This is a genomic window from Pseudomonas sp. ADAK21 (genome assembly GCF_012935735.1).
Classification (GTDB): Bacteria; Pseudomonadota; Gammaproteobacteria; order Pseudomonadales; family Pseudomonadaceae; genus Aquipseudomonas; species Aquipseudomonas proteolytica.
Genome location: NZ_CP052857.1, coordinates 7,501 through 65,171, shown reverse-complemented (window position 1 = coordinate 65,171; position 57,671 = coordinate 7,501). Strand labels below are relative to the sequence as shown.

The window sequence follows — 57,671 nt, the reverse complement described above, 5'->3', positions numbered from 1 at the left end:
TAGCGCTCGTTGTTGCGCAGCGCCAGCAACGCATGTTCCAGCTCATTGGCGGTGGTGTCCTTGAGCAGGTAGCCGTGGGCACCTGCCTCCAGGGCACGCATGATCAATTGCGGATCGGTGTGCATCGACAGGATCAGCACTTTGCTCTTGGGGTAGGCGTGCTTGAGCTGTTGCAATGCATCCAGGCCGCTGGTGTGCTTCATCGACAGGTCCAGCAGGACGATGTCGGGCTGCAGGGCGGTAAATTGTGCCAGCACTTGCGCGCCATCGGTGGCTTCCCCAATCACGGCATAGCCGGGGATATCCAGGATCAGTGCGCGTACGCCGGCGCGGATCAATGCGTGGTCATCTACCAGGAGTAAATTGCAGGTCACTCTAAAACCTTAGGGGGACTGGCCCGTTCGAGGGTGCGGGGCGCCCAGGGGAACAGCGCTTCGATCCGCGTGCCGAGGCCCGGTTGGCTCCTGACGGACAACCTACCGCCCAGTTGATCAATGCGTTCGGACATGCCAGCCATGCCCCGTTGGCCTTCCAGGCCCGGGTCGGTGGCGGGCAGGAATCCCTGGCCGTCATCGCTGATATACAGGGATAGCCCCTGAGGCAAGCGTTGCAGGCGTACCAGCAGGTTGCGCGCCTGGGCATGACGCAACATGTTGGTCACGGCCTCCTGGGTGATACGAAAGGCCGCGACCGCCATCTCTTCCGGAATCCCGGTCAGGCGTTGCTGGCATTCCAGGCTCCAGTGCACCGGGGTGTTTTCCAGGGTCTTGAGCAGATGCGCGCGCAGGCTCGCTTCCAGGCCCAGGCTGGTCAGTTGCCGGGGGTTGAGAATGGCCGATACGTCGCGCACCTTGGCCAGGGTTTCGTTGAGGGTGTTGCACAGTACGTTGCATTGCTCCTGCAAGTCGGCCGGCAGGCGGCGCTGCAGCCAGTCACTTTGCAGTTTGGCGGCGGTCAGCAATTGGCCGATATCGTCGTGCAGTTCGCGGCTGAGGCGATGACGCTCGTTTTCCTGGACCTGCAGCAGGCGGTCGGCCAATTCCTGGGGTTGGAACTTGATGGACTTGCGCGAGCGCCAACGCTGCAGGCCCGCGGCGGCGAGGGCGGCGAGGTTGAGCACGAGCAAAAAGATCGGCAGTGGCGCTTCGTGGGCATACACCCAAAGGCTTACCAGAGTCGCGCACAGGCACAGGCCAAGCGTGACCCAACGGGTATTGCCCGGGGAGACGAACCTGGTGATAAGTGACTTGGGGCTGGCGTACATAGCAGATGGAGCCGATGGAGGTTCGCTGCGGGTAGACCGGTCATGACCGCCGACCGGGCTCTGTTTGGAAAACGATTGGGTTTGGTGTTGGTTCGAGGTGCTTCTCGGGTGTTATTACATCATCACGGTCAGCCACTTCGAACGTGCTAATGGTACCACCAACAATTACCGTTGGTCGCCTGGTGCAGTGCTTAGTTCAGCGGGTCTAGTTGTACTGTTAATCAAGTTTTGCATCGTTATTACCAATACTGGCTTATTGATAGTTGGCTGGCTAAATACCTGCCGGGGTATTAGTTGGGCGCGCGTCCGTGGCTTGGATTAACCGAGCGCCAGGTTCAGGAGGCGTGGGGCATGGAGTGGCGATAATGAGCGCCAGCGTCCTTCTGTGGGATCTGCTGGGCAACGGTTTCAATCAACGTGGTTTGCTCAGCGTCATCCAGGCTGAGTTTGCCGGTCTTGATATCGATCAGTTCCAGTTGCCAGGCCAGCAGCGTCAGGCAGTCGTGCAGGGCGGCGAGTGCCGCATCGTGGAGTTGCATCGGGCTTTGGGCGTTGCAGATCAGGTCCTGGATATGCCGGGAAAAGTTGCCAATGGCGGGCAGTGTCATGGCGTCGGCCTTTTCGGCCAGTTTGACCAGGCTGTTTTTCATGCAGTCGATGGCATCGTTATCGTTGCGGATCAAATGCAGGTGAGTCAGGCATTCCTCCGACTTGGCCAGCAGCATTTCTGCCTCCAGGAGGAACTCGGGAAGTGCGTCTTGCCACTCTTTACCGTCGTTCATCATGAAAGTCTCCACAACATACGGTCAGATAATGAGGCGCCCCACCGGGGCAACGGCTTCAAACTAGCGCCGAAATATGACCGAAGTCTGTAGTTCGTTTCTGAATTTTGAGTAGTACTTTTATTTGAATGATCGGCGTCGCGACTGCTGGCGCTGCTTGCAGTGGAAACAACCAGAGGCGTTCGCATTACTTCGATTGCCCAGGTGTTAATGCCTGGAAGGCCCTTGGGCCGTGGGCTTGCGATAGCAAACAAAAGCCTGACTCCATTCATGCAATGAGAATGGCGTCACATTAATGGCTATTGGATATCGCGAATATCAGGTTGGACCTGATTGCGACTAGGGGAATCCCTTACATGGCTGAACCTTGTGACCGTTTGAGGGTCACGGCGCGTTGCCAGACCACCGGACAGTAAGGTGAAACCAGTAAAGCATGATGTCAGTGTGACATCAATGCATTTGCGTGGCATTTTAGCGAGGGTCAAGGTCTGGCGCGAGCTGCCGATAACCTTCTCCAGTAAGCAGCGATTCTTTTCAGCACACCCAGGAGTCTTCAATGGCTGGCATTCTCGACACGGTAGATCAACGCACGCAATTGGTGGGTGAGAATCGCCTGGAGATCCTCATGTTTCGCCTGGCCGGGCGCCAGTTGTTCGCGATCAACGTGTTCAAGGTGCAAGAAGTCCTGCAGTTGCCCAAGCTGACCCTGATGCCCCAGCGCCACCCGTTTGTGTGTGGCGTGGTCAACCTGCGTGGCCAGACCCTGCCGGTGATCGACCTGTCCCAGGCCATCGGCATGCGTCCGCTGGTACCGGGGCCCAACAGCACCATTATCGTTACCGAGTACAACCGTTCGGTACAGGCCTTCCTCGTGGGGGGTGTCGACCGCATCGTCAACATGACCTGGGAGTCGATCCTGCCGCCGCCGGCCAGCGCCGGCCGCCAGCATTACCTCACGGCCATCAGCAAGGTGGATGAGCAGTTGGTCGAAATCATCGACGTGGAAAAAGTCCTCGCCGAGATCGTGCCCTACAACGCCAAGGTCTCCCGGGAAAAACTCGAGGACCCGGTCCTCGAGCGTGCCCGTGGCCGCGAAGTGTTGTTGGTAGATGACTCCAATGTAGCCTTGTCGCAATTGCGCGACACCCTGGGGCAACTGGGGGTGAAAATGCATATCGCCAGTGACGGCCTCAAGGCCTTGAACATGCTCAAGGCCTGGGCGGACACCGGCGTGGTGATGACCGACAAGCTGTTGATGATCTTCACCGACGCCGAAATGCCCGAGATGGACGGCTACCGCCTGACCACCGAGATCCGCAACGACCCACGCCTGCGTGACCTCTATGTGGTGCTGCACACTTCGTTGTCCGGCAGCTTCAACGATTCGATGGTGAAAAAGGTCGGTTGCGACAACTTCCTCTCCAAATTCCAGCCCGACAAATTGGTGGACGTGGTGCGCCAGCGCCTGATGCTGGACGAAGTCCCGGCCTGATCCCCAGCCCCGTAGGAGCCGGCAAGCTGGCTCCTACAATGCATAGGGATATTTTGATTCTGGCCGCGTGCTCGTATAGGGTGACGTTTTTGTTCACAGGAACCCAGGCTCATGCTTCGTCTCAGCGCGTTGTATCGGTACCCCTTGAAGTCGGGCAAGGCAGAGACCTTGACCCATATCGGCCTGGACAAACTCGGGCTGGACGGGGATCGACGCTGGATGTTGGTGGATGAGGCCAGCGGGCGTTTCCTGACCCAGCGGGCGGTGGCGCAGATGAGTCAGCTGTCGGCACTCTGGAATGCCACCGGTGGCCTGACCTTGAGCGGTGCCGGCCGACCCAGCCTGGACGTGGCGTTGCCCGGCGCAGACGCCGAGTTGCGCGGTGTCACCATTTGGCGCGACACCTTGCGGGTTCCCGATGCCGGCGATGAAGCTGCGCGCTGGGTCAGCGACTTTATCGGCAAGCCGACCCGGCTGGTGCAAGTGCCCCTGGAGCGTGCGCGTACCACGGCGGCCGGCTATGGCAAGGATGATGACCAGGTCGCGTTCGCTGACGGTTTCCCTTTGTTGCTGATCGGCCAGGCATCCCTCGACGACCTGTCGCAGCGCATCGGCCGGCCCATGGAAATGCTGCGCTTTCGCCCCAACCTGGTGATTGAAGGCAGCGAGGCGTTTGCCGAGGATGGCTGGAAGCGCCTGCGCATTGGTGATGTGGAGTTTCGGGTGGTCAAGTCCTGCTCCCGCTGCATCCTCACCACCATCGATCCGGCGACCGGTGAGCGCAGCGCCGACCGCCAGCCGCTGGCGACCTTGGAAACCTACCGTAAAGAACCCGATGGCGTGATGTTCGGCCAGAACCTGGTCAATGACGGGGTTGGCCGCCTGGAAGTCGGCATGCCGGTGACAATCCTGGAGTAAACCAGGCTCCACAAAAAATGCCCGTCTCACAGAGACGGGCATTTTTTTGCGCGGGGTAAAGGCTTAGCCGCGGTATTCGCACAGGTAGGCAGTGTCCACGGCCACCTTGAGTTGGAACTTGCTGTCGGCAGGCACATGGAACTGGCTGCCCGCAGCGAAGGTTTCCCAGCTGTCGCTGCCTGGCAGCTTGACGGTCAGTGCGCCCGAGACCACGTGCATGATTTCACGCTGGGCCGTGCCGAACTCGTATTCACCCGGGGCCATGACGCCGATGGTCGCTGGACCTTCAGTGGTACCGAAGGCGATCGACTTGACGGTGCCGTCGAAGTACTCATTGACTTTGAACATGGGTGAATCCTCGGAAAAAGGGCTAGGAAAGGTCGGCCAGTATGCCTTCTACACGGGCAAAATCAACGGCAGCAAACGCGCCGTATTACGCGCATCCTCCAGGGCCCGATGTTGCTGGCCGTTGAACTGCATGCCCGCCAGTTGCAACGCGCCATTGAGCCCCAGGGGCTTGTCCAGGCGCCGGGCCTTGGCGAAGCGCTGCTTGAGGTTCACGTGAGGCGTCTGGCCCAGCACGCTGGCCAAGCCATGGCGCTGCCACTCCAGTTCCAGTTGCTGGCGGTCGTAGTCGCCCCAGCTGGCCCAGCCTTCCAGGCGCGGATGGTGCTGGCCCAGCCAGCGTTCGAACAGCGGCCAGACCTCGGTCAAAGGCGCCGCGCTGTCGATACTGGCCTGGCTGATGTGCGTCAACTGGCGGCAGAACGGCGTCAGCAACGGCCGGCGCAAAGGCCGCACGAAGCGCTGGAAGTGGTCCAGTTCGCGGCCCTGGCGGTTGACCAGGGTCACGCCGATTTCGATGATTTCCATCTCCGACACGGGCCAGCCGCCCTCATCCGTTGTGGCTTCAAGATCAATAATCAGCCAATGAGGCATCGCAGGTTCCCGTACTCATCCCTTTCTGATGGGGATAGAGCGTAGCCAAGCCTGGTAGTTCCGCCCAGGGCTATTCGATCTGCAGCAATACCTGGCGATTGCGTACTTGATCGCCTGCGCTGACTTGAATGGCCTTGACCACCCCGTCGATACCCGCCTTGAGCGGGTGCTCCATTTTCATCGCCTCGAGCACCAGCAGCAGTTGGCCCTTGCGCACCTCATCGCCTTCGCTCACCTGCACCAGGGTAATCGCGCCGTCCATTGGCGCCTTGACCGTGCCACTGCTGGCCGGCGCCTCACGACTGGCCACGGTTTGCGTCTGGTTGTTCACGCACAGGCTGCTACCGGCGTCTAACAGCCAGAGCCGGGTGCCTTGCAGGTGATAGGCAAGCCGGCGCCGAACACCGTTGATGACCAGGCTGGCCCAGCGCCCGTCACTGCCTTGCAGGTGTATCGCGATGTCGCCGATTTGCAGGTGATCGTCCGCCGCCACCCGTGCGCTGACCTCATGACACTGCTCCCCAACGCTCAGGCGATAGGTCCAGGGCACGCTGGCATTGTTGCGCCAGCTCGCCAGAGCCGGGCGATGCAGTGCCGCGCTGTGTCGATAGAACAGGGCGGCGGCCACTGCCAGTTGTTCATCGCTGATGGGAGGGCGGGCAATATCACTGAAGTGTTCGGCGATAAACCCGGTACTGAAATCCGCCGCGACAAACTGCGGGTGCCCGAGCAAGTCCACCAATAACCGCTGGTTACTGGGAACTCCCAGCAGCACACAGTCCTGCACCGCGCGCAGGAGCTTGCGCCGCGCCTCTTCGCGGGTAGCGCCATGGGCGATGATTTTGCCCAGCATTGGGTCGTAGAACGGGCTGATCCGCTGCGGGGCTTGCAAGCCATGGTCGACCCGCACCCCGGCGGCCGGTTCCCAGCGCAGCACCTCGCCGGTCTGGGGCAAGAAGCCCTGGGCCGGGTCTTCGGCGTACAGGCGTACCTCCATGGCATGCCCGGTCAGTGTCACTTGCTCCTGGCGCAACGGCAGGGGCTGGCCGGCGGCGACTTGCAGTTGCCAATCCACCAGGTCCAGGCCGGTGATCAGTTCGGTGACCGGGTGTTCCACCTGCAGGCGGGTGTTCATTTCCAGGAAGTAGAAACGCCCGCTCTGGTCCAGCAGGAACTCCACGGTGCCGGCGCCGACATACGCCACCGCGCGCCCGGCCTTGAGCGCCGCTTCGCCCATGGCCTGGCGCAACTCGGCGGTCATGACCGGGCAGGGCGCTTCTTCGATGACCTTCTGATGGCGGCGCTGCACCGAGCAATCACGTTCGCCCAGGTAGATCAGGTTGCCGTGAGCATCGCCGAACAGTTGGATCTCCACATGGCGCGGCGCGATAAGTGCCTGCTCCAGGATCAGTTCGTCACTGCCAAAGGCGTTCAGCGCCTCGGAGCGTGCGGTATGCAATTGCTCGAGCAGTTGCCCGGGCGCGTGCACCAGGCGCATGCCGCGTCCGCCACCGCCGGCACTGGCCTTGATCATCAGCGGGTAGCCGATGCGCTCGGCTTCGCGTTGCAGGGTCGCGTCGTCTTGTGCGCTGCCCTGATAGCCGGCAATGCACGGCACACCGGCGGCGAGCATGGCGATTTTCGACAGGCGCTTGCTGCCCATCAATTCGATGGCGTCGGCGCTGGGGCCGATAAACACCAGGCCGGCGGCGATGCAGGCCTTGGCGAACGCGGGGTTTTCCGAGAGAAAGCCGTAGCCGGGGTGGACCGCATCGGCACCGGTGAGGCGCGCGGCGTCGAGGATGGCCGGGATGTTCAGGTACGACTGCTGCACCGGGGCAGGGCCGATGTTCACCGCTTCGTCGGCCATTTGCACGTGCAAGGCGTTGGCGTCGGCTTCGCTATAGACGGCCACGGTGCGGTAGCCCAGGGCTTGGGCGGTGCGCTGGATACGGCAGGCGATTTCGCCACGGTTGGCGATCAGTATTTTATTGAAGCTGGGCATTGTGGGTCCCTGTCTGATTGGTTGCGCAAGTGTGGGCTTGTGTGGGAGCCGGCTTGCCTGCGATGGCGGTGTATAGGTATCTACACAACTTTCAGAAACTGACGAACTCTCCCGTGGCGAGCGGGCTTGCCCCGCGTTGGGCTGCGAAGCAGCCCCAAAACCAGCCGCTGCGGTGTATCTGGTACAACGCATTCGGCTTATTGGGGCTGCTTCGCAGCCCAGCGCGGGGCAAGCCCGCTCGCCACAACTGCGCTATCCGCCTGGATTTAGGCGTTGCGGCAAAGTTGTGTAGATACCTATACACCGCCATCGCAGGCAAGCCAGCTCCTACAGGGAGTGGGGCGTTTTCAAGATCAAATTACCCACCTGGCCTTGCGCTTCTCGACAAACGCTCGCGTTCCTTCAATCCCTTCTTCCCCGGTCACTGCTTCGGCAAACCAATCGGCAGCCTGATCCAGCAGCAGTTCCAATGGCTGATCCAGGCTCTGGAGCAGCAACGCCTTGGTCCGGGCATTGGCGCGCGGGGCACAGCGCAACACCTGGCCCAACACCTCATCCAGGCGCTGCGCCAATCCCTGGGGATCATGCTCGACAAAATGCACCACCCCCAGGCGCTGCGCCTCGATCCCGTCAAACCGCGCCGCGGTCAACGCCAGGCGCCGGGCTTGGGTCAGGCCGATACGCCGCACTACAAACGGCGCGATCTGCGCCGGCAGCACACCCAGGCTGGTTTCCGGCAAGCCGAACTGTGCCTGGTGATCGGCAATCGCGATGTCGCTGACACACGCCAGGCCAAACCCACCGCCCAACACCGCGCCTTGCAGCACCACGATCACCACCTGCGGCAGCGCTTCGACTTCCTGCAGCAGCGCGCCAAACACCCGGTTCAAATCACGCAAGCCCTCGCGGCTGCCCGCGCGGCTCATGTCCTTCACATCGCCGCCCGCACAGAAGTGCCCGCCAGCGCCGCTGATCACCAATGCCCGCACGTGGTCGTCACGCGCCACATCTGCCAGCACCGTGCGCAGTTCGCTGACCATCTGCAAGCTCATGGCATTGCGGTTCTGTGGGCGATTGAGGGTGATGTGCAGCACGCCGTTGTGCGGTTCCAGCAGCAGGGTTTCGCAGGCGCTCACGACTTTTTCCCCGGCAGCGTGCCCATTAATTTGCAGATGATCCCCAGCATGATCTCGTCGGCGCCGCCGCCAATCGACACCAGGCGCACATCGCGATAGGCGCGGGCCACCGGGTTGTCCCACATAAAGCCCATGCCACCCCAGTATTGCAGGCAACTGTCGCTGACTTCGCGGCCCAGGCGCCCGGCCTTGAGCTTGGCCATCGAGGCCAGCCGCGTCACGTCCTGGCCCTTGATGTATTGCTCGGTGGCCTGGTAGACCAGCGCGCGCAGGCATTCGATCTCCGTGGCCAGTTCGGCCAGGCGGAAGTGGATCACCTGGTTGTCGATCAAGGCCTTGCCGAAGGTCTGGCGCTCCTTGCAGTAGGCGATGGTGCTGTCGATGCACGATTCCAGGCCCTTGATCATATTGGCTGCGCCAAACAGCCGTTCTTCCTGGAATTGCAGCATCTGCATCATGAACCCCGCGCCTTCATGGCCAATGCGGTTGCGCTGGGGCACGCGCACATCATCGAAAAACACCTGGGCGGTTTCCGAGCTATGCATGCCGAGTTTTTCCAGGGGCGGGCTGACGCTGATGCCGGGAGTGTTCATCGGCACCATGATCAGTGATTTGTTGATATGGGGCTTGCCGTCCGAGGTGTTGGCCAGCAGGCAGATAAAGTCGGCGCTGGGGGAGTTGGTGATCCACATTTTGCTGCCGTTGATCACGTAGTCGTCGCCATCCTTGCGTGCGTGGGTTTTCAAGCCGGCCACGTCGGAGCCGGCGCCGGTTTCCGAGACGCCAATGCAGCCTACTTGTTCGCCGCTGATAGCCGGGCGCAGGAACTCCTCGCGCAGCTCATCGGAGCCAAAACGCGCCAGGGCCGGGGTGCACATGTCGGTCTGCACGCCGATGGACATCGGGATGCCGCCGCAGCGGATGGTGCCGAACTCTTCGGCGGCGACTATCGAGTAGCTGTAGTCCAGGCCCATGCCGCCGAACTTCTCCGGCTTGGAAATGCCCAGCAAGCCCAGGTCGCCGGCTTTGCGGAAAATTTCGTGGATGGGGAAGCGCCCGGCTTTTTCCCATGCGTCGACATGGGGATTGATCTCGCGGTCGACAAAAGCCCGTACGGTACGACGCAGCTCTTCGTGTTCCTGGGTGAAGATCATTTTTATTGTTCTCCTGATCGTTAAAAGCGCGCGGCGCCGAAGCTGTTGGGTTGCAATTGGCGCACCTGAGCTTCTTGGCAGATATCCAGCAGGTAACCCAGCAAAGTGCGGGTGTGCCGTGGGTCAATCAGCCCGTCATCCCACAGGTTGGCGCTGCCATACAGGGCCGTGGACTGGCTATCGAGTTTCTGTGCGGTGACCTGTTCGAGCATGTCGAGCACCTTGGGGTCGGGCACCAGGCCGTCTTTCAATTGCTTGGCCTCGGTGACAATGCGCAGCACTTTGCCGGCCTGGGCGCCGCCCATCACGGCGGTGCGGCTGTTGGGCCAGGCGAAGATAAAGCGCGGGTCCAGGCCCCGGCCGCACATCGCATAGTTGCCGGCGCCATAGGAACCGCCGACCACCACAGTCAGCTTGGGCACGCGGGCATTGGCCACCGCCTGGATCATCTTCGCGCCGTGCTTGATCACCCCTTGTTGTTCGGATTCGGTACCGACCATAAAACCGGTGGTGTTGTGAAAGAACAGCAGCGGCGTCTGGCTCTGGTCGCACAACTGGATAAATTGCGCGGCCTTGCTCGCGCCCTTGGGGGTGATCGGGCCGTTGTTGCCGATAAACCCGCAGGCGCGGCCCTGGATCTGCAAGTGGCCGCAGACGGTGTGGGGATCGTACTCGCCCTTGAATTCGAGGAAGTTGGAGCCGTCGGCGATGCGCGCGATGATTTCCCGTGCGTCGTAGGGTTTTTTCGGGTCGTCGGGGATCAGCCCCAGCAGCTCGTCAATCGGGTACAGCGGCTCGGCGTAGGCCCGCGCCGGTGCAGGCGGCAACCGGTCGTCCCACGGCAATAGGCTGACAATCTCGCGCACGATGCGCACGCCATCGGCGTCATTTTCGGCAAGGTATTCGGCGGTGCCGGCAGTTTGCGCATGCATCTGGGCGCCGCCCAGTTCTTCATCTGTCGCCACTTCGCCGGTGGCGGCCTTGAGCAGCGGTGGGCCGGCCAGAAACAGCTTGGCCTTGCCGCGCACCACCACCACGTAATCCGAAAGTCCCGGTTGATAGGCACCGCCAGCGGTGGCCGAGCCGTGGACTACGGTGATCTGTGGCAGGCCCATGGCCGACATCCGCGCCTGGTTGGCAAAGCTGCGTGCGCCTTCGACGAAAATCTCTGCTGCGTAATTCAGGTTGGCGCCGCCGCTTTCGGCCAGGGTCACCACCGGCAGTTTGTTCTCCATGGCGATCTGTTGCAGGCGCAGGGATTTTTTCAGGCCGGACGGCGAGATCGTCCCGCCCTTGATCGCACTGTTATTGGCCACCACCAGCATGCGCACGCCGCTGACGTAACCGATACCGGCAATCAAGCCGCCACCGGCCGCGCTGCCGTCCTTGTCATCGTGCAATTTGTAGCCGGCCAGGCTTGCCAGTTCGAGGAAGGGCGCGCCGGGGTCAAGCAACAGGTTCAGGCGTTCGCGGGGCAGCAGTTGGCCGCGCTTGTCGAACTTGCCCTTGGCCTCGGCGGCCTTGTCCAACAGGTTCTGTTCCAGTTGGCGCAGGTGGTTGATGGCCGTGAGCATGGCCTCGCGGTTTTGCGCGAACTGCGGGCTGTGGGCGTCGAGTTGGGAGTCGATGACCGGCATGGTTTATTGGCCCTCCTTGAGTACATCCGGCAGGTAGGCGCGGTGAAAACCATTGAAGGACGGGCTCGGCGCCTGCGCCTTGTGCAGCGGCCAGGCACGGCTGCCCAGGCTGGCGGCGCCGTCGATGCGCAGGGTGCTGCCGCTGACGAACGCGGCGGCGGGGCTGAGCAGGAACACAATCGCCGCGCTGACTTCCGATTCAGTGCCAATGCGCTTGAGCGGCACATGCTCGCGCAGGGTCGGGATCACCGCCTTGAACGCACCTTCGTAGGTGTCCATGCCACTGGAGGCGATCCAGCCTGGCGCCACAGCATTGACCCGCACCCCGGCGTAGCCCCACTCGAACGCGGCGGTCTTGGTGAAGTTGTCCATCCCCGAGCGCGCCGCGCCGGAGTGGCCCATGCCGGGCATGCCGCCCCACATATCGGCCAGCATGTTGACGATAGCGCCGCCTTTTGTTCCCAAAGAAGGTTTGCTCATGGATTGGTTGAACACCTCACGCGCCACCAGGAAACCGCCCACCAGGTTGGTGCGCAGTACGGTTTCAAAACCTTTTTGATTGATCGACGCCAGGGGTGACGGGTATTGGCCGCCAGCATTGTTCACCAGACCGTGGATCGGGCCGTGCGTCTCGATAATCTGGCTGATCAGCGCCTTGACCGCTTCTTCATCGCGAATATCGCAGGCCTGCCAGCTGGCGCGGCCGCCGTCATCGCTGATTTCCTGGGCGACACCTTGCAGTTTTTCCGGCTTGCGCCCCACCAGCACCACATGGGCGCCGAGGGCTGCCAGTTCATGGGCGGTGCAGCGGCCGATGCCACTGCCGCCACCGGTGACGATTATGGTCTGCCCCTGGAACAGGTCGGCTTTGAAGATCGAGTCGAAGGCCACGGCGAGAGTCCCTTAGTTGAGTTGATCAGCGAGGTGGCGGGGCACGGCAATCGGTATTTCCAGCAACTGCTGGGCGAAGGCCTTGCCCTGGGGGTCGATGCGCAGGCTGGCGATACCGCCGCCGCCCAGGGCATTCTCCAAGAGGAAGTTAAGGCTGTGGCTGCCGGGCAGATACCAGCGCTCTACGCGCCCGTGCAGTGGGTCGAGGACGTGGCTCATCCAGTCGACGATCACCTCGGGCGTCAACGCTTCGGCGATCCACGGCAAGTAGTCGGGCCGGCGCGCGATCACGCCGATATTGCTGTGATTGCCCTTGTCACCGGAGCGCGCCACGGCCAGTTTGACCAGCGGCACGCTGGCATCGGCGCGGCCTTCGGGCCGGGGTGGGTCGAGGGGGGCGTGGGGTGTGCCTAAGGCGGCCGTTGCAGGCAGTTCGCAGGGGTAGGACTGCCCTTGGAAGTCGACACTCAGGCTGCAGGCGCGCTTATCGATCAGGAATGAAAACAGGCGGATCAGCGGATACACGGTGGGCCGGCCGCCGACAATGCCAGTCAGCCCCGGCGCCATACCGGTGGCGGCCTGGGCGATCTCCCGGGCGAACAGCACCAGTGCCTGTTTGCTCGGGTGACGCACCGCCAGTTTGAGCACCACTTCGCGGCAGTCCTGGCGCCGGGCGTGGGCGCCGTAGGTGGCTTCGCTGCCGAGCAATTCAATATTGACCTCGGTGTAGGGCGCCCAGCCGCGCTGGCTGAACAGTTCGGCAGTCTTGTTGATGATCGCCTGGCTGACCCGTTCGGCCTTGGCCCGCGCATCGATGCCGGCCAGCAGGCAACTGGCGGTGCAGCGAAAACCGTCGGGGTAGGTGGCACTGACTTTGTACTGGTCGGTCGGTGCCTGCCCTTTGGCGCCGTGCAGGCGCACGCGGTTTTCGCCTTGCTGCTGCAGCGTGACCTGGCTGAAATCGCAAATCACATCCGGCAGCAGATAGGCCCGTGGGTCGCCGATTTCGTACAGCAGTTGTTCGGCGACGCTCAGTTCGCTGATCAGGCCGCCTGTGCCCGGTGCTTTGCTCACGATGAACTGGCCGTCGGCGCTGACTTCGACAATCGGGAAACCGATGTGCTCGTAGTCCGGTACCTCGCGCCAATCGGTGAAATTGCCACCGGTACACTGCGCGCCACATTCGATGATATGCCCGGCCAGTGCGGCCTGGGCCAGGCAGTCGTAGTCCTGCCACGACCAGTTGAACTCATGCACCAGGGCCGCGCTGACCACTGCGCTGTCCACCACGCGCCCGGTGATGACGATATCGGCGCCCAGTTGCAGGGCCTGGACGATGCCCGGTGCGCCGAGGTAGGCATTGGTGGACACGCACATCGCCGGTAAAGGCGCGCCGCTGAACATATCGCTGACGCCCTGCAGTTGCTTGAACTGCGGTTGCAGGTCATCGCCCAGCACCACGGCGATTTTCAATGGCACCCGGGCCTGGTCGCAGGCAGCCTGCAATGCCGCGGCGCAGGCCTGGGGGTGGATGCCGCCGGCGTTGCTGATCACGCGGATGCCCTGACGCTGGATATCGCCGAGCAATGGCGCCAGCACTTCGACAAAGTCCGTGGCGTAGCCGGCCTGGGGATCTTTCATTCGCGCGCCGGCGAGGATCGACATGGTGACTTCCGCCAGGTAGTCGAACACCAGGTAATCCAGCGCGCCGCCTTGCACCAACTGCGCGGCGGCGGTGCAGGTGTCGCCCCAGAATGCACTGGCGCAGCCGATACGAACGGTCTTGTCCATGGGAAGTCCTTCTCTGGAAAATCGCTGGGTCGAGACTACCAAGCAAGCGCTTGGTTTGTAAACTCTGGTCATAACTTTTGCCCAAGCGCTTGCTTGGGTGGCTGCCACGGCCTAAATTGCCGGCCATGACGCAATCAAAGTAGTTGAGGAGAGCAGCATGGATGAGCAAAAAGCCCTGGAGGTGATGCGCACCATGGTGGACGGCGGGCAACTGACCGACCCCGACAGCGCTCGGGGCAAGCTGCTGCAGACCGCGGCTCACTTGTTTCGCAACAAGGGCTTTGAACGCACCACCGTGCGTGACCTGGCCAGTGCCGTGGGGATTCAGTCCGGCAGCATCTTTCACCACTTCAAGAGCAAGGACGAAATCCTGCGGGCGGTGATGGAAGAAACCATCCACTACAACACCGCGATGATGCGTGCCTCTCTGGCCGAGGCGAGCAACGTGCGCGAGCGGGTGTTGGCCCTGATTCGCTGCGAGTTGCAGTCGATCATGGGCGGCAGCGGCGAAGCCATGGCGGTGCTGGTGTATGAATGGCGCTCGCTGTCGGCAGAAGGCCAGGCCCAGGTGCTGGCGCTGCGGGATGTGTATGAGGAGATCTGGCTGCAGGTGCTGGGCGAGGCCAAGCAGGCCGGTTATATCAAGGGCGATGTGTTTATCACCCGGCGTTTCCTGACCGGGGCGTTGTCCTGGACCACGACGTGGTTCCGCGCCCAGGGCAGCATGACCCTCGAGCAATTGGCCGATGAAGCGTTGCTGCTGGTACTCAAGGCCGATTAGGCGTGGCGCACAGGCCATTTATTGTCGGGTAGAAAGTTGTCTCCCCAGACAAAAACGCCTAGCTTAGCGAGATCCAGATTTTGAACGGTGCACGCCTGATGTTTTCGCCATTGCAGCTGGCTGCAGGACTTACAGTATTGGCAATGGGCACCTTGTGGCAGGCGCAGGTTTCGGCGGCCCAATTGGTCCGGATCGGTGCCGCGCATTTTCCACCGTACACCGTGCGCCCGGAGCAGGGCGCCGACACCGGTTTGCTACCGCAACTGCTGGAGGCGCTGAACCGTAGGCAGACCGAGTACCAGTTCGTGCTGGTACCAACCTCCATCCCCCGACGTTTTCGCGATTTCGAGCAGGGCCGGATCGACATGGCCATTTTCGAGAACCCGCAATGGGGCTGGCAGGATATTCCCCATACCAGCGTCGACATGGGCCTGGAGGACGCCGAGATTTTCGTCGCCCAGCGCCAGCCCGGTCGCGACCAGGCATATTTCGCCGACCTCAAGGGCAAGCGCCTGGCGGTGTTCAGCGGTTATCACTACGCCTTTGCCAACTTCAACCCCGACCCCAAGTACATGGCTGCGCAGTTCAACGCCACGTTGACCTATTCCCATGACAGTAACTTGCTGATGGTGACGCGTGGCCGGGCGGATATCGCCCTGGTGACGCGCTCCTACCTCAGTGACTTCATGGTGCGCAATGCGGACACGGCCGGGCAGTTCCTGGTGTCGGAGCGCATCGATCAGGTCTACCACCACTACGCGTTGCTGCGGCCCAAGGCTGCGATCAGTGGCCCGGCGTTTGCCGCATTGCTCAAGGGCCTGCGCGACAGCGGCGAGCTGTTGAAGATCTTCGAGCCGTACCGCATTGAGGTGCTGCCGGTGCCCGACGCGCGGTGATCCGGGAGCTGCCGGCTTAAATTTTTGTGGCTGGTTCACGTCACTTCGACTAACTGTCGACGATTATCGTGAGCGCCCTCTATGCCCAATCCCCAAGACTTGTCAGTCCTGCCACTCCCGGCAGGGCCCGCCCTTAACGCAGACGAAAGTGACGGGCGCCTGACCCTGACCGTCGCCGGCCAGCCCTTGGTGCGCCTGCGCCTGGAGCGTGGCGAAGCATTGCACCTGCACTTGCAAAACCCAGGCGAGGTGCCGTCAGTGCAGGCTTTGTGGGCAGCAGCTTATTGGCTGTTTGCCCGCGAGCCCGAGCGCCAGCAGTTGGCCTGGCATCTTGAGCACGCCCCGGACGAGGCCCTGCGCAGCGGTCTGCTGCTGGCCACGGAGGTGGCGGGGCAATTTCGTTGCGAACGCACCCTGTTCTGGCAATTGCCGCAGCCGTGGCTGGGCCAGGCGTCGAGCGGTGTTTACCCGCAGCAAATGGTCATCAGCACTGGCAAGCGCCATCCCCTGCGTGCGCCCAAGCCGTGCGGCGAAGTCTATCGACGTTTCGATGCGCGCCTGGGCGCCTGGATCTCACTGCGCACGCTGGAGATCGATGTGGACCTGGCGCGCTTCAATCGCTGGCAGAACAGCGCGCGGGTCGCCAACTTCTGGCAGGAAAGCGGCAGCCTGGAGCAGCATCGTGACTATCTGCAGAAGCTTGCAGCCGACCCGCATACCTTGACGTTGATCGGCTGTATCGACGATGAGCCCTTTGCCTATTTCGAGGCGTATTGGGCCAAGGAGGATCGCATCGCGCCGTTCTATGAGGTGGACGACTACGATCGCGGTATCCATATGCTGGTGGGGGAGGAGCATCACCGTGGGCCGCACAAGGTCGCCAGTTGGCTGTCGGCGTTGGTGCACTACTTGTTCCTCGACGACCCGCGCACCCAGCGGGTGGTGGCGGAGCCGCGGGCTGACAACGCGAGGATGATCGGCCATATGCACAACCAGTGTTTCCACTGCGAAAAGGAATTCGATTTCCCCCACAAGCGTGCGGCGCTGATGATCCTGGGGCGGGAGCGGTTTTTTGAGCGGTGTGGGTTGGTCTGAGGGCTACAGGGCAACGAATATCAAATGTTGTGGGAACGGGCTTGCTCGCTCCCACACAAGCTCACCCGTGATTGCAATTGCGTGGTGCTCAGACACGTCGGGCAAAGGTATCGCTATGGGTCCCCGAAACCTTGCGGCAGTGCACCAGCGCGTCGCGGATCATAAAGTTGACCAGGGTCGGCGACACGCCCAGTTCCTTGGCAATGTCCTTTTGCGGCACGCCATGCAGGCGGTACATCTCGAAGGCGTAGCGCGTGCGCTGGGGCAGTTCGGTCAGGGCGTCGGCGATGTTTTCCAGGGTGGAAAAATTGATGTGCGAGGTTTCCGGTGAAGCGCCATGAATAACCACATTCAAGCCTTCCTCTTCCGTCCCGGAGTACTTCAGTTCCAGGGCCTGTTTACGGTAGTGGTCGATAGCCAGGTTGCGCACGATCTGGAACAGGTAGCTCAGTTGCGCCTTGAACGATGAGGTGATCTGCGGTGCCGATTGCAGTCTGAAGTAGGCGTCCTGCACCACGTCTTCGGCGCGGGAACGGCAGCCGGTAATGCGCGCCGCGATCTTGACCAGGATCAGTCGATTATCGACAAACGCCTGGAGTAACGGTGAATCGCACCTGCTTGTGGATACTTGTTCCGTCATGGAAATCACCTTGCTGCAATAAGGTTAGTGGAGGGCATCCCTGCTGAGGCCTCCTACACATCGGGCAACAAATTATTCTTAATGATAATGATTGTCAAATGAGAAGTGGAACTAATCTTATACCGAAATGCAAACTGTGAGGTGCATCTCTTTGTGCGCGGGCCCTGGCCTGGCGACTAATTATTTTGCCGTGCCATCCGTTCTCATTGGTGACAGGCCAGCCAACACGCCGGCCATGGATTTGCACCCGGAGGAGGACGACATGCGTTTGTATCGCGAGAACCCAGCGTTCCAGGCAGGGGTGGTCTGAGATGAGCACGTCGACCCGCTTGCGCCTGTTTTGCCTGCCCTATTCGGGCGCCAGCGCCATGTTCTACAGCCGCTGGCGCCGGGCGTTACCCGAGTGGCTGCAGGTGCGCCCACTGGAGCTACCGGGGCGAGGCATGCGCATGGACGAACCCTTGCAGCGCGATATCAAGGTGCTCGCCGCGCAATTGGCTGGCGAGATCAGTGCCGAACTCGACGGCCCCTACGCCTTGTTTGGCCACAGCCTCGGTGGCTTGCTGGCGTTCGAGCTGGCCCATGCCCTGCGTGAACGCGGGCTGCCTGCGCCCCTGGCGCTGTTTGCCTCGGCCACCGCCGGCCCGGCGCGGCGCGACGTCAGCGAGTACGCCGTGGAAAAAGACGACACCCAGTTGATCGACCGCCTGCGCACGCTCAAGGGCACTCCCGAAGACGCTCTGGCCAACCGTGAATTGATGCAGTTGGCGCTGCCGATCCTGCGCGCCGACTTCCTCTTGTGCGGCAGCTTCCACTACGGCGAGCGCGAGCCGCTGTCGATGCCGATCCATGTGTTCGGCGGCAAGCAGGACGACGTGCGCGCCGACGAGTTGCTCGACTGGCAGGAAGACACCGCCAGCGGTTTCTCCCTGGACATGTTCGAGGGGCATCACTTCTACCTGGTGCAGCAGCAAAGCTCGCTGTTGCGCTGCGTGCGGCGCTATGCCGACGAACATTTGACCCGCTGGCGCCATGGCGCTGCCCGGCGGGCGGCCTTGGCGACCGGCTGAACCCGCCGCCGCGCGCCCACGCCCTCTATCCCCGATTTCCCCGTAAGCCGATTTCAGGCAGGAACCCCTCATGATGGACGCCTTCGAACTTCCCCGCACCCTGGTCCAGTCCCTCCAACGCCGTGCCACGCAGACCCCGGACCAGGTGGCCCTGCGCTTCCTGGCCGAGTCCGCCGACGACACCGTGGTACTCAGCTACCGTGACCTGGACCTGCGCGCCCGCACCATCGCCGCCGCCTTGCAGGCCTCGGCCGGGCTGGGCGAGCGTGCGGTGCTGCTGTTCCCCAGCGGCCCGGATTACGTCGCGGCGTTTTTTGGCTGCCTGTATGCCGGGGTCATTGCGGTGCCGGCGTATCCGCCAGAGTCGACCCGTCGCCATCACCAGGAGCGGTTGCTGTCGATCATTGCCGATGCCGAGCCAAGGCTGTTGCTGACCAGCAGTGGTTTGCGCGACTCCCTGGGGCAAATCCAGGAAGCGCCGCCCTTGCTCTGCGTGGATGAGCTGCACAGCGAAAGCGCTGCCGGCTGGGTCGCACCAGACCTGCAGGACGACGACATCGCCTTCCTGCAATACACCTCCGGCTCCACGGCCTTGCCCAAAGGCGTGCAAGTCACCCACGGCAACCTGGTGGCCAACGAACTGCTGATCCGCCGTGGCTTTGGCATCGACCTCAACCCCGATGACGTGATCGTCAGCTGGTTGCCGCTGTACCACGACATGGGTTTGATTGGCGGCCTGTTGCAACCGATCTTCAGTGGTGTGCCGTGCGTGTTGATGTCGCCGGCGTACTTCCTCGGCCGGCCCTTGCGCTGGCTGGAAGCGATCAGCCAATACCGCGGCACCATCAGCGGCGGCCCGGACTTCGCCTACCGCCTGTGCAGCGAGCGGGTCAGCGAGTCGGCCCTGGAGCGCCTCGACCTGAGCCATTGGCGTGTGGCTTATTCCGGCTCCGAGCCAATCCGCCTGGACACCCTGGAACGTTTCGCCGAGAAATTCGCCCGCTGCGGCTTCACCCCGAACAACTTCTTTGCCTCCTACGGCCTGGCCGAAGCGACCTTGTTTGTCGCTGGCGGCACCCGTGGCCAGGGCATCCCGGCCTTGCGCCTGGACGAACAGGCGCTGGCCGCCAATCGCGCGGAGCCGGGGCAGGGCAGCGCGATCATGAGCTGCGGCACCAGCCAGCCCGAGCATGGGGTGCTGATCGTCGAGCCCCATACCCTGGCGGAACTGGCCGACAGCTGCGTCGGCGAAATCTGGGCCACCGGCCCGAGCATTGCCCACGGCTACTGGCGCAACCCCGAAGCCACCGCCAAGACCTTCGTGCAGCATGCCGGTCGCACCTGGCTGCGCACTGGAGACTTGGGCTTTATGCGTGACGGCGAGGTATTTATCACCGGGCGCCTGAAAGACCTGTTGATCGTGCGCGGCCACAACCTGTACCCGCAAGACATCGAGCAAACCGTCGAGCGCGAAGTGGAAGTGGTGCGCAAGGGCCGTGTCGCGGCGTTTGCGGTGAATGACCAAGGCCTGGAAGGGATTGGCATTGCTGCAGAAATCAGCCGCAGCGTGCAGAAGATCCTGCCGCCCGAAGCCCTGATCAAAGCCATCCGCCAGGCGGTGGCCGAGGCCTATCAAGAGGCGCCGTGCGTGGTGGTGCTGCTCAATCCCGGTGCGCTGCCGAAAACCTCCAGTGGCAAGGTCCAGCGTTCGGCCTGCCGCAATCGCCTGGCCGATGGCAGCCTCGACAGCTACGCGCAGTTCCCCGATCAGGCCGTGCAGGCCGGTGAGGGCGCCTTGGCGTCGGCGCTGCAACAGCAGATCGCCGCGATCTGGTGTGAGCAGTTGCAAGTGCCACAGGTGGCTGCCGATGATCACTTCTTCTTGCTCGGCGGCAACTCCATCAGCGCCACCCAGGTGGTCGCCCGCCTGCGCGAGAGCCTGGGCCTGGAGCTTAACTTGCGCCTGTTGTTCGAAGCGCCGGTGCTGGCTGATTTTGCCGCCAGTGTCGGGCAACTGCAGCAGGATGGCGGCGTGGCCCAGGGCGCAATCAACGCCTTGTCACGCCAGCAGGATATGCCGCAATCCCTGGCGCAGAACCGCCTCTGGATCACCTGGCAACTGGACCCTCACAGCAGCGCCTACACCATCCCCGGCGCGTTGCGCCTGCGCGGCGAGCTGGATGAAGACGCGCTGCAGGCAAGCTTCGCGCAACTGATCCAGCGCCACGAAGCGCTGCGCACGCGTTTCTATGAGCGCGACGGCCAGGGCTACCAGCGTGTCGATGCTCAGCGCGAGTTTGCCGTGCAAGTCATCGACCTGCGCGACTTGCCCGTGGCCGAGCGTGAAGCCCGCGCCGCACAGATCCGCGAGGACGAGGCGCGCACCCAGTTCGACCTGGAGCAGGGCCCGCTGCTGTGGGTCACGCTAGTGCGTCTGGACGATGAGGATCACCAGTTGCTGGTGACGATGCACCACATCATTGCTGACGGCTGGTCGCTGAATGTATTGATCGATGAGTTCTCGCGCCTCTACGCCGCCGCGTCCCAAGGCCAGACCCTCGCGTTGCCAGCCCTGGCCGTGCAGTACACCGACTACGGCAGTTGGCAGCGCCAATGGCTGGCCGAAGGCGAAGGCCAGCGCCAATTGGCCTACTGGCAGCGGCAACTGGGTGATGAACATCCCACCCTGAACCTGGCCACCGATCATCCGCGCTCGGCCCAGCAACGGCACAGCGCTTCGCGCTACAGCGTGCGCCTGGATGCGGACCTCGGCGCAGCCATCCGCCAGACTGCCCAGGCCCACCAGGCCACGCCATTCGTGCTGTTGCTGGCGGCATTCCAGAGCCTGCTGCACCGCTACAGCGGCCAGCGCGATATCCGCATCGGCGTGCCCAACGCCAACCGCGGGCGTCACGAAACCCAGGGCCTGATCGGCTTCTTCATCAACACCCTGGTGCTGCGCGCCGAGGTGGATGCGCGCCTGCCGTTCAGCGAGCTGCTGGCGGCGACCCGCCTGGCGGCCACCGAGGCCCAGGCCCATCAGGACTTGCCGTTCGAACAACTGCTGGAAGCTTTCCCACAGGCCCGGGAACAGGGGCTGTTCCAGGTCATGTTCAACCACCAGCAGCGCGACCTCAGCGCCTTGCGCCGCCTGCCGGGCCTGCTCGCGCAAGAGTTGCCATGGCACAGCCGCGAAGCCAAGTTCGACCTGCAACTGCATAGCGAAGAAGACCGCAGTGGGCGCCTGAGCCTGTCATTCGACTACGCCGACGAACTGTTCGACGCCAGCACTATCCAGCGTCTGGCCGCGCATTTGGTCAGCCTGTTGCAGGCTGTCTGCGCGCAACCGCAACAAGCGCTGGGCGACATCCCGCTGCTGAACGCCAACGAACACGCCCAGCAACGCACCTGGAGCGAGGCGCCGTGCGCACCGGCGCAGCACCTGGTGCCGGAGCAGCTCAACCAACATAGCGACGAGCGCACCGCCCTGGTCTGGCAGGACGCCAGCCTGACCTTTGGCCAACTGCACACCCAGGCCAACCGCCTGGCCCATTACCTGCGTGACAAAGGCGTCGGCCCGGACGTGTGCGTGGCGATTGCCGCCGAGCGCTCGCCACAACTGCTGATCGGCTTGCTGGCGATCCTCAAGGCCGGTGGCGCCTATGTGCCGCTGGACCCAGACTACCCGGCCGACCGGCTGGCCTACATGCTGGCCGACAGCGGCGTGCAATTGCTGCTGACCCAGACCCATCTGCTGCAACAGTTGCCGGTAGCCGAGGGCGTGTCGGTGATCGCCATGGACAGCCTCAAGCTCGACAGCTGGCCGACCCAGGCGCCGGGCCTGCACCTTGATCCCGACAACCTCGCCTATGTGATCTACACCTCCGGCTCCACCGGCCAGCCCAAGGGCGTGGGCAATACCCATGGCGCCCTGGCGGAGCGCTTGCAATGGATGCAGGCCACTTACCAGTTGGATGAAAGCGATGTACTGATGCAAAAAGCACCGATCAGTTTTGACGTGTCGGTGTGGGAATGCTTCTGGCCGCTGATCACCGGTTGCCGCCTGGTACTGGCCGGCCCCGGCGAGCATCGCGACCCCCATCGCATTGCGCAGTTGGTGCAGGAACATGGGGTGACCACCCTGCATTTTGTACCGCCCCTGTTGCAGCTGTTTGTCGATGAACCCCTGGCGGCCGAGTGCACCAGCCTGCGCCGGGTGTTCTCCGGTGGTGAAGCCTTGCCCGCCGAATTGCGCAATCGGGTCCTGGCGCAATGGCCAGCGGTGCAGTTGCACAACCGCTATGGGCCGACCGAAACCGCCATCAACGTCACCCATTGGCATTGCCAGGGTGCAGATGGTGAACGCTCGCCGATCGGCCGGCCACTGGGCAATGTGATTTGCCGGGTACTGGACGCGCAATTCAACCTGCTGCCGGCGGGTGTGCCGGGCGAGCTGTGCATCGGCGGGATTGGCTTGGCCCGCGGTTATCTGGGGCGTGCGGGGCTGACGGCTGAACGTTTTGTGGCCGACCCACTGGGCGCGGCGGGCGCGCGCCTGTACCGCACCGGCGACCGCGTGCGCTGGGCTGCCGATGGCGTGCTGGAGTACCTCGGGCGCCTGGACCAGCAGGTCAAGCTGCGCGGGTTTCGCGTCGAACCGGAAGAAATCGAGGCGCGGCTGCTGGCCCAAGACGGCATCGCCCAGGCGGTGGTGCTGATCCGCGACACCGCCGGCGGTGCGCAGTTGATCGGTTACTACACCGCCAGCGGCGAGTTGGCTGAGCAGGACGTGAAAGCCGCCCTGGCCGCCGAGTTGCCGGAGTACATGGTGCCGGCGCAACTGATACGCCTCGACGCCATGCCGCTGAGCCCCAGCGGCAAGGTGGATCGTCGTGCCTTGCCGGAGCCGGTGTGGCAGGTGCGTGAGCACGTAGAGCCGCAAACCGCGCTGGAACAACAAATCGCCGGGATCTGGCGCACGGTGTTGGGCCTGCCGCGTATCGGCCTGCGCGACGATTTCTTCGCCCTTGGCGGCCACTCGCTGCTGGCCACGCAAATCATCTCCCGTACACGCCAGGCCTGTGATGTGGAGCTACCGCTGCGCACCTTGTTTGAAGCCAGCGAGTTGGGGGATTTTGCCGAGCAGGTCCGCTTGATCCAGGCCAGCGGCCAGCGCAACCAACAGACCGCGATTGGCAAGGTCGATCGCAGCCAGCCGGTGCCGCTGTCCTATTCTCAACAGCGCATGTGGTTCCTTTGGCAAATGGAGCCGGACAGCCCGGCCTATAACGTCGGCGGCATGGCGCGCTTGCGCGGGGTGCTGGATGTGGGGCGTTTCGAGGCGGCGTTGCAAGCCTTGATCATGCGCCACGAAACCCTGCGCACCACCTTCCCGAGCATCGATGGCGTGGCCCGGCAGAAAGTCGCCGCGCAAAGCAGCGTGCGCATGAGCTGGCAGGACTTCTCGGGCCTGACCGAGGCCGAGCGCCAACTGCGCTTGCAGCAACTGGCCGACCAGGAAGCCCACAGCCCGTTCAACCTGGAGACCGGGCCATTGCTGCGCGCCTGCCTGGTCAAGGCTGGCGATCAGGAGCACTACCTGGTGCTGACCCTGCACCATATCGTCACCGAAGGCTGGGCCATGGACATCTTTGCCCGTGAACTCAGCGCGCTGTACGAAGCCTTTATCGATGAGCGCGAATCGCCGCTCGAACCCCTGCCGGTGCAGTACCTGGACTACAGCGTGTGGCAGCGCCAATGGCTGGAGGCCGGTGAGCGTCAGCGCCAGCTCGACTACTGGACCACGCAACTTGGCAACGAACATCCCTTGCTGGAACTGCCCAGCGATCGGCCACGCCCGGCGGTGCAAAGTCATCAGGGCGAGTTGTACCGTTTTGACCTCAGCGCCGACCTGGCCGCCAGGGTTCGCGCCTTCAATGCCGAGCATGGCCTGACCCTGTTCATGACCATGACCGCAACCCTGGCGACGCTGCTCTACCGCTACAGCGGTCAGACCGACCTGCGCATCGGCGCGCCAGTGGCCAACCGGATCCGCCCGGAAAGCGAAGGGCTGATTGGTGCCTTCCTCAACACTCAGGTCGTGCGCTGCCAGCTCGACGGGCAGATGCGCGTCGGCGAGCTGTTTGAGCACGTGCGCCACACCGTGATCGAGGGCCAGTCCCATCAGGACCTGCCATTCGACCATCTGGTGGAAGCCCTGCAACCGCCGCGCAGTGCCGCGTATAACCCGCTGTTCCAGGTGATGTGCAATGTGCAGCGCTGGGAATTCCAGCAAAGCCGGCAACTGGCCGCAATGACCGTCGAATACCTGGCCAACGACGCGCGTGCCACCAAGTTCGACCTCAACCTGGAAGTCACCGACCTCGACCATCGCCTGGGTTGCTGCCTGACCTACAGCACCGACCTGTTCGACGAGCCGCGCATTGCACGCATGGCGGCCCATTGGTGCAACCTGCTGGAGGCGCTGATCGCCGATCCGCAGCAGCGTTTGAGCGAGCTGGCGCTGCTGCAGATCGATGAGCAGCGTGCCCTGCAAGACAGCCTCGGGATCGAGGCCGGCGAGCACCGTCTCGACCAGTGCATCCATCATCTGTTCAGCCAGCAGGTCCAGGCCCGTGGCGATGCTCCGGCGCTGACCTTTGCCGGCCAGACCCTGAGCTACCGCGAGCTGGACAGCCGCGCCAATCGCCTGGCCTGGATGCTGCGCGAACGTGGGGTTGGCCCGCAGGTGCGGGTCGGCCTGGCGCTGCCGCGCTCCCTGGAAATGGTCATCGGCCTGCTGGCGATCCTCAAGGCCGGCGGCGCCTATGTGCCGCTGGACCCGGAATACCCGCTGGACCGCCTGCACTACATGATCGAAGACAGCGGCATCGGCCTGTTGCTCAGCGATGCGGCGATGTTCGATGCCCTGGGCACGTTGCCCGCCAGCGTCAGTTGCTGGTGCCTGGAAGATGACCTGCCGGTGCTCGCCAATTATCCGGCCAGCGACCTGCCGGCGATCAGCCTGGCGCAACATCAGGCGTACCTGATCTACACCTCCGGCTCCACCGGCAAGCCCAAGGGTGTGGTGGTGTCCCACGGTGAAATCGCCATGCATTGCCAGGCGGTGATCGAACGTTTTGGCATGCGCGCAGAGGATTGCGAACTGCATTTTTATTCGATCAACTTCGACGCCGCCACCGAGCGCCTGCTGGTGCCGCTGCTGTGCGGCGCGCAGGTGGTATTGCGCGCCCAGGGCCAATGGGATGCCGAAGAAATCTGCGGGCTGATCCGTGAGCATCGCATCACTATCCTCGGCTTTACCCCAAGCTATGGCAGCCAGCTGGCGCAATGGCTTGCCACCCAAAACCAAACCTTGCCGGTGCGCATGTGCATCACTGGCGGCGAAGCCCTGACCGGCGAGCATTTGGCGCGTATTCGTGCGGCGTTCCAGCCGGCGCTGTTTTTCAATGCCTACGGGCCGACCGAAACGGTGGTCATGCCCCTGGCCAGCCTGGCCCCCGAGGTGCTGGAGGAGGGCGCTGGCAGCGTGCCGATCGGTAGCATCATCGGCGCGCGGGTTGCCTATATCCTGGACGCCGACTTGGCACTGGTGCCCCAAGGTGCCACTGGCGAGCTATTCGTCGGCGGTGCCGGCCTGGCCCAGGGTTATCACCAGCGTCCAGGCATGACCGCCGAGCGTTTTGTGGCTGACCCGTATGCCGATGGCGGGCGGCTCTATCGCACCGGCGATCTGGTGCGCCAACGCGCCGATGGCCTGGTGGAGTACTTGGGGCGGATCGACCATCAGGTGAAAATCCGTGGTTTTCGCATCGAATTGGGCGAGATCGAAACCCGCCTGCTTGAGCATGAGGCGGTGCGTGAGGCGGTGGTCCTGGCCCTCGACGCGCCGAGTGGCAAGCAACTGGCGGCGTATCTGGTCAGCGATGCCAGCGATCACGCCGCCTTGCGCGAGGCGCTCAAAGTGCACCTCAAGGCGCAACTGCCGGACTACATGGTGCCCACGCACCTGATGGTGCTGGACAGCATGCCGCTGACCGCCAACGGCAAGCTCGACCGCCGCGCCTTGCCGCAACCGGACGCCGAGGCCAATCGGCGAGCGTACGTGGCGCCGAGCAATGAGCTGGAGCTGAGCCTCGCCGCGATCTGGTGTGCGGTGCTTAACGTGCAGCAGGTCGGGCTGCACGACAACTTCTTCGAACTGGGCGGTGATTCGATCCTGTCGATCCAGGTGGTCAGCCGGGCGCGGCAGGCGGGGATTCACTTCAGCCCGCGCGACCTGTTCCAGCACCAGACTGTGCAGGCCCTGGCGACGGTGGCCACGCGCAGTGAGCAGATCACGGCCGAGCAGGGTGTATTGACTGGCCCTTCGGGCATGACGCCGATCCAGCATTGGTTCTTCGACAGCCCGATCCCGGCGCGTCACCACTGGAACCAGGCGCTGCTACTGGCGCCGGTGCAGGCCCTCGACCCGCGCCGCCTGGAGCAGGCGCTGCTGGCGGTGCTGGAACATCACGACGCCCTGCGCCTGAGCTTCACCCAGCGCGATGCGCAATGGCATGCCGAGCATCTGGCGGTGCCTGAGGGCGGGGTGTTGTGGCTGGCCCAGGTGACGGATATGCAGCAGTGCGAGGCGCTGTTCGCCGATGCCCAGCGCAGCCTCGACCTGGAGCACGGCCCGCTGCTGCGCGCCTTGCTGGTGGACGGGCCGATGGGGCAGCAACGCTTGCTGATCGCGATCCATCACCTGGTGGTGGACGGCGTGTCCTGGCGTGTATTGCTCGAAGACCTGCAAAACGTCTATCGCCAGTTGAGCGACGGCCAGGCAGTTAGCCTGCCGGCCAAGACCAGCGCATTGCGTGACTGGGCCGCGCGTTTGCAGGCCTATGCCAGCAGTGAATCCCTGCGTGAAGAACTGCGCCTGTGGCAGCAACAGTTGGCCGGCCCGGCGGTTGAACTGCCGGTGGACCGCGCGCACGGTAGCCTGCGCAATCGCGACGCGCAGACCGTCAGCGTGCGCCTGGATGCCGAGCGCACCCGCCAATTGCTGCAGCAGGCGCCGAGCGCCTATCGCACCCAGGTCAACGACCTGCTGCTGACCGCACTGGCCCGCGTGCTGTGCCGCTGGAGCGGGCACGAGTCGACGCTGATCCAATTGGAAGGCCACGGCCGCGAAACCCTGTTCGATGAGATCGACCTGACTCGCAGTGTCGGTTGGTTCACCAGCGCGTACCCGCTGCGCCTGACCCCGCTGGATATCGAGGAGGCCAGCGGCCAGGGCGCATCGATCAAGGCGATCAAGGAGCAACTGCGTGCGGTGCCCCACAAGGGACTGGGCTATGGCGTGCTGCGGTACCTGGCCGACAGCACCTGTCGCCAGGCCATGGCCGCGTTGCCGAGCGCTTCGATTACCTTTAATTACCTGGGGCAGTTCGACCAGAGTTTTGATAGCCAGGCGCTGTTCCATCCACTGGAAGCGTCTGCCGGCCCGGCCCATGATCCGGATGCGCCGCTGCCCAACGCCTTGAGTGTGGACAGCCAGGTGTATGGCGGCGAATTGGTGCTGCGCTGGACCTTCAGCCGTGAGCGCCACGACCAGCAGACCATCAGCGAACTGGCCGATGCCTACCTGGGCGAGTTGCAAAGCCTGATCGCCCATTGCCTGCGCGACGACGCCGGTGGCCTGACGCCGTCCGATTTCCCCCTGGCGCACCTGACCCAGGCGCAGCTGGATGCGTTGCCGGTGCCGGCCAGCGCCATCGAGGACGTGTACCCGCTGACACCGATGCAGGAGGGTTTGCTGTTGCATACCCTGCTGGAGCCGGGCACCGGGCTGTACTACATGCAGGACCGCTACCGCATCAACAGCGAGCTCAACCCCGAGCGCTTTGCCCTGGCCTGGAAAGCCGTGATCGCCCGGCACGAGGCCTTGCGTGCGTCGTTCTGCTGGAATGTCGGCGAAGACATGTTGCAGGTGATCCACAAGCCCGGCAGCACGCCCATCGAATACCTGGACTGGACCGGTACCCCGGCCGAACAACAGGAGCCACGCCTGCAAGCCCTGCTCAAAAGCGAGCGCGAGGCCGGTTTCGATCTGCTCAACCAGGCACCGTTCCACCTGCGCCTGATCCGCGTCGGCGAAGCCCGCTACTGGTTCATGATGAGCAACCACCACATCCTGATCGATGCCTGGTGCCGCTCGTTGTTGATGAATGACTTCTTCGATATCTACATGGCCCTGGGTGAAGGCCGCGAGGCGCAGTTGGCAGCGCCGCCACGCTATCGCGACTATATCGCCTGGCTGCAACGCCAGAACCTGGCCGAGGCGCGGCAGTGGTGGCAACAGAACCTGCAAGGCTTTGAGCGCACCACGCCCATTCCGAGCGACCGGCCATTCATGCGCGAACACGCCGGCCATAGCGGCGGCATGGTGGTGGGTGATTGCTACACCCGCCTGGATGTACGCGACGGTGCGCAATTGCGCGAGCTGGCCCAGGCTCATCAGTTGACCGTGAACACCTTCGCCCAGGCGGCGTGGGCCTTGGTGCTGCGGCGCTTGAGCGGCGAGCGTGACGTGTTGTTCGGCGTCACCGTGGCCGGGCGCCCGGTGGACATGCCGCAGATGCAGCGCACGGTCGGCCTGTTTATCAACAGCATCGCCCTGCGGGTCAAGGTGCCTGAGGACGATCAGCCGTGCAGCGTGCGCCAGTGGTTGAGTACCTTGCTCGACAGCAATATGCAGCTGCGCGAATACGAGTACCTGCCGCTGGTGACGATCCAGGAGCACAGCGAACTGCCCAAGGGCCAGCCGCTGTTCGACAGCCTGTTTGTATTTGAAAACGCCCCGGTGGAAGTCTCGGTACTGGACCGCGCGCAAAGCCTGAATGCCACCTCGGACTCGGGCCGCACCCACACCAACTTCCCGCTGACGGCCGTGTGCTACCCAGGTGATGACCTGGGTCTGCACCTGTCCTACGACCAACGTTATTTCGATGAAACCACCGTGCAAGGCATGCTCGCTGAGTTCAAGCGCCTGCTGCTGGCGCTGGTGCAGGGCTTCCATGGCGACATGGCCGCCCTGCCGCTGATCGGCGAGCAGGAGCGTGAATTCCTGGTGGACGGTTGCAACCAAAGCGCTCATGACTACCCGCTGGAGCGCAGCTACGTCGAACTGTTCGAAGAGCAAGTGGCGCAGCATCCGCAGCGCATTGCCGCCAGTTGCCAGGACCTGCGATGGACCTATGCCGAGCTCAACCAGCACAGCAACCGCCTGGGCCATGCGCTGGTCGCGGCGGGTGTCGGCCTGGATCAGCCGGTGGCACTGCTGGCCGAGCGTGGCCTGGATCTGCTGGGCATGATCATCGGCAGCTTCAAGGCCGGAGCGGGTTACCTGCCGCTGGATCCTGGCCTGCCGACCCAGCGTTTGAGCCGGATCATTGACTTGAGTCGCACGCCATTGTTGGTGTGCACCCAGGCCTGCCATGAACAGGCGCAGGTACTGCTCGAAGATTTTGCCTGTGGCGCGCGGCCCAAGTTGCTGGTGTGGGAAGACGTGGAGGGCGCGGATACCAACCCGGGCATCTATAGCAGCGGGGACAACCTCGCCTATGTGATCTACACCTCCGGCTCCACCGGGCTGCCCAAGGGCGTGATGGTCGAACAGCGCGGCATGCTCAACAACCAACTGAGCAAGGTGCCGTACCTGCAACTGAGCGAGCAGGATGTGATCGCCCAGACGGCCTCGCAGAGTTTTGATATTTCTGTGTGGCAGTTCCTCGCTGCGCCGCTGTTCGGCGCGCGGGTGGACATCGTGCCCAACACCATTGCCCATGACCCGCAGGGTTTGCTGACCCATGTCCAGGCCCAGGGCATCACGGTTCTGGAAAGCGTGCCATCGCTGATCCAGGGCATGCTCGCCCAGGACCACATCAACCTGGATGGCCTGCGCTGGATGTTGCCGACCGGCGAAGCGATGTTGCCTGCGTTGGCGCACCAATGGCTGTTGCGCTACCCGGATATCGGCCTGGTCAACGCCTACGGCCCGGCGGAGTGCTCGGATGACGTGGCGTTCTTTCGCGTGGACCTGGCCTCGACCCGTGGCACCTACCTGCCGATTGGTACACCGACGGATAACAACCGTTTGTACTTGCTCGATGGCGCGCTGGAGCTGGTGCCGCAAGGTGCGGTCGGTGAGTTGTGCGTGGCCGGCACCGGCGTAGGGCGCGGGTATGTCAGCGATCCGCTGCGCACCGCCCAGGTGTTTGTGCCGGATCCGTTTGGTGCACCGGGGGAGCGGTTGTACCGCACTGGCGACCTGGCGCGTCGGCGCAGTGACGGCGTGCTGGAGTACGTCGGGCGTATCGATCATCAGGTGAAGATTCGCGGTTATCGCATTGAACTGGGTGAAATCGAAGCACGCCTGCATGAACAGCCCGAAGTGCGCGACGCCGCGGTGGGTGTGCAGGAAGGCGTGAATGGCAAGCACCTGGTCGGCTACCTGGTGGCGAGCGAGGCCAGCCTCAACCCCGGTGAGCGCCTGGACCGCATCAAGCAACGCCTGCGTGCCGAACTGCCGGAGTACATGGTGCCGTTGCATTGGCTATGGCTGGAGCGCCTGCCGTTGAACGCCAACGGTAAACTCGACCGCAAGGCCTTGCCGGCCCTGGAAATCGGCCAACTGCACAGCCAGGACTACTTGGCCCCGCGCAGCGAGCTGGAGCAAACCCTGGCCACGATCTGGGCCGAGGTGCTGAAGGTCGAGCAGGTGGGCGTGCTGGACAACTTCTTCGAATTGGGTGGGCACTCGTTGCTGGCCACGCAAATCGCCTCGCGCGTGCAGAAAACCCTGCAGCAGGATGTACCGCTGCGGGCGATGTTCGAATGCAGCACGGTGGCGGAACTGGCGACCTATATCGAAGGCTTGGCGGCCAAGCAGATCAGCGCCGGGACGGTGGATCGGTTGAGTGATTTGATGGCGGAGCTGGAGGGGCTTTAAGGCTGGTGGTCGTTTCCCAGGAGCGCTTCGGGGGGGCGACGTCGCTGGTCGGTTGGATAGGGTTTTTCGTGGGTTCTGTAAGGACTAGTGGCGTAAGGAAAAACGTTGTAAGTGTGAAAAATAATGCTCCCTCGCTACGAGGGAGCATTTTTTATAAGCCGTCGTAGCTATTTGGGGCCTAAGATTTTCCCCAACTTATCCGGCGACGGCGCCCCTTGCTGTTGCTGCAGCTGCCCCTTGTCATCCAGATAGAAAATCGCCGGGGTGGCCGACAACTCCAATTCATCCATCAACTTCATGTTGGCATCGAGCTTGGCCTGGATCTCGGCCGGGATCTTGGCCAACGCCTTGAGCTTGCTGGCTTTACCCGCAGACTCATGCTCTTGCAGGGCCTGGGCTGTGTCTTTGCTGGCCAGTAGCGCCGCGGACTTGCCGGGGCTGTCCTCGCGGATGATTCCGACCATGATGTGCCGCAACTGCACCTTGCCGGCCTTGACCCAGGGCCGTGCCTGTTCCCAGAACATGTTGCAGTACGGGCAGTTGGGATCGCTGAACAGGTAGACGGTGCGCGGTGCGTTTTTATCGCCGTCCTGGATCCAGCTGCTCTGTTCCATCTTGGCCCAGATTTCCTTGGCCATTGGCGCGTAGACCAGTTTTTCCAGGGGCGCGGTGCTCAGGTCGTTGCCCTTGGCGTCGTACAGGTTGCCGGCGAGCACGTGTTGGCCATCGGCGGTCAGGTACAGCGCCATGCCGCGGTTCTGGTACTGCGCGGCATACCCCTTGAGGCCGCCTGGTGCGTCGAAGCTGCCGATGATCTTGGCGCCTTTGGCTTCGATCTGTTTGATCGGTGCGGGCCATTCTTCAGCGTGTACGAGGCTGGCGGCGAGGGTCAGGGGCAACAGGGTCAGCAGGTGGCGGAGGCGGGGCATAGGGGTTTCCTTGTTGGGGCCGGCTGGGCGGCGGTCGAGTCCGTGGGGGCGAAAGATTCCATGGCACGGGCCAGGCTGGCCTGGGACAACTCACCCAGGTGGCTGTTGATAAGACGCCCGTCGGGTTGATAGAACAGGGTAGTGGGCAGGGCCATGGAACCCACCGCCTGGCCGAGACGACCACTGGCATCGAACAGTACGTTGTCCAGGTTCAGGCCCTGGGTGGCCAGGTAGGTGCTGACGCTCTGCATGCTTTCGGCCTGGTTGACGAACAGGAAGGTCACGTCAGGCCGTTGCTTCTGAGCGTTTTCCAGGACTGGCATTTCTCGCCGGCAGGGCGGGCACCAGGTGGCCCACAGGTTGATGACCAGCGGGCCGCCCTGATAGTCGGCCAGTTGCACGGTTTCGCCATCGGCATTGCGCAGGGCGATGTCGGGCAGGCGGGTGCCTTTTTCGTAGATGTTCAGGGAGAAACTGGCCAGCGCCCAGAACGCCAGGCCGGTGATGACCCCGGCGCTCAACGGCTTGCGCAGGGCCGGGCGCCGCCAGCCCCAGAGCAGGGCGCCGAGCAACAGGGCGATGACGCCGGGCCAGGCGAGAAAGCCGCCGTCGCGCAGGTCGACGATTTGCAGGGGATCGTCGCGGTAATAGGCCCAATACATCAGGACAAAGCTGACCCGCGCACTGAGCATGCCCAGCAGGAACAGGCTGAACAGCACCGATTCGGGGTTCTCGCCGCCACGCTTGGCCACGCGCCAGCCCACCAGCGTGGCGAGGATCAGCGCACTGATCAGCAGCAGGTGGTTGAGGGCGATGGCGAAGGTGCCGATGGTCAAGGTCAGCATCAGCGTGCGTCCCGGGTCTGGGTCCAGCGTTGCAGGAAGGCTGCGGCATCCACTTCGCCGGTGATGCGCTGGGCGCGGCGCTCTTCACCCTCGGGGCCGATCCACACAAAACTGGGTGGCCCGGGGACTTTATAGCGGCCCAGCAGTTCGCGGCTGGCGGCGTTGTCGGCAGTCACGTCCAGGCGCAGCAGGCGCACGTCCTTGAGTGCAGCCATCACTTCGGGTTTGCCGAACACCTGTTTTTCCATGATCTTGCACGACACGCACCAGTCGGCGTAATAGTCCAGCAGCACCCATTGGCCCTGGGCCTTGGCGCTGTCTAGCTGGGCTTGCAGGGCCGCCGGGTCGTTGATCGTGGTGAAAGCGTCATGGGCCGTCGGCGCGCTGGCGGCCGGCGAACCGCCGAAGACCTTCAGCGGCTGCCACAGGTCATCGCTGCCTCCAGCGGCACCTACGACCAGGATCGCGCCCCACAGCCCCAGGACCAGGGAGCCTGCGCCCAGTACCTTGGCCGCCAACCCATATTCGCGGGCCAGGCTCCAGCCGCAGTAGGCCATGACCAGCGCCAGCACGCCCCACAGACCCAGCCACAGGCTTTCGTCGATCACCGGGCGAATCATCAAGACGGCGGTGGCAAGGAACAGGAAGCCGAAGATGCCCTTGAGCACATTCATCCACGTACCCGGCTTGGGCAGGAAGCGGTTGCCCACGGTCACCAGCAGCAGCAATGGCACGCCGATACCGATGCCCATGGCAAACAGGATGAGGCCACCGTGCAGGGCGTTGCCGCTTTGTGCGATGTACAGCAGGGCGCCGGCCAGGGGCGCGGTCATGCACGGGCCCACCAGCAGGCCGGACAAGGCGCCGAGTACGCCGGCCCCGACCAGGCTGCCGCCGCTTTGCTTGCGGGTGACGTTGTCCAGGCGGTCACGCAGGAAGGCCGGCAATTGCAGTTCGAAGAAACCGAACATCGGCAGGGCCAGGATCACGAACAATGCGGCGAAGCTGCCCAGAATCCAGGGGGTTTGCAGCAGGGCGGCGAGGTTGCTGCCGGCCAGCGCGGCCATTACGCCGAGTGCGGCATAGACCAAGGCCATGCACACCACATAACTGCTGGCCAAGGCAAAACCACGGCGTGGGCTGGCGCCGCTGCCCACCACCAGGCCGGCGAGGATTGGCAGCATCGGCAGCGAGCAAGGGGCAAATGCCAGCAACAGGCCCAAGCCGAAGAACACCAGCAGGCTCCAACCCAGGCTGCGTTGTTGCAGGCCACTGGCCAGGCTCTGATCCTGGGCCTCGGCGGTGGCCGCCACGGCGGGGTTGCCGCCCAGGTCCACGGTGATCGATTGTGGCGGGTAGCACAGGCCGGCATCGGCACAGCCCTGCCAGCCCAGCTTGACCTGGCCGGTGGCGTCGGCCGGGAGTTTCACTTCCAGGCCCTGGCGATACACTTGCTGTTCGCCAAAGAACTCATCGCTGTGGGCTTCGCCTTGCGGCAGCACCGGCTGTTGGGCCAGGCCGTCGAACTTCATGCGTTGCTGGTAAAGGTAATAACCGTCGGCAATCTGCCAATACAGCTGGGTTTCACCGGAAGCCAGGCGCTCGGAAGTAAAGGTGAAGGCCTTGCCCACCGGGAGGAATTCAGGTTGGGTCTCGAATGGATTGTTGCCAGGCGCGGCCTGGGCCAATCCAGTGAACAACACCAGCAGGAAGATAAACAGATGCCGCATGGTCAAGCCTTAGTTCGATGCAAGTGGGGCACACAATGTGTGGCGCTGATTAACCGATGATTAACCGGGCTATTCTAGAGTGTAGGGATTATCTGAGCGTGCATCTTTTAGCGGCATAATGCGCGCTTAATCCGCCATCCTTTAAATCAGCACTTTTGCAAAGGGCTCACCATGCACGTACTGGTCTGTGAAGACGATGAACTGATCGCCAGTGGCATCGTTGCCGGTCTTGGTGCCCAGGGCTTTACCGTCGAGCGCGTGGGCACGGCAGCGGCCGCCCGGGCGATGCTCAAGGCAGCGCAGTTCGACATCATGGTGCTGGACCTCGGCCTGCCCGATGAGGACGGCCTCAAACTGTTGCAGCAACAACGCAGTGCAGGCCTGGAAATTCCGGTGCTGATCCTCACCGCACGGGATTCGGTGACCAACCGTGTCGACGGCCTGCAAGCCGGCGCCGACGATTATCTGCTCAAGCCTTTCGACCTGCGCGAATTGGCCGCCCGCCTGCAGACCCTGCTGCGCCGGGTGGCTGGGCGTAGCGTCGACCTGATCGAACATGGCCGCCTGAGTTACAGCCCCAGCAGCCGGGAAACGCTGCTGGGCGGCAAGCCGGTGGACCTTTCCCGTCGCGAACAGGCGTTGCTGCAGGCACTGCTGCACAACCGTGGCCGCGTGCTGTCCAGCGAGCAACTCAAAGACAGCGTCTATGGCTTCAACGATGAGCTGGAAAGCAACGCCTTGAACGTGCATATCCACCACCTGCGCCGTAAGTTGGGCAACGGCATTGTCGAGACCGTGCGCGGCCTGGGCTATCGCCTGGGCCCGGCGGATGCTGGAGATGACGCCTCGTGATGAGCCTGCGCCTGCGCCTGACATTCAAGCTGGGCGCCGCTTTTGTGTTGATCTGGGTGCTGGCGGCGGCCTGGATGCTCAACGACTTGCGTAACCAGATGATGTTTTCCCTGGACCAGCGGCTGGTGGCCTCGGCGCGCATGGTGGCCGGGCTGATGGAGCAGATGCCGGGCCTGGCCAGCGTCGGCGAGGGCAAGCGCTTTGGTGCTGAGCAATTGAATGTGCCCGGTGGCATGGCGTGCCAGGTCAGTTCGTTGCGTGGCGAAGTCCTGGCCCGTAGCCACACCACCCCGGACCAGGGGTTGGAGTCCCGGCAGAGCGGTTTTCGTGACCAGATCATCGACGGTGCCGCCTGGCGCACCTTTACCCTGGCCCGCGGCGATCTGTTTATCACCACCGCCGACCGCCAGGTAGAGCGCGAGGCGCTGAATATGTCGATCCTGTTGGCGGCCTCGGTACCGGTGGGCGTGGCCCTGTTGGGCTGCCTGTGCCTGTTGTGGCTGGGGATCGGCCAGAGCCTGGTGCCGCTCAACCGCATGCGCGATGCCTTGATGCGGCGCAGCGCCGACTCCCTTGAGCCGTTGCAGATTCATCCGTTGCCCAGCGAGCTCAAGCCGTTGCTCGACACCCAGAACCAACTGCTGCAACGCATCGCCAAGACCATCGAGCGTGAGCGCCGGCTGACCGGCGATGCTGCCCATGAGTTGCGCAGCCCCCTCACGGCGATCAAGACCCATCTACAAGTGGCGCGCATGACCGAAGGCGCCGCCCGCGACCAGTCCCTGGCCCACGCCGAGGAGGGCGCCGACCGCCTGCATCGCACCCTTGAGCAATTGCTGCTGCTGGCGCGGGTCGAGGGCAGCCTGTCGTTTGATGACGGCTTGCAGTCCAGCGCCGAGCAAGTGGCACGCCTGGCGATCCAGGACGCCAATGCCGGGGATAATCGGCGTATCGACCTGATCCTGCCCGACAACCTGCCCCAGGACCCGGTGGAAATGCCCGTGGGCCTGGCGGTTGCCGCGTTGCGCAATTTGTTGGATAACGCCCTGCGCCATACCCCGGCCGATACACGGGTGGAGCTGAGCGTGTTCACCCAGGGCAATCAAGTCGTGTTCCGCGTGCGCGACCATGGCGCGCCGATCTCCAGCGAAGACCTGCAACACCTGACCCAGCGTTTCTGGCGCAATGGCAACAGCGGCGGTTGTGGCCTGGGCCTGGCCATCGTTCAGGCGATTGTCCAGCGCTGTTCCTGTTCCCTGGCCTTCGACAGCCAGCCCGACGGCCTGCGCGTCGAACTCGGTATGCCATTGCGGCGCTGATCCTTCCTTGCATACACGTAACTACCGCCATCCTCAGGCCCGACGCTTCAGGATGGCGGTAATTTTTGTGTTTGTAGGTTTGCCGGCTGAATGACTCAGCCTGTATTGAAAAGGACAGCGCCTATGTTGGTCATCGATTCCACTTATCCCGCCCAGGATTTTAATCAGCGCAATGGCGAAGCCGTGCGCCAGTTGGTTGTGCATTACACCGCCGCGCCCTTTGCCTGCTCCCTGCGTACCCTGACCCAGCAGGGTGTCAGTGCCCATTACCTGTTGCCCGATCCCCACGAGGCCAGCTATCGCAACGCCGGCTACGACGAGCTGCGGGTGTTCCAACTGGTGGGTGAGCACCAGCGCGCCTGGCATGCGGGAGCCAGTCATTGGGCGGGCCGCGATAACGTCAACAGTCGCTCCATCGGCATCGAGATCGTTAACCTGGCCCGCGATGATGAGGGGGTATTTACCTTCCCTGCCTATGATCCAGAGCAAGTCGAGGTACTGATCGCGCTGATCCACGACATTTGCGCGCGTCATCCGCAGATAGGCGCCACCGATATCGTCGGCCATGCGGATGTGGCGTTCTGGCGCAAAAGTGACCCCGGGCCACAGTTGCCCTGGCAGGGTTTGTTCAAGGCGGGCATTGGCGCCTGGTTTGATGAAGGCGCCAAGGGTGCCTATGAGCGGCGCTTTCGCATGGGGTTGCCGCAGGAAGTGGAGATCGAACGGGCCTTCCAGCGCTACGGCTACGCCCCGGCGAAAAACCGCCTGGCGTTCCAGCAGCGGGTGCGCGCCTTCCAGATGCACTTTCGGCCCGCCGACTATCGCGGACAACTGGATATCGAGACCTGCGCGATTCTTTATGCGCTGAATGAAAAGTACACCAGTGCCGGTGAGTGACCGGTCATTTGCCGGTTTTTCGCAGGCATTGGTGTAAATCCCCACGCCGCTGATGCGTTTCCAGAACAGGAAATCCGTGCGCACGCCCTTTGGGGGCCAGACGTCAACGGGTTGGCAGTTTGGTCACCATCATCAGCGTATTGAGGGATCTAGAGATGTCAGTCGCTACCAGTCGCATTGAGGATTCGCTGGCATCGGCCAGCCCGACTCCAGCAGAAACGCTTTACCAGTTCGATGAATCACCGCTGCTGGCCCGCCAGCGGCAGCAGGAGTCCAATGCGCGCAGCTACCCCCGGCGCATTCCCCTGGCGCTCAAGCGGGCCAAGGGTATTTATGTCGAGGACGTTGAAGGCCGCAGCTTTATCGACTGCCTGGCCGGGGCCGGTACATTGGCGCTGGGGCATAACCACCCGGTGGTGATCGAGGCGATCCAACAGGTGCTGCTGGACGAGTTGCCCCTGCATACCCTGGACTTGACCACGCCGGTCAAGGATCAGTTTGTGCAAGACCTGTTCGGCCTGCTACCCGCTGAACTGGCGCGTGAGGCAAAGATCCAGTTTTGCGGCCCCACCGGCACCGATGCGGTGGAAGCCGCGCTGAAACTGGTGCGTACCGCCACGGGGCGCAGCACGGTGTTGTCGTTCCAGGGCGGTTATCACGGTATGAGCCAGGGCGCGTTGAGCCTGATGGGCAGCCTGGGGCCGAAAAAACCGTTGGGTGCCTTGCTGTCCAACGGTGTGCAGTTTTTGCCATTCCCCTATGACTACCGCTGCCCGTTCGGCCTGGGCGGGGCAGAAGGGGTCAAGGTCAACCTGCATTACCTGGAAAACCTGCTCACCGATCCGGAGGCGGGCGTATTGCTGCCGGCGGCAGTGATCGTCGAAGTGGTGCAGGGCGAGGGCGGTGTGATTCCGGCCGACCTCGACTGGCTGCGCGGCCTGCGGCGGATTACCGAGCAGGCCGGTGTGGCGCTGATTGTCGATGAGATCCAGAGCGGTTTTGGGCGCACCGGCAAGATGTTTGCCTTTGAGCATGCGGGCATTGTCCCGGATGTGGTGGTGCTGTCCAAAGCCATTGGTGGCAGTCTGCCGCTGGCGGTGGTGGTGTATCGCGAGTGGCTCGACACCTGGCTGCCGGGCGCCCATGCCGGCACCTTCCGTGGTAATCAGATGGCCATGGCGGCGGGTTCGGCAGTGATGCGCTACCTCAAGGAACACAACGTCGCTGATCATGCGGCGGCCATGGGGGAGCGCCTGGCTGAGCACCTGCGCATCCTGCAGCGCGACTTCCCGCAACTGGGGGACATTCGCGGGCGTGGCCTGATGCTCGGGGTGGAACTGGTCAACCCGAGCGGCACGCCCGACGTCCAGGGCCACCCGCCGGTCCATCGGCAATTGGCGCCGCTGGTACAGCGTGAATGCCTCAAGCGTGGTTTGATCCTGGAGCTGGGCGGGCGCCATGGCAGCGTGGTGCGTTTCCTTCCCCCTCTGGTCATCACCGCCGCACAAATCGACCGGGTGGCAGAGATCTTTGGGCGGGCACTGGCGGCAGCCGTGGCGAGTCTCTAATTTTCCGCTGCTGTCGTACGTTCCTACATACATCAGCCACGCGCAGTGCGTGGCAGCCTTTGAGTGACGGAGAACCGCAATGACCTCAGTATTTGACCGCGAAGACATCCTGTTCCAGGTGGTGGTCAACCATGAAGAACAGTATTCCATCTGGCCCGACTACAAAGCCGTGCCAGAAGGCTGGCGTACCGTGGGTAAAAGCGGGATGAAAAAAGAGTGCCTGGCCTACATCGAAGAGGTGTGGACTGATATGCGGCCGTTGAGCCTGCGCCAGAAGATGGATGCCCAGGCAATCGCTGGCTGAACGCAAAAAAATGTGGGGGCGGGCTTGCCCGCGATGGCCATGAGTATCTACACAACTCTCTGATACTTCTGGGCTCTGGGTTTTGCGCTGATGTAGGGGGCATATCCATTGCTGCGGTAACGGCGGCCATGGGTTCCGCCCTTACGGCGGCTCACTTTTGAACAGCGCAAAAGTAAGCAAAACGCTCTTGCCCCACCACTCGGCACCTCGCCTAGGCTCGGTGTGCCCGTAATCCGACATTGATTTGGGGGGCCGCCGCGATGGGCCATCCATGGCCCAGCGCGGCTAAACCGGCGTCCTGCCGGTTTACCCCCCAAATCAATATCGGATGACGGCCAGCGTGGTTCAACGGGGCGCTAAGATCAAAATCACAAGCAGAGCGAGGCGGCCTGACAGCCGACCTGATCGTCGAATCGTGCGCGTGCCCCTTGTGGGAGCGGGCTTGCTCGCGAATGCGGTGGGTCAGTGATGGATATATTGACTGATACACCGCATTCGCGAGTAAGTCGCACCGCCGCTCCCACAGGGGAATGCAGCTTCGCGCTCTGGCGTTGCTGTTGCTCTGTTTTTGATCTGGCTTTTGATCTTAGGCGCCCCGTCAAACCACGATGGCCGCAGGCAGGTATTGCGTAGTGGGCACCCCGGCAGGATGCCGGGGTAGCCGCGACACGGCCATGGATGGCCGATCGCGGCGGGCCCACGGAGCAATGCCTGACTGCGGGCATGCCGAGCCTAGGCGAGGCACCGAGTGGTGGGGCAAGAGCGTTTTGCTTACTTTTGCGCTGTTCAAAAGTGAGCCGCCGTAAGGGCGGAACCCATACCCGCCGCGACCGCGGCAACGGATATGTACACATACTCAGAAGAGCGAGTTGTGTAGATACTCATGCCGCGATGGCCATGGGTATCTACACAACTTTCAGAAACTGACGAACTCCCCGTGGCGAGCGGGCTTGTCGGGACGCCGCATCGCCCGCGCTGGGCTGCGAAGCAGCCCCAAAAAGCCCCCCGCGTTTCTTCAGATAAACCGCGATGGCCGGGTTTAGGGCTGCTTTGCAGCCCAGCGCGGGCGATGCGGCGTCCCGACAAGCCCGCTCGCCACAACTGCGCTATCTGCCTGGATTTAGGCGTTGCGGCGTAGTTGTGTAGATACCTATGCCGCGATGGCAAAGTGTCAGTCGATACATTAGTTGACTGATACACCGCCATCGCGGGCAAGCCCGCACACATAGGTATTGCAGTGCTTTCAGGGCGCCAACGCCTTGATCACCTGATCCACATTCCCTTCCAGTTCCGCCACCGGGTCTGCGCCGTCAGTGCTCAGCACCAGCAGCTTCGATCCCCCCGCGCTGATGGCCGTTTTCACTGCCTCAGTCGGTTGACGATGGTGCAGTACCAGTGCCACGTCGTTGTCCTTCAGGCTGGTCGTCAATGTTTGCAACGCCTCGGCGGACCATTCGGTATCCGGTCGCGGATCGGTGCTGACCAACTCCAGGTTCAACCCACTCACCAGATAAGCAAAATGATCGCTCAGGCTGACCACGCTCAGGTTGTCGGCCTGGGCCAGGCGTGCCTCGCTGTCGGCAGTGAGCTTGAGCAGGCGTTGCTTGAGGCTGGCCAGGTTGCTGTCGATTTGTGCCTTGGCGCCAGGCGCCAGGCGGCTCAGGTCAGCGGCCATGACATCGGCCATGCGCCCCAGGTTGTTGCTCGATTGCCACGGTTGGCTGTTGAGGCCATCCACCGTCCCCGGTTGCAGGGCCACGCCCGGCAAACCACCGTCTACCGGGCGTGCGGCGTCCACTTCGACGATGCGGATATTGCTGCGCCGGGCCACTGGGTACAGCGGGTCATCCGGCCACAGCGAACGCAGGCCGATCGTGGCGTCGGCGTCCAGCGCCAGGGTGTGCAGGGCCGGCGCACCGCGGCCGGTAAAGTAGGAGGTCTGGCGCGAACCCGGCAGGTTGGCCGGGGCTGCGCGTTCAAGCTTGACCTGGGTGCCCTTGAGCAGGGTTTCGGCCAGGCCGTAGGTTACGGGCAAGGCCGCCAGGACCTTGACCGGTTTGGCCGATTGGGCGGCGGCCGGCAGTGGTTTGGCAGGGGCGGCTGCCAGCAGCGCAGGGCTGATCAGGCAAGCGATGGCCAGGGCCAGGGGGCGTAGAACAGGGCGCATTATCCAAGATTCCCTTTCAGGCTGGGGACCGTGCCGCGCGCAATGGCGGCCAGGGCGAAGGCGATGCCGGCGACAAGGATGATCGCGGCACCGGACGGGATGGGCAGGTCGAAGATGATCGGCAGCAGAATCCCGCACAGGGTGCTGACCGTGGCAATCACCACCGAGATCCAGAAGAACCCCTTGAGCGACTGGCTCAACAGGCGCGCCGCAGCGGCCGGAATCACCAGCAGGGCTCCCACCAGGATCGCGCCGATGACCTTGACTGCCGCCACGGTGATCAGGGTCACGAGGATCACGAACAGGTAGTCCAGGGTCTTCACGGCCACACCACGCACGGCGGCGAGCTGTGGGTTGAAGCTGGCGAGCATGATGCGGTTGTACAGCGGCAGCGCCAGGGCCATCACCAGTGACCCGACAATCGCCAGCACCAGCAGGTCATTGCCGTTGACGGTCAGGACCGAACCAAACAGCACGTTTTCCAGGATGTGTACGTTGATCTTGCCCGCCAGGATCAGCAACAGGCTTGCGCCCAGCGCCAGGGACACCGAGAGGAACACGCCGATCAGCGTATCGGGGGCCAGGCCGGTGCGGTTGCGCAGGTAGTTGAGCAGGATGCCGAACAACAGGCAGTAACCGAACAGGCTGCCGTAAGGCCCGGTGTAGGGTTCCCCCAGCAGAATGCCCACGGCCACGCCGGTGAGTGCGGCGTGGCCGACAGCTTCGGAGAAGAACGCAAAGCGCTTGACCACCACCAGCGTGCCCAGGCCACCCAGCACCGGGCCGATCAGCAGGCCGGCGAGCAGGGCGTTGACCACAAACCCATAGGCCAGGGCTTCGGGCAGGTAGCCGGACGAGGCCCAGCCCTGGACCATCAAGCGAAAGGCTTCGTAGCTCATTGGGCTGCGCTCCGTGGGTGAGTGGAAAACAGCGTCAGCAGGCGCTCCGGGGTCAGTGCCTCTTTGGGCGTGGCGTCGAACAGCAAGCGGCGGTTCAGGCCGGTGACACGGTCCGCCAGGCGACCGACGGCCTCCAGGTCGTGTTCGATCCACAGCACGGTGATCCCGGCCTGGCGCCAGTCGCCCAGCAGGCGTTCGAACACCTGGATCCCGGCTTCGTCGAGGGCCGACATCGGTTCATCGAGCACCAGCAGTTGCGGCGCCGGGATCAAGCCCTGGGCCAGCAACACACGCTGGCGCTCACCGCCGGACAGCGCGCCCATGCGACGCTTGCGCTTGTCTTGCATGCCCACGCGCTCCAGCGCCTCGCCAATTGCGCCGGCGTAATGCCGGGACAGGCCGAGAAAGGCCGGGCGCCGCTGGCACATCGCGGCCATGAAGTCATCGACGGTCATCGGCAGGCCCCGGTCGAATTCCAAGGCCTGGGGCACGTAGCCGATGGTGCCGGGAGTTCCCGGCCAATGCAGGCTCAGTTGGCCCTGGTGCGGGGTCTGCCCCAGCAGCGTCTTGATCAGCGAGCTCTTGCCGCCGCCGTTGGGGCCGACCAGGGCGTGGATACTGCCCGGTTGCACCTGGAAGCTGACGTTATCGAGGATCGCGGTACGGCCCAGGGTCAGCGAGACGTTATCGAATTCAATCGTTGGGCCGATGCTGGCCACACTCAGGTGTTCAGCCGCCGTCATGCCCCCGACTCCTGAATGGCGCGGACCACGGTATTGAGGTTGCCGGTCATTTCCACTTCATACTTCTCGGCGCTGTATTCACCGTAGGAAATATGCGACAGCGGGTACAGCTTGACCCCCGACTCGCGCTGGATGGTATCGACGTAGGAGGACGGGAAATCCATCTCCGAGAAGATCACCTTCACGTCCAGTTCGCGCAGTTGGTCGATGGTTTTCTTCAGTTGGCTCGGGCTTGGCTCGATGCCATGGGCCGGTTCCACTACGGCGGTCACTTCCAGGCCGAACTCGCGCAACAGGTAGTCGTAAGCGGCATGCACCGTGGCCACGCGCAGGTCGGCGTTGGGCGCGCTGGTGAGTTTGGCCAGGGCATCGGCGCGCATCTGGCGCAGGCGCTTGCCATAGGCGCGGGCATTCTGGGTGTAGGCCTTGGCGTTGTCCGGGTCGAGCTTGCCCAGTTCCCGGGCGATGTTGTTGACCTGGGCAATGGAGGCGCTGATGGACAGGAAAGTGTGCGGGTTGACCACCTTGCCGGCGCCACGGGCTGCGTTGCCGGTGGCCGCCAGCAACGGCACATTGGCGTTGGCTTCTATCACCGGGATGTCCGGGCGCTCGCTGGTGGCGATCATGCGGTCGGCAAAGTCATCATGGCCAACGCCATTGAGCACGATCACGTCCAGGGTGCCAATGCGCTTGATATCTTCGGCGCGCGGCTCGTAGGCATGGGGGTTGAAGCCGGCCGGAATCAGCGGCACCACTTCGGCCTTGTCGCCGACGATGTTCGCCACGTAGCTGTAGTAAGGGTGCAGGGTGATACCGATACGCAGGCGCTTGGCCGCCTCGGCATTGGCCAGTGGGGTCAGCAAGACGCTGAACAGGCCCACCAGCAGCAGGCGGAGCAAGGGAGATGACATAGACATGGGTAATCGATCTTCTCTCGGAGACAGCGTGAATTCAGTGGCGATGCTGGCGGGTGACGCCAGCGTCGAATTGCGCAACGACCTGCTGCCAGCCAGCGGCGATCAGCCCCTGGTCGCTCAGGTCGGTGGGGGCAGCCAGATTGGCGCTGCGGTTGAGCCAGATATCCGGCTCGCTACCGTTCACGCGCATCAGCAGTGAACCGCTGGTGTCATTGGCCTGGCTCAAGCCCAGGTACGCAGAAGGCGCCAACAACTGCCAGCGGTGGTCGCCACGGCTGACCGAACTGGCGTCCTGGGCGAAGGGCGCGAAGCCTTCTTCTGCCAGTTGTGCGGGCGTCGGCAGCGCGCTTTGTTCCTGCGCCAGCAACTGGATTTCATCCAGGGTCACCCGCAGGTCGGCGTAGATGCCTTGCTCGGCGGCGCTCAAGTCGCGACGGGCGTCCAGTTGGTGGCTGGGCACGGCCGCGACTTCCTGGGTTTCGCCATGCAGCGACACCACGGTGCCGGCGACGGCCAGGATGATCAGGCACAGCAACAGGACGTAGAGGGTCTCGTGGCCGGCACCGGCCGGCCGGACAACCTGGGTGTTGCCTGGGCTCACGCGGGTCATGGTGCCTGGATATCCGCTTGGTCGATCTCGACAACGTGGCCGGGACCGGCGTCAAACAGCACGTAGAACTCGCTGGCAGGTTTCTTGAAGGTCAACGTCGAGTCGGCCCCCAGCTTGCCGGGCACCAGGATGGTTTCGTCGTAGCCGATCACATCCAGGGTCACGCCAGGCGCGCCGCTGCCATCGGAGAAGCCGCCAGTGCACTGGATCTGCTCGCCGGGGATTTCCTTGCATTCGCACATCGGGTTGTGGGCCAGGGCGTAGTTGCTCGCACCCAGGCTGAGGGCCAGCACGGCGCAGGTGCGGGTCAGGCGCAGTAGGTTCATGGTTTGACTCCTTGCTTGTTCAACCAGGCGACAGTGGCAGGCGAAGCCTGACTCAAGGGAATGGAAGCCTGTTGCATGCTGCCGTCCCAGCCTTCCATGGTGATCCACAGTTCGGCGTCGGGCGGGGTGCGTTCGGGGATTGGCAGGGCGGCGCCCATGCGGTACGGGGTACCGAAGAAAATCACTCCGGCGGCCCGCAGGCTGCGGGGTTTGCCGATGCGCAGGTAAGTGGCCTTGACCTGATCGCCACAGGTGGCGCACAGGGCGGCATTGAAGGATTTCATCGGCCCGGCCGGATTGGGGCGGGGCGCTTCATTGCGTAGCTCAGCCAGGGTGATGCTCCATGGGCCGACCTGCACCTCGCCTATCTCGCGCTCGCCCAGGCCGGCGTCGCCGCGAAACAGCGCGGCGTCGGCAAAGTACTTGGGCATAAAGCCCAGGGGTACCAGCAACAACAGGATATTGATGTGGAACCGCCATTTGAGCCAGAAGGCGCGCAGCGGCGAGGGCGCTTGTACGGTGGTGGCCTTGCTCATTACTTGCCCTCCGAAGTTTCAGCCTGCAGGGCGCCGATGGGGTTGGCTGACGCAGGGTTGCGCGTAGCCTTGCTGCTGCGCTTGAGAGCGTGCAGCGTAGCCAGGGCGGTGCGCTTGCTCCAGATCAACAGACCGCTGAGCACCATCATGCTCAGCAACAGGCCGAAGAAGAACCAGACCAGCTTGATCCAGATCCCGCCAAAGTCGCCGGTGTGCAACGGGCGCATGGACTCAGTGACGAACTCCAGGCCCGAGCGGTCGGACAGCAGGTGTGTGGCGGCAATTTCACCGTTGTAGGGGTTGATGTCGGCGGTCTGGAACATCAGCGGATACCAGCCACGGCCGCCGATACTCAGGTGGCTGTAGGCATTGCTCGGCAGGCCGACGAAGCTGACGTCGAACCCCGGGATGCGCTGGCTGGCAATGTTGATGGCATCGTCCAGCGCGATCGTCGGTGGCGGTACGCCAGGCGCCGACAACGGCACTTTGTCCCGGGCGATCACCGGCACGACGGCCTCGCTGGAGATGGTGATCTGGTTGTCCGAGAGAATCGCCTGGATCAAGAACCAGGTGCCGGTGATGGAGATCACCGCGATAAACCAGATCGACCAGATGCCGCTCAGACGGTGGAAATCCCCCCAGAAAATCCGCGCGCCGTGCTTGAAACGCAGGGTGGGCTTGAAGAAACCTTTCCAGAACCGCTTGTACACCACCAGGCCAGTGACCAGCGACGCGAGCATCGGCAACCCAAGGAATGACACCAGGTACCAGCCCCAGCTGAAGCCATTGGTGAACGGCACCAGCCACCAGCCATGCAGGGCGCGGGTGAACTGGCGGAAGTTGAACGATGGGCTGATGCCCTGGATGACCCCCGTATACGGGTTGACGTAGACCGCCACGGAGCGGCCATCGGGGTAGCTGATGTCGACGTCGAGGGCAAAGTGCGACTCGTCCGGACGGACGATGGACTCGACAATGGCCTTGGGCTCGGCCTGCTTGATCGCAGCCAGGATTTGGTCGTAAGTGAGCAGTTCGGCATCGTCCGACGGCTTGCTGGCGCGCATTTCCGGGTTGGCCAGCCACACGATTTCCTGGCTGACCACCGCCAGGGTCCCGGTGACGCAGACGATCAGTACGAAGAACCAGATGGGCAATGCCAGCCAGCTGTGTACGAGAAACCAGAGTTTGGAGCGTGACTTCTTCGACATGTCTAGGAGGGTCTTGATTGGAGGGGGGCAGAAAAGGCCCGGGAAAGGCCGGTCGTAGCTTTTGCTTACGCGACGGGCTGTATCTAAGTTAAGACGGATGAGAATCGCAAAACCCTAAGGCGGAAATGAAAGCAAATGTTTCCAATGCGCAACAAACACCTGTAGGAGCTGGCTCGCCAGCGAAAATCTCCAACGATTACGCGGGTTACCTGTTGCTATTGTTCTCGGGTTTTTCGCCGGCAAGCCGGCTCCTACAGGTGATTGGGTTTAGGCGAACAGCTCCTTGGCGCGCTGGCGGATCTGTTCCTCGGTCAGTTCTTCGGTATGGGTGGCAAGGAACCAGACATGCCCGTAGGGATCTTTCACTGTGCCCGAGCGATCGCCGTAGAACCGATCCTCGGGTTCGCAAATGCCTGTACCGCCGGCCGCGATCGCTTGTTTGTACTGCGCGTCGACGTCCGCCACATAGAGGTGCAAGCCAACACTGGCAGGATGCTCTCCAGGGGTGCCAAGCGGCATTTCGGCACAGGGTGACGCCAGCATGATCGGCGAGTCGCCAATGCGCAGCTCGGCATGGCCGACCTTGCCATCGGGCATATCCAGGCGCATGACAACGGTGGCACCGAAGGCCTTCTTGTAGAACTCGATGGCTTCAGCGGCCTTGTCGATACCCAAGTAGGGCGTGATGCTGTGATAGCCCTCGGGGATAGGTTTGACGCTCATTTCGCTCTCCTTGATGGTTGTTCAGGGGCCCGGTTTTTCCGGTTTCCTCACTATAGGCCAAGTTTTTCGTCGCCTCCTGGCAGCCGACGACCGTGCTGTAACGGCGTCCTGAACATTTTCTCGAACAGAGGCTTGACCTTGACTTAACTAGAGGTCTTACCCTGCACGGCACCTACAACTAAAGGGGATTTGTCATGCAGACTTGCGCGAAAAGTCATGGGTTTACCCAATTAATCGAGTTTCAGATCGAGCCTCGCCAGCAGTCCGCCCTGGTGTCGGCGCTGTCTGAGCAGACCGAGCGTCTGGCCCAAGGCCATGAGGGTTTCTTGAGTGCCAGTGTGCAGGTCAGTGATGATGGACGGCGCGTGCTCAACTACCTGCAATGGCAGACCCGCGAAGATGGCGATGCGGCGTTCAATCGCCTGGAGTGCGAGGGCGGGGACTTCTGGACCTTGATTTGCGCCCACCAGGCCACGGCCGTGACCTTCGGTTCATTCCAGGTGCTGCGCAGTATCGAGCGCAGCGCCGACAATGCACTGGCGTGCAACTTATATCGATAGATGCAACATGCGTTCGCCTTGCAGGTTTTCCCCGGGGCGGCGCTTGTTGACCGCCAGTTCACCGATCTTGATCAGGCGTGTGCGCGTGACATTGCGGCTCAGGCCCAGCAGGTTGGCGGTGTGCACCTGGTTGTAGTGGCTGAAACGGTAGGCGGCGCGTAGCAGCGCGTCTTCGACCTTCTCATGGAGTGCGCCGGCCTGTTCGTCAAACAGCTTCTGGAAGGCCCGCTCCAATAAGGCTTCGGCACTATTGTCGACCCCGTGCTGGCTGTCGTCCTGGCGCTCGATACGCATATTCGAGAGGCGCAGGTCGTCGCGCTCGATCACACCGTTGCGGCAAATCAGCAAGGTGTGATGAATGACGTTTTCCAACTCGCGGATATTGCCCGGCCAACTGTAGCTCCTGAGCTTTTGCTCGGCCTCGGGGCTGATGGTGATGGGGCCGTAGCCCAGGCGCTGGCTGTAGGCGTCGATAAAGTGGCGGGTCAGGGGCAGGATGTCGCCGGGGCGTTCGCGCAACGGGCTCAGTTCCAGGCTGACCACGTCCAGGCGGTAATACAGGTCCTCACGGAAATGCCCGGCGTTGATGGCCTTTTCCAGTTGCACATTGGTCGCCGCCAGTACCCGCACGTCAATGGCAATGCTCTTGCGTGAGCCCAGGCGCACCACTTCGCGCTCTTGCAGGACGCGCAGCAGCTTGACCTGGATGGCCATGGGCAGATCACCGATCTCATCGAGGAACAAGGTGCCGCCGTCGGCCTCTTCGAACCAGCCGGCCTTGGCGCTGAGGGCGCCAGTGAACGCGCCTTTTTCATGGCCGAATAACTCCGCTTCCACCAGGGATTCGGAAAAGGCCCCACAATTGACCGCCACGAAGGGCCGGTTGCGCCGGGCGCTGAGGTTGTGGATGTGGCGGGCCACCAGTTCTTTACCGGTGCCGGTTTCGCCGATGATCAGCACGCTGGCTTCGCTGGGGGCCACTTGCTGGATATGCGCGAGCAGGGCCTGGGACTTGGGGTCTTCGAAGACTTGCGCGGTGGCGCGAATCGACGTGGCGAGGGCGGGCGAGGGCGGTAGGGTCAAAAGCTGCATGGGCACCTCTAGGAATAGAACGTTGGCGTCGGCAGGGACTGGTTCAAGGCCCAGTCGCCCAATTCGTGGAGTTTGTAGTCCACCGGGTCGTGCAGGCTTTGGGTGCGCAGGTTGCGCCAGTGGCGGTCCAGGCGCAGCGAGGCGTGGGTGGAGCGGGCGCCGGTGACCTCAAACAGGCGGCTGCACAGCTCCAGGCCGTTGCGGGTGGCGGCGACCTTGGCCGTGGCGATGGCAATCGCTAGTTGCCCACGCTCGTGTTCGCTCAAGGCAGGACCCTTGGCCCAGGCCTGGTCCAGCAGCTCGGCGGCCCGTTGTACCAGTAGGCGCACGCCTTCGAGTGCGACCCAGAATTCGCCGTAGTGGCTGAGCACATAAGGGTCCTGACGCACATCCTGGACGCTGGATTTATGCCAGGGCCGTGTTTCGGCGAGGGTGTAGTTACGCGCTTCCTCAAACGCGCCTTCGGCAATGCCGAGGAACATTTGGGTGAACGTCAGTTGGGCAATCAGCGGACGCAGGCAGGCGAACGGCGTGCTCAGGGGACCGGGGTCCAGCAACAGTTCCGACTCTTCGACCCTGACGCGCTCGAAGCTGGTGCTGCCGCTGTCGGTCTGGCGTTGGCCGATACTGTTCCAGTCGTTGTGCACGGTGATGCCGCTGCGTGCGCTGGGGATGGCGGCGATCAGCAGCTTGCCGCCGGCGCTTTCATCGACTGCCGAGGCGATCAGCATCTGTGAGTCGCTGGCGCCGGAGCAGAAGCTCTTTTTTCCGGAGAATTCGCGCCAGCCGCCAAAGTCCTTGACCACCGTGCGCGTATCCAGGGGGTTGAGGGCATTGCCCCAGAACCAGTGCTTGCGGGCGGTCTGTTCGAACCAGGGCTGCCATTGCTCCGGGCGGGCAAACAGGCGCACGGTGGCCAGCATCAGATGATGGAAGCCGAAGACGTGGGCGATGGAGCTGTCGACCTTGGCGAACTCGCGCACGACCTCCAGGGTTTCGCTCCAGCGTGCGCCAAGGCCGCCGTACTGGGTGGGAATGCTCAGTGCCAGCAGGCCACTGTGGCGCAGGGCATCGCGCTCGGCCTTGGGCGTGCCGCCGCGCTCGTCACGCTCTACGGCGCTGAGGGCGAACTCGGCGGCCAGCAGCTTGGCGGTTTGCAAAGGGGATGGCAGGACGCTATGGGGTTTGGCTGGCACGCGGTGCTCCTGAAAAATCACATGCGCTGTAGGCACCGGCATGCCGGCTCCTACAAAGGTGGGTCAGGCTTTTGCGGTGGCAGGCAGCACATCGTTGGCGATCATTTCGCCGAACGGCCCGGTGAGGTTGGTGATGCCGCGTCCGGCCAGGCTGGCGTAGGGTTCGGGCAGCAGCGGGAATACCAGCTCGGCAAAGCGATAGGCTTCTTCCAGGTGCGGGTAGCCGGAGAAGATGAAGCTCTCGATGCCCAGGTCGGCGTATTCCTTGATCCGCTCGGCCACTTGTTGTGGGTTGCCTACCAGCGCGGTGCCGGCGCCTCCGCGTACCAGGCCGACGCCGGCCCACAGGTTGGGGGCGATTTCCAGGTTGTCGCGCCGCCCATCGTGCAGGGCGGCCATGCGGCGCTGGCCTTCGGAGTCAAAGCGCGAGAAGGATTTTTGCGCGGCGGCAACGGTCTCGTCGCTGATGTGTTCGATCAACTTGGCGGCTGCCTGCCAGGCTTCGTCTTCGGTTTCGCGCACAATCACATGCAGGCGGATGCCGAACTTGACGGTGCGACCATGGCGCGCCGCACGTTCGCGTACATCGGCGAGTTTCTCGGCGACGGCTGCGGGCGGTTCGCCCCAGGTCAGGTACACGTCGACCTGTTCGGCGGCGAGATCGTGGGCTGCATCGGACGAGCCGCCGAAGTACAACGGAGGGTAAGGTTTCTGAACCGGCGGGTAGAGGGCCTTGGCGTTCTGCACCTTCAGGTGTTTGCCTTCAAAGTCCACGGACTCGCCTTGCAATACTCGACGCCAGATCTTGAGGAATTCATCGGTCACCTCATAACGTTCACTGTGGTCGAGGAAGCTGCCGTCACCACGGTTTTCATCGGGATCGCCGCCGGTCACCACGTTGATCAGCAGGCGGCCGTTGGACAGGCGGTCGAGGGTGGCGGCCATGCGCGCGGACACGGTGGGCGAGATGATCCCCGGGCGGATTGCCACCAGGTAGCGCAGGCGTTCGGTCAAGGGCACCAGTGCCGAGGCAATCACCCAGGAGTCTTCGCAGGAGCGGCCGGTGGGAATCAGCACGCCGTGGTAGCCGAGGTTGTCGGCGGCCTGGGCTACTTGCTTCAGATAGTTGAGGGTGACTGGGCGCGCACCCTGGGTAGTCCCCAGGAAATGGCCGTCGCCATGGGTCGGAAGAAACCAGAAAACATCCATGACAAGTCCTTGAGCGATGTTCAACAGAGAGTGTTGCCCGGCCAACAGTTGTGGAAACAACAGTTGCGGCGTTGGGGGACCGTTATAGAGCGTCTGGTTTATTCCGTAAACGAACGTATTTCTCTATTTATAGATCCATAAGGAATATGTCGGATTGGCTGATAGCGACTATCACAGCGGATGATTTTTCCCTGCAAAGGCGTGGGAGTAGCCTGTGTTCATTGCCTTGACGCCCGATTCGCAGGACCTTCGCCATGAACCATTACCTCACTGTTGCCTTGTTGCTGGTTGCCTCTTTGCTTGCCGGTTGTGCCTCCCCTCCGGCACCCGAGTTGCGCCCCTACACCGCCGAGGAGGCCAGGCAGTTGGCGATGGAAGGGCTTAACCGCCGTGGCTTGTCGTTTGACGAATATCAACAGAAGAAAGCCGAGCTGTCTGCCCAGCCACAGATACCTTTTGGCTTTGATCGCCAGGGTGAAATGAATGCAGAGCGCAACGTGATGTTGCATGACCGTCCCAGCTAAAAGCGTTGGCTGTGGTCCCGAGCCCGAAGTTCTTCGCAGGAACTTCGGGCTTTTTGTTTTCCATCCTTTTCATCGAGCCTGTTAAGCTCAATTTCAGGAGCGTTCCTACGCACTTTTCAATTCTTTAACGGCATCCGATCGGGTTAACCTGACGATCTCTGTACTGGTCGCTGCCCCTGGGACGCTGATCTCGGGAACATGCTCTGCGGGTCTTTAAACGTCATGAATAAACGTCCTTTGTATTTCGACTACGCCGCCACCACACCGGTGGATGAGCGGGTCATCCAGGTCATGGTCGAGTGCCTGGGTTTCAATGCCAATTTCGGTAACCCCGCATCCAGCTCCCATGCGTTTGGCCAACAGGCCCGGCACACGGTCGAGCAGGCGCGTCGGCAGGTGGCGGAGCTGGTCGGCGCCCAGCCCGAACAGATCGTCTGGACCTCGGGCGCCACCGAATCCAACAACCTGGCGCTCAAGGGCGTGGCCCAGGCGCGGGGCGTGGCCGGTGGTCATATCATCACCAGCCAGATCGAGCATAAGGCGACGCTGGACACCGCGCGCCAACTGCAGGAGGCCGGGGTTGCCGTGACCTACCTGGTGCCGGACGCCGATGGCCTGATCACCGCCGAGGCGGTCAGCCAGGCACTGCGTGAAGACACGTTCCTGGTGTCGTTGATGCTGGTCAACAACGAACTGGGTACGCTCAACGACATCCCGGCCATTGGCGCGCGAGTGCGTGAGCATGGCGCACTGCTGCATGTGGATGCGGCGCAAGGGGCGGGCAAGGTCGAGATCGACCTGGCGCGCTGGCCGGTCGACCTTATGTCGTTTTCTGCACACAAGCTGTATGGCCCCAAAGGCATCGGTGCGTTGTATGTCGGGCCGCGGGCGCAGCAGAACGTCACCGCACAGATCCACGGGGGTGGTCATGAAGGTGGGCTGCGCTCGGGTACCCTGGCGACCCACCAGATTGCAGGCATGGGCAGTGCCTTTGCGTTGGCCGGGCAATTTTTTGCTGAAGAGTCGGCGGGGATTGTCGCCCTGCGCCAGCGTCTGCTGGAGCAAGTGCTGGCTATCCCCGGCGTGCGCCTGAACGGCAGTGCCACCCAGCGTATTCCCCACACCTTGAGCCTGACGTTCAGCGAGGGTGAGTTCAATTCGGCGGCCTTGAGCGCCGGTATCGCGTTTTCGGCGACCTCTGCCTGTAATTCGGCAAGCAATGCGCCGTCCCATGTTCTGCTTGCCCTGGGGCATGATGCCCGCAGCGCCGGTCGCACCATTCGCCTGAGCTTGGGGCGCTTCACCACCGAGCAGGATATCGATCAGGCGGTGCAATTGATCAAGAGCTCGCTGGCCAGCGCACCGGCCTTCTGGGCGGTTTGAAACATATAAAAATTATTAGTGGTTAGCAGGAGACAAGATGAGTACGCAGCCTTTGACCCATGGAACGGTTCCCCAGCGCCTGGCGCATACCCGCGAGTTGATGAAGCGCGAGGGCATCGATGCCCTGCTGGTGCCATCGGCCGATCCGCACCTGTCCGAATACCTGCCGGGCTACTGGCAGGGGCGGCAGTGGTTGTCGGGGTTTCATGGGTCGGTAGGCACGCTGATCGTCACCGCTGATTTTGCCGGTGTCTGGGCTGACAGCCGTTACTGGGAGCAGGCGAGCAAGGAGCTGGGCGGCAGCGGTATTGAGCTGGTGAAGCTGCAACCGGGGCAGCCCGGCCCGTTGGAATGGTTGGGTGAGAACACTCCAGAAGGTGGGGTAGTGGCAGTGGACGGCGCGGTGATGGCCGTTGCATCGGCCCGCACCCTGGGCAGCAAGTTGGCGGAGCGTGGCGCTCGCCTGCGTACTGATATCGATTTGTTGAGTGAGGTCTGGACTGACCGTCCGGAGCTGCCAAACCAGCCGATCTACCAGCACCTGCCGCCCCAGGCCACCGTCAGCCGAGGGGAAAAGCTCGCGGCACTGCGCGCCAGCCTGAAGGACAAAGGCGCGGATTGGCATTTCATTGCCACCCTGGATGACATTGCCTGGCTGTTCAACCTGCGCGGTGCAGATGTTTCGTTCAACCCGGTGTTTGTGTCGTTCGCCCTGATCAACCAGCAGCAGGCAACGCTATTTGTTGCCCTCGGCAAGGTCGATGCCTCGTTGCGTGGGGTGCTGGAACAGGATGGCGTGACACTGCGTGACTACAGTGAAGTGGCGGCGGCCCTGGCTGAAGTGCCGGACGGTGCCAGCCTGCAGGTGGATCCAGCACGCGTGACTGCCGGGTTGCTGGATAACCTGGGCAGTGGCGTCAAGCTGGTGGAAGGGCTCAACCCGACCACGCTGGCCAAGTCCCGCAAAAGCCTGGCGGATGCCGAACATATTCGCCGGGCGATGGAACAGGATGGCGCGGCCTTGTGCGAGTTTTTCGCCTGGCTGGACTCGGCCCTGGGGCGCGAGCGCATCACTGAGCTGACGATCGATGAACACCTGACTGCCGCACGAACCCGGCGCCCCGATTATGTGTCGCTGAGTTTCAATACCATCGCCGCGTTCAACGGCAATGGCGCGATGCCCCATTACCACGCCACGGAAGAAGAGCACGCGGTGATCGAGGGTGATGGCCTGCTGTTGATCGACTCAGGTGGCCAGTACTTGGGCGGCACCACTGATATCACGCGCATGGTGCCAATCGGCACGCCGAGCGAAGAGCAGAAGCGCGATTGCACCCGTGTGCTCAAGGGCGTGATTGCCCTGTCGCGCGCGCAATTTCCCAAGGGCATTCTCTCTCCATTGCTGGACGCCATCGCCCGTGCGCCGATCTGGGCCGAAGGTGTGGATTACGGTCATGGCACCGGTCACGGGGTTGGCTACTTTCTCAATGTCCATGAAGGCCCGCAGGTGATTGCCTACCAGGCTGCGGCCGCGCCGCACACCGCGATGCAGCCGGGAATGATTACCTCCATTGAACCGGGCACTTATCGTCCGGGGCGTTGGGGGGTGCGTATCGAGAACCTGGTGTTGAACCGGGAGGCGGGTAAGACCGAGTTCGGTGAGTTCCTCAAGTTCGAAACCCTGACTCTGTGCCCGATCGATACCCGTTGCCTGGTACCGTCATTGTTGACGATCGAGGAGCGGCAGTGGTTCAACGACTACCACGCTGAGGTGCGTCAACGCTTGAGCCCGTTGCTCAGTGGCGCCGCGCTTGAGTGGTTGCAAGTGCGTACGGCCGCGATATAAGGGCTGACTGCTCGCAGGTCTGGGCCTGCGAGCAGGATGCTGGTGTTAACTCAAGGCTTCGCGGACAAAATCCAGGCGATCCTGGCCGAAGAACAGCTGTTGACCGACAAACAGGCTAGGCGCACCAAACACGCCACGGGCAATCGCTTCTTCGGTCTTGTGCTTGAGGGCGTTCTTTACTGCCTCATCCTGGGCCAGTTCCAGTACCTGGGCAGGGTCAAAGCCGTGTTCTGCCAAGACCGCTGCTACCACTGCCGGATCCCCCAGGTTGCGTCCATCCACCCATAACGCTCGGAACAGGCAGTCGATGAAGTCGATAAAACGCTCTGGCTGGCGTAGTTGAATGCCGGTGACGGCGCGCATCAGTGTCAGGGTGTTGATGGGGAAGTGCGGGTTGAACTTGAGGGGCACACCGTAACGCTTGGCGTAGCGTGCCAGGTCTTGCAGCAGATAGCGGCCTTTGGCCGCAATGGTGATGGGCGAGGCATTGCCGGTGGCTTTGAAGATGCCGCCCAGCAGGATCGGCTGGTACACCAGTTGGCTGCCGGTTTCAGCACAGATACCGGGCAGTTGGGTGTAGGCCAGGTAGGTGGTGGGGCTGCCGAGGTCGAAGAAAAATTCCAGGGTTTTGTTCATGTCGGATGCTCGCTGCTTATTGTTATGTAGGCGTGCTTACCAAGTTTCGTTCCAGGGGCGCAGGTCCAGTTCGAAGGTCCAGGCGTCCCGTGGCTGGCTGTGCAGGTGCCAATAGTTGTCGGCGATATGCTCTGGATCAAGGATGCCATCCTGGTCCTTGAGTGCGTATTTGGTTGGGAAGTTGTCGCGGATGAAGTCGGTGTCGATGGCGCCATCCACTACCACGTGGGCTACATGGATGTTCATCGGGCCAAGCTCGCGCGCCATGCTTTGAGCGAGGGCGCGAATGCCGTGCTTGGCGCCGGCGAAGGCAGCGAAGCCGGCGGCGCCGCGTAACCCGGCTGTGGCACCGGTAAACAGGATAGTCCCGCGCTGGCGGGTCACCATGCGCTTGGCCACTTCCCGGGCATTCAGGAAGCCTGAGAAGCAGGCCATCTCCCAGATCTTGAAATATTTGCGTGCGGTTTCTTCGAGGATGCTGCAAGGCACATTGGCGCCGATGTTGAACACGAAGGCTTCAATCGGACCCAGCTCGCTTTCGATCTGCTCGATCAGCGCGATCACCTCATCCTCCTTGCGCGCATCACAGGCAAAGCCGTGGGCTTCGCCACCGGCCGCTTGAATACTCTTCACCAGAGGCTGCAGTTTGTCGGCACTGCGTCGGGTGACGCAGGCCACATAACCTTCACGGGCAAAACGCTTGGCGATGGCGCCGCCTGTAGCGTCGCCTGCGCCGACGACCAGCACGATTTTCTTATTTTCAGTCATGGGAAACCCTTTAGTAAACGGTCGTTAACTAAACGCACGTTATGCTACGCTTCGGCAGGCGTCAAGGTGGTGAATTCATGGGGAGAAGCGATGCGCTATTCAGTCAGTCACAAGCAGCAAACCAGAGATAAGCTCCTGCAGAGCAGCGCGGCCCTGGCTAAAAAAGAAGGGTTTGCCAGTGTTGGCGTGGATGGTTTGATGAAGGCCATTGGCTTGAGTGGAGGGGCGTTCTATAGCCATTTTTCCTCCAAGGACGCGTTGTTCAGCTCAATCGTCGAGCACGAGTTGAGCCAAAGCCTTGCGCGTTTGGGGGAAGGGGAGGTGCAGAGTCGAGAGCGCCTGGACCGCTGCCTCAAGATCTATTTGAGCATGGCCCAC

46 protein-coding genes (2 of these 46 only partly in view) are annotated in these 57,671 nt (G+C 62.8%); 17 read left to right on the top strand and 29 right to left on the bottom strand.

What is annotated here, in order from left to right:
- From HKK57_RS00270 to HKK57_RS00260, 3 genes are all read right to left on the bottom strand, one after another.
- A protein-coding gene (locus HKK57_RS00270) for a response regulator transcription factor (RefSeq protein WP_029298099.1) crosses the window boundary here: on the bottom strand, window positions 1-374 show its 5' portion. Its footprint begins 286 nt before the window's first position; 374 of the gene's 660 nt are visible here — the first part of the coding sequence; its start codon is at window positions 372-374; its stop codon lies beyond the left edge, outside the window.
- Window positions 371-1,264: a sensor histidine kinase gene (locus tag HKK57_RS00265; protein WP_029298101.1), complete on the bottom strand. Its 894-nt coding sequence runs from the start codon at window positions 1,262-1,264 to the stop codon at window positions 371-373. Before HKK57_RS00265 ends, HKK57_RS00270 begins: the two co-directional genes overlap by 4 nt.
- A gap of 335 nt (window positions 1,265-1,599) precedes the next feature.
- Window positions 1,600-2,049: a hypothetical protein gene (locus tag HKK57_RS00260; RefSeq protein WP_029298103.1), complete on the bottom strand. Its 450-nt coding sequence runs from the start codon at window positions 2,047-2,049 to the stop codon at window positions 1,600-1,602.
- 553 nt (window positions 2,050-2,602) lie between these two features.
- Between HKK57_RS00260 and HKK57_RS00255 the strand changes: the two genes are divergently transcribed.
- Both HKK57_RS00255 and HKK57_RS00250 read left to right on the top strand, forming a co-directional pair.
- On the top strand, window positions 2,603-3,538 hold the full coding sequence (locus HKK57_RS00255) for a chemotaxis protein CheV (protein ID WP_029298105.1): 936 nt from the start codon (window positions 2,603-2,605) through the stop codon (window positions 3,536-3,538).
- Window positions 3,539-3,649: 111 nt separating this feature from the next.
- Window positions 3,650-4,456: an MOSC domain-containing protein gene (locus HKK57_RS00250; protein ID WP_169389599.1), complete on the top strand. Its 807-nt coding sequence runs from the start codon at window positions 3,650-3,652 to the stop codon at window positions 4,454-4,456.
- Window positions 4,457-4,519: 63 nt separating this feature from the next.
- Here the strand turns inward: HKK57_RS00250 and ppnP are convergent, their stop codons facing one another.
- From ppnP to HKK57_RS00210, 8 genes are all read right to left on the bottom strand, one after another.
- The gene (ppnP, locus tag HKK57_RS00245) at window positions 4,520-4,804 is read right to left on the bottom strand and encodes a pyrimidine/purine nucleoside phosphorylase (RefSeq protein WP_029298108.1); all 285 of its coding nucleotides are present in this window, start codon (window positions 4,802-4,804) and stop codon (window positions 4,520-4,522) included.
- A gap of 48 nt (window positions 4,805-4,852) precedes the next feature.
- A complete protein-coding gene (locus HKK57_RS00240) occupies window positions 4,853-5,395 on the bottom strand; it encodes an exonuclease domain-containing protein (protein WP_029298111.1) in 543 nt (180 codons plus the stop codon).
- Window positions 5,396-5,465: 70 nt separating this feature from the next.
- Window positions 5,466-7,400: an acetyl/propionyl/methylcrotonyl-CoA carboxylase subunit alpha gene (locus HKK57_RS00235; RefSeq protein WP_169389598.1), complete on the bottom strand. Its 1,935-nt coding sequence runs from the start codon at window positions 7,398-7,400 to the stop codon at window positions 5,466-5,468.
- 353 nt (window positions 7,401-7,753) lie between these two features.
- A complete protein-coding gene (locus HKK57_RS00230) occupies window positions 7,754-8,536 on the bottom strand; it encodes an enoyl-CoA hydratase/isomerase family protein (protein ID WP_029298114.1) in 783 nt (260 codons plus the stop codon).
- The gene (gene atuD, locus HKK57_RS00225; RefSeq protein ID WP_070995952.1) at window positions 8,533-9,690 is read right to left on the bottom strand and encodes a citronellyl-CoA dehydrogenase; all 1,158 of its coding nucleotides are present in this window, start codon (window positions 9,688-9,690) and stop codon (window positions 8,533-8,535) included. The genes HKK57_RS00230 and atuD overlap by 4 nt, the downstream gene beginning before the upstream one ends.
- A 20-nt stretch (window positions 9,691-9,710) precedes the next feature.
- Window positions 9,711-11,327 (bottom strand): geranyl-CoA carboxylase subunit beta, encoded by a 1,617-nt coding sequence (gene atuC, locus HKK57_RS00220; protein WP_092235297.1) that lies wholly within the window; start codon window positions 11,325-11,327, stop codon window positions 9,711-9,713.
- A 3-nt stretch (window positions 11,328-11,330) separates the two neighbouring features.
- Window positions 11,331-12,218: an SDR family oxidoreductase gene (locus tag HKK57_RS00215; RefSeq protein WP_029298119.1), complete on the bottom strand. Its 888-nt coding sequence runs from the start codon at window positions 12,216-12,218 to the stop codon at window positions 11,331-11,333.
- A gap of 12 nt (window positions 12,219-12,230) precedes the next feature.
- Window positions 12,231-14,009, bottom strand: a complete 1,779-nt coding sequence (locus HKK57_RS00210) for an acyclic terpene utilization AtuA family protein (protein ID WP_169389597.1) — start codon at window positions 14,007-14,009, stop codon at window positions 12,231-12,233.
- A 157-nt stretch (window positions 14,010-14,166) separates the two neighbouring features.
- Between HKK57_RS00210 and HKK57_RS00205 the strand changes: the two genes are divergently transcribed.
- The 3 genes from HKK57_RS00205 to HKK57_RS00195 all read left to right on the top strand — a co-directional run bounded on the left by HKK57_RS00205 (window position 14,167) and on the right by HKK57_RS00195 (window position 16,781).
- Entirely contained in the window at window positions 14,167-14,790 is a 624-nt protein-coding gene (locus HKK57_RS00205) for a TetR/AcrR family transcriptional regulator (protein ID WP_070995948.1), read from the top strand.
- A gap of 98 nt (window positions 14,791-14,888) precedes the next feature.
- Window positions 14,889-15,686: a substrate-binding periplasmic protein gene (locus HKK57_RS00200; protein WP_169389596.1), complete on the top strand. Its 798-nt coding sequence runs from the start codon at window positions 14,889-14,891 to the stop codon at window positions 15,684-15,686.
- Between the two features lie 81 nt (window positions 15,687-15,767).
- Window positions 15,768-16,781, top strand: a complete 1,014-nt coding sequence (locus tag HKK57_RS00195) for a GNAT family N-acetyltransferase (RefSeq protein WP_029298129.1) — start codon at window positions 15,768-15,770, stop codon at window positions 16,779-16,781.
- Between the two features lie 88 nt (window positions 16,782-16,869).
- On the opposite strand, the gene HKK57_RS00190 is transcribed toward HKK57_RS00195, so the two are convergent.
- Window positions 16,870-17,421, bottom strand: a complete 552-nt coding sequence (locus HKK57_RS00190; RefSeq protein WP_029298131.1) for an RNA polymerase factor sigma-70 — start codon at window positions 17,419-17,421, stop codon at window positions 16,870-16,872.
- Window positions 17,422-17,732: 311 nt separating this feature from the next.
- On the opposite strand from HKK57_RS00190, the gene HKK57_RS00185 reads away from it, so the two are divergent.
- Both HKK57_RS00185 and HKK57_RS00180 read left to right on the top strand, forming a co-directional pair.
- Window positions 17,733-18,491, top strand: coding sequence for a thioesterase II family protein (locus tag HKK57_RS00185; RefSeq protein ID WP_104912009.1), 759 nt, complete (start codon window positions 17,733-17,735; stop codon window positions 18,489-18,491).
- Between the two features lie 70 nt (window positions 18,492-18,561).
- Window positions 18,562-31,506 carry a non-ribosomal peptide synthetase gene (locus HKK57_RS00180; protein WP_169389595.1) on the top strand — a complete coding sequence of 4,315 codons (12,945 nt, stop codon included), beginning with the start codon at window positions 18,562-18,564 and terminating at the stop codon, window positions 31,504-31,506.
- 167 nt (window positions 31,507-31,673) lie between these two features.
- On the opposite strand, the gene dsbG is transcribed toward HKK57_RS00180, so the two are convergent.
- Genes dsbG through dsbD form a run of 3 tightly spaced genes read right to left on the bottom strand, consistent with a single transcriptional unit; the run spans window position 31,674 to window position 35,010 of the window.
- Window positions 31,674-32,435 carry a thiol:disulfide interchange protein DsbG gene (gene dsbG, locus HKK57_RS00175; protein WP_159907027.1) on the bottom strand — a complete coding sequence of 254 codons (762 nt, stop codon included), beginning with the start codon at window positions 32,433-32,435 and terminating at the stop codon, window positions 31,674-31,676.
- Window positions 32,411-33,280, bottom strand: a complete 870-nt coding sequence (locus tag HKK57_RS00170; RefSeq protein ID WP_029298147.1) for a TlpA disulfide reductase family protein — start codon at window positions 33,278-33,280, stop codon at window positions 32,411-32,413. Before HKK57_RS00170 ends, dsbG begins: the two co-directional genes overlap by 25 nt.
- Window positions 33,280-35,010, bottom strand: a complete 1,731-nt coding sequence (gene dsbD, locus HKK57_RS00165; protein ID WP_029298149.1) for a protein-disulfide reductase DsbD — start codon at window positions 35,008-35,010, stop codon at window positions 33,280-33,282. Before dsbD ends, HKK57_RS00170 begins: the two co-directional genes overlap by 1 nt.
- A 171-nt stretch (window positions 35,011-35,181) precedes the next feature.
- Here dsbD and HKK57_RS00160 point away from each other — a divergent pair, with 171 nt between their 5' ends.
- From HKK57_RS00160 to HKK57_RS00140, 5 genes are all read left to right on the top strand, one after another.
- Window positions 35,182-35,862 (top strand): response regulator, encoded by a 681-nt coding sequence (locus tag HKK57_RS00160; protein ID WP_029298151.1) that lies wholly within the window; start codon window positions 35,182-35,184, stop codon window positions 35,860-35,862.
- Window positions 35,862-37,181, top strand: a complete 1,320-nt coding sequence (locus HKK57_RS00155) for an ATP-binding protein (RefSeq protein ID WP_029298152.1) — start codon at window positions 35,862-35,864, stop codon at window positions 37,179-37,181. Before HKK57_RS00160 ends, HKK57_RS00155 begins: the two co-directional genes overlap by 1 nt.
- Window positions 37,182-37,304: 123 nt before the next feature.
- Window positions 37,305-38,078, top strand: coding sequence for an N-acetylmuramoyl-L-alanine amidase (locus HKK57_RS00150; RefSeq protein ID WP_029298154.1), 774 nt, complete (start codon window positions 37,305-37,307; stop codon window positions 38,076-38,078).
- Between the two features lie 155 nt (window positions 38,079-38,233).
- The gene (locus tag HKK57_RS00145; RefSeq protein WP_029298156.1) at window positions 38,234-39,646 is read left to right on the top strand and encodes an aspartate aminotransferase family protein; all 1,413 of its coding nucleotides are present in this window, start codon (window positions 38,234-38,236) and stop codon (window positions 39,644-39,646) included.
- A 79-nt stretch (window positions 39,647-39,725) separates the two neighbouring features.
- The gene (locus HKK57_RS00140) at window positions 39,726-39,950 is read left to right on the top strand and encodes an MbtH family protein (RefSeq protein WP_029298158.1); all 225 of its coding nucleotides are present in this window, start codon (window positions 39,726-39,728) and stop codon (window positions 39,948-39,950) included.
- A gap of 1,243 nt (window positions 39,951-41,193) precedes the next feature.
- Here HKK57_RS00140 and HKK57_RS00135 read toward each other — a convergent pair.
- The 9 genes from HKK57_RS00135 to HKK57_RS00095 form a co-directional block, all read right to left on the bottom strand.
- A complete protein-coding gene (locus HKK57_RS00135) occupies window positions 41,194-42,117 on the bottom strand; it encodes a metal ABC transporter solute-binding protein, Zn/Mn family (RefSeq protein WP_169389594.1) in 924 nt (307 codons plus the stop codon).
- Window positions 42,117-43,016 carry a metal ABC transporter permease gene (locus tag HKK57_RS00130; protein WP_029300631.1) on the bottom strand — a complete coding sequence of 300 codons (900 nt, stop codon included), beginning with the start codon at window positions 43,014-43,016 and terminating at the stop codon, window positions 42,117-42,119. Before HKK57_RS00130 ends, HKK57_RS00135 begins: the two co-directional genes overlap by 1 nt.
- Window positions 43,013-43,759, bottom strand: a complete 747-nt coding sequence (locus HKK57_RS00125) for a metal ABC transporter ATP-binding protein (RefSeq protein WP_169389593.1) — start codon at window positions 43,757-43,759, stop codon at window positions 43,013-43,015. Before HKK57_RS00125 ends, HKK57_RS00130 begins: the two co-directional genes overlap by 4 nt.
- The gene (locus HKK57_RS00120; RefSeq protein WP_092235330.1) at window positions 43,756-44,676 is read right to left on the bottom strand and encodes a metal ABC transporter substrate-binding protein; all 921 of its coding nucleotides are present in this window, start codon (window positions 44,674-44,676) and stop codon (window positions 43,756-43,758) included. The genes HKK57_RS00125 and HKK57_RS00120 overlap by 4 nt, the downstream gene beginning before the upstream one ends.
- 34 nt (window positions 44,677-44,710) lie before the next feature.
- Window positions 44,711-45,286: a DUF6162 family protein gene (locus HKK57_RS00115; protein ID WP_104912015.1), complete on the bottom strand. Its 576-nt coding sequence runs from the start codon at window positions 45,284-45,286 to the stop codon at window positions 44,711-44,713.
- The gene (locus HKK57_RS00110) at window positions 45,283-45,612 is read right to left on the bottom strand and encodes a hypothetical protein (protein ID WP_029300639.1); all 330 of its coding nucleotides are present in this window, start codon (window positions 45,610-45,612) and stop codon (window positions 45,283-45,285) included. Before HKK57_RS00110 ends, HKK57_RS00115 begins: the two co-directional genes overlap by 4 nt.
- Window positions 45,609-46,148, bottom strand: coding sequence for a hypothetical protein (locus HKK57_RS00105; protein ID WP_029300641.1), 540 nt, complete (start codon window positions 46,146-46,148; stop codon window positions 45,609-45,611). The genes HKK57_RS00110 and HKK57_RS00105 overlap by 4 nt, the downstream gene beginning before the upstream one ends.
- Window positions 46,148-47,356 (bottom strand): PepSY-associated TM helix domain-containing protein, encoded by a 1,209-nt coding sequence (locus HKK57_RS00100; RefSeq protein ID WP_169389592.1) that lies wholly within the window; start codon window positions 47,354-47,356, stop codon window positions 46,148-46,150. Before HKK57_RS00100 ends, HKK57_RS00105 begins: the two co-directional genes overlap by 1 nt.
- 267 nt (window positions 47,357-47,623) lie before the next feature.
- Complete coding sequence (locus HKK57_RS00095; RefSeq protein WP_169389591.1) at window positions 47,624-48,079, bottom strand: VOC family protein; 456 nt, start codon at window positions 48,077-48,079, stop codon at window positions 47,624-47,626.
- A 194-nt stretch (window positions 48,080-48,273) separates the two neighbouring features.
- Between HKK57_RS00095 and HKK57_RS00090 the strand changes: the two genes are divergently transcribed.
- Window positions 48,274-48,639, top strand: coding sequence for an antibiotic biosynthesis monooxygenase (locus tag HKK57_RS00090; RefSeq protein WP_029300646.1), 366 nt, complete (start codon window positions 48,274-48,276; stop codon window positions 48,637-48,639).
- Here HKK57_RS00090 and HKK57_RS00085 read toward each other — a convergent pair.
- The 3 genes from HKK57_RS00085 to ssuD form a co-directional block, all read right to left on the bottom strand.
- A complete protein-coding gene (locus HKK57_RS00085) occupies window positions 48,628-49,731 on the bottom strand; it encodes a sigma-54 interaction domain-containing protein (protein WP_070996199.1) in 1,104 nt (367 codons plus the stop codon). The two genes, HKK57_RS00090 and HKK57_RS00085, sit on opposite strands and share 12 nt — an antisense overlap.
- 8 nt (window positions 49,732-49,739) lie before the next feature.
- Window positions 49,740-50,927 (bottom strand): acyl-CoA dehydrogenase family protein, encoded by a 1,188-nt coding sequence (locus HKK57_RS00080; protein WP_169389590.1) that lies wholly within the window; start codon window positions 50,925-50,927, stop codon window positions 49,740-49,742.
- A 63-nt stretch (window positions 50,928-50,990) separates the two neighbouring features.
- Window positions 50,991-52,136, bottom strand: a complete 1,146-nt coding sequence (gene ssuD, locus HKK57_RS00075) for an FMNH2-dependent alkanesulfonate monooxygenase (protein ID WP_169389589.1) — start codon at window positions 52,134-52,136, stop codon at window positions 50,991-50,993.
- A 254-nt stretch (window positions 52,137-52,390) separates the two neighbouring features.
- Between ssuD and HKK57_RS00070 the strand changes: the two genes are divergently transcribed.
- The 3 genes from HKK57_RS00070 (at window position 52,391) to HKK57_RS00060 (ending at window position 55,889) form a co-directional block, all read left to right on the top strand.
- Complete coding sequence (locus tag HKK57_RS00070; RefSeq protein ID WP_169389588.1) at window positions 52,391-52,660, top strand: hypothetical protein; 270 nt, start codon at window positions 52,391-52,393, stop codon at window positions 52,658-52,660.
- 222 nt (window positions 52,661-52,882) lie between these two features.
- On the top strand, window positions 52,883-54,043 hold the full coding sequence (locus HKK57_RS00065; protein WP_070996200.1) for a cysteine desulfurase family protein: 1,161 nt from the start codon (window positions 52,883-52,885) through the stop codon (window positions 54,041-54,043).
- Between the two features lie 37 nt (window positions 54,044-54,080).
- Entirely contained in the window at window positions 54,081-55,889 is a 1,809-nt protein-coding gene (locus tag HKK57_RS00060) for an aminopeptidase P family protein (protein ID WP_169389587.1), read from the top strand.
- A 45-nt stretch (window positions 55,890-55,934) separates the two neighbouring features.
- Here the strand turns inward: HKK57_RS00060 and HKK57_RS00055 are convergent, their stop codons facing one another.
- Both HKK57_RS00055 and HKK57_RS00050 read right to left on the bottom strand, forming a co-directional pair.
- Window positions 55,935-56,525, bottom strand: coding sequence for a 2-hydroxychromene-2-carboxylate isomerase (locus HKK57_RS00055; protein WP_029300656.1), 591 nt, complete (start codon window positions 56,523-56,525; stop codon window positions 55,935-55,937).
- Between the two features lie 36 nt (window positions 56,526-56,561).
- A complete protein-coding gene (locus HKK57_RS00050; RefSeq protein WP_029300657.1) occupies window positions 56,562-57,293 on the bottom strand; it encodes an SDR family oxidoreductase in 732 nt (243 codons plus the stop codon).
- A gap of 90 nt (window positions 57,294-57,383) precedes the next feature.
- Between HKK57_RS00050 and HKK57_RS00045 the strand changes: the two genes are divergently transcribed.
- Window positions 57,384-57,671, top strand: partial view of a TetR/AcrR family transcriptional regulator gene (locus tag HKK57_RS00045; RefSeq protein WP_070996203.1) — the 5' portion only. 273 nt of this gene lie beyond the right edge of the window; the window shows 288 of its 561 coding nt (coding positions 1-288); it begins with the start codon at window positions 57,384-57,386; its stop codon lies beyond the right edge, outside the window.

Coding starts and splice junctions, on each gene's coding strand:
- dsbD (WP_029298149.1), bottom strand. CDS start 35,010: ATGCGGCATCTGTTTATCTTCCTGCTGGTGTTGTTCACTGGATTGGCC.
- HKK57_RS00180 (WP_169389595.1), top strand. CDS start 18,562: ATGATGGACGCCTTCGAACTTCCCCGCACCCTGGTCCAGTCCCTCCAA.
- HKK57_RS00160 (WP_029298151.1), top strand. CDS start 35,182: ATGCACGTACTGGTCTGTGAAGACGATGAACTGATCGCCAGTGGCATC.
- HKK57_RS00155 (WP_029298152.1), top strand. CDS start 35,862: ATGAGCCTGCGCCTGCGCCTGACATTCAAGCTGGGCGCCGCTTTTGTG.
- HKK57_RS00200 (WP_169389596.1), top strand. CDS start 14,889: ATGTTTTCGCCATTGCAGCTGGCTGCAGGACTTACAGTATTGGCAATG.
- HKK57_RS00210 (WP_169389597.1), bottom strand. CDS start 14,009: ATGGACAAGACCGTTCGTATCGGCTGCGCCAGTGCATTCTGGGGCGAC.
- HKK57_RS00255 (WP_029298105.1), top strand. CDS start 2,603: ATGGCTGGCATTCTCGACACGGTAGATCAACGCACGCAATTGGTGGGT.
- HKK57_RS00110 (WP_029300639.1), bottom strand. CDS start 45,612: ATGAACCTACTGCGCCTGACCCGCACCTGCGCCGTGCTGGCCCTCAGC.
- HKK57_RS00145 (WP_029298156.1), top strand. CDS start 38,234: ATGTCAGTCGCTACCAGTCGCATTGAGGATTCGCTGGCATCGGCCAGC.
- HKK57_RS00190 (WP_029298131.1), bottom strand. CDS start 17,421: ATGACGGAACAAGTATCCACAAGCAGGTGCGATTCACCGTTACTCCAG.
- HKK57_RS00090 (WP_029300646.1), top strand. CDS start 48,274: ATGCAGACTTGCGCGAAAAGTCATGGGTTTACCCAATTAATCGAGTTT.
- HKK57_RS00205 (WP_070995948.1), top strand. CDS start 14,167: ATGGATGAGCAAAAAGCCCTGGAGGTGATGCGCACCATGGTGGACGGC.
- HKK57_RS00135 (WP_169389594.1), bottom strand. CDS start 42,117: ATGCGCCCTGTTCTACGCCCCCTGGCCCTGGCCATCGCTTGCCTGATC.
- HKK57_RS00105 (WP_029300641.1), bottom strand. CDS start 46,148: ATGAGCAAGGCCACCACCGTACAAGCGCCCTCGCCGCTGCGCGCCTTC.
- HKK57_RS00170 (WP_029298147.1), bottom strand. CDS start 33,280: ATGCTGACCTTGACCATCGGCACCTTCGCCATCGCCCTCAACCACCTG.
- HKK57_RS00195 (WP_029298129.1), top strand. CDS start 15,768: ATGCCCAATCCCCAAGACTTGTCAGTCCTGCCACTCCCGGCAGGGCCC.
- HKK57_RS00050 (WP_029300657.1), bottom strand. CDS start 57,293: ATGACTGAAAATAAGAAAATCGTGCTGGTCGTCGGCGCAGGCGACGCT.
- atuD (WP_070995952.1), bottom strand. CDS start 9,690: ATGATCTTCACCCAGGAACACGAAGAGCTGCGTCGTACCGTACGGGCT.
- HKK57_RS00185 (WP_104912009.1), top strand. CDS start 17,733: ATGAGCACGTCGACCCGCTTGCGCCTGTTTTGCCTGCCCTATTCGGGC.
- HKK57_RS00120 (WP_092235330.1), bottom strand. CDS start 44,676: ATGTCTATGTCATCTCCCTTGCTCCGCCTGCTGCTGGTGGGCCTGTTC.
- HKK57_RS00115 (WP_104912015.1), bottom strand. CDS start 45,286: ATGACCCGCGTGAGCCCAGGCAACACCCAGGTTGTCCGGCCGGCCGGT.
- HKK57_RS00140 (WP_029298158.1), top strand. CDS start 39,726: ATGACCTCAGTATTTGACCGCGAAGACATCCTGTTCCAGGTGGTGGTC.
- atuC (WP_092235297.1), bottom strand. CDS start 11,327: ATGCCGGTCATCGACTCCCAACTCGACGCCCACAGCCCGCAGTTCGCG.
- ppnP (WP_029298108.1), bottom strand. CDS start 4,804: ATGTTCAAAGTCAATGAGTACTTCGACGGCACCGTCAAGTCGATCGCC.
- HKK57_RS00060 (WP_169389587.1), top strand. CDS start 54,081: ATGAGTACGCAGCCTTTGACCCATGGAACGGTTCCCCAGCGCCTGGCG.
- HKK57_RS00100 (WP_169389592.1), bottom strand. CDS start 47,356: ATGTCGAAGAAGTCACGCTCCAAACTCTGGTTTCTCGTACACAGCTGG.
- HKK57_RS00250 (WP_169389599.1), top strand. CDS start 3,650: ATGCTTCGTCTCAGCGCGTTGTATCGGTACCCCTTGAAGTCGGGCAAG.
- HKK57_RS00065 (WP_070996200.1), top strand. CDS start 52,883: ATGAATAAACGTCCTTTGTATTTCGACTACGCCGCCACCACACCGGTG.
- HKK57_RS00150 (WP_029298154.1), top strand. CDS start 37,305: ATGTTGGTCATCGATTCCACTTATCCCGCCCAGGATTTTAATCAGCGC.
- HKK57_RS00260 (WP_029298103.1), bottom strand. CDS start 2,049: ATGATGAACGACGGTAAAGAGTGGCAAGACGCACTTCCCGAGTTCCTC.
- HKK57_RS00125 (WP_169389593.1), bottom strand. CDS start 43,759: ATGACGGCGGCTGAACACCTGAGTGTGGCCAGCATCGGCCCAACGATT.
- HKK57_RS00130 (WP_029300631.1), bottom strand. CDS start 43,016: ATGAGCTACGAAGCCTTTCGCTTGATGGTCCAGGGCTGGGCCTCGTCC.
- HKK57_RS00055 (WP_029300656.1), bottom strand. CDS start 56,525: ATGAACAAAACCCTGGAATTTTTCTTCGACCTCGGCAGCCCCACCACC.
- HKK57_RS00240 (WP_029298111.1), bottom strand. CDS start 5,395: ATGCCTCATTGGCTGATTATTGATCTTGAAGCCACAACGGATGAGGGC.
- HKK57_RS00095 (WP_169389591.1), bottom strand. CDS start 48,079: ATGAGCGTCAAACCTATCCCCGAGGGCTATCACAGCATCACGCCCTAC.
- ssuD (WP_169389589.1), bottom strand. CDS start 52,136: ATGGATGTTTTCTGGTTTCTTCCGACCCATGGCGACGGCCATTTCCTG.
- HKK57_RS00235 (WP_169389598.1), bottom strand. CDS start 7,400: ATGCCCAGCTTCAATAAAATACTGATCGCCAACCGTGGCGAAATCGCC.
- HKK57_RS00265 (WP_029298101.1), bottom strand. CDS start 1,264: ATGTACGCCAGCCCCAAGTCACTTATCACCAGGTTCGTCTCCCCGGGC.
- dsbG (WP_159907027.1), bottom strand. CDS start 32,435: ATGCCCCGCCTCCGCCACCTGCTGACCCTGTTGCCCCTGACCCTCGCC.
- HKK57_RS00070 (WP_169389588.1), top strand. CDS start 52,391: ATGAACCATTACCTCACTGTTGCCTTGTTGCTGGTTGCCTCTTTGCTT.
- HKK57_RS00085 (WP_070996199.1), bottom strand. CDS start 49,731: ATGCAGCTTTTGACCCTACCGCCCTCGCCCGCCCTCGCCACGTCGATT.